Origin of the sequence: Pseudomonas syringae (genome assembly GCF_021605415.1) — a bacterium.
Taxonomy (GTDB): Bacteria; Pseudomonadota; Gammaproteobacteria; order Pseudomonadales; family Pseudomonadaceae; genus Aquipseudomonas; species Aquipseudomonas syringae_S.
The window spans coordinates 1-55,678 of record NZ_WKEQ01000023.1; the positions used below are offsets into that span (position 1 = coordinate 1).

At 58.8% G+C, this 55,678-nt stretch carries 54 protein-coding genes and 2 pseudogenes (1 of these 56 cut by a window edge); 20 read left to right on the forward strand and 36 right to left on the reverse strand.

All coding sequences use genetic code 11. The features are described 5' to 3' along the window. Positions 1-177: pseudogene (locus tag GIW69_RS26410) on the forward strand (tripartite tricarboxylate transporter permease); the annotation flags it as partial. A 36-nt stretch (positions 178-213) separates the two neighbouring features. Continuing rightward, on the forward strand, positions 214-1,233 hold the full coding sequence (locus GIW69_RS16605; RefSeq protein ID WP_236483885.1) for an SMP-30/gluconolactonase/LRE family protein: 1,020 nt from the start codon (positions 214-216) through the stop codon (positions 1,231-1,233). Between the two features lie 5 nt (positions 1,234-1,238). Here the strand turns inward: GIW69_RS16605 and GIW69_RS16610 are convergent, their stop codons facing one another. Together GIW69_RS16610 and GIW69_RS16615 are read right to left on the reverse strand one after the other, a co-directional pair. After that, positions 1,239-1,613, reverse strand: a complete 375-nt coding sequence (locus GIW69_RS16610) for a hypothetical protein (protein WP_236483886.1) — start codon at positions 1,611-1,613, stop codon at positions 1,239-1,241. 16 nt (positions 1,614-1,629) lie between these two features. After that, positions 1,630-2,463 (reverse strand): annotated as a pseudogene (locus GIW69_RS16615) (FAD-binding protein); the annotation flags it as partial. Positions 2,464-2,537: 74 nt separating this feature from the next. On the opposite strand from GIW69_RS16615, the gene GIW69_RS16620 reads away from it, so the two are divergent. Together GIW69_RS16620 and GIW69_RS16625 are read left to right on the forward strand one after the other, a co-directional pair. Next, complete coding sequence (locus tag GIW69_RS16620) at positions 2,538-3,878, forward strand: nucleobase:cation symporter-2 family protein (RefSeq protein ID WP_236483887.1); 1,341 nt, start codon at positions 2,538-2,540, stop codon at positions 3,876-3,878. A 32-nt stretch (positions 3,879-3,910) separates the two neighbouring features. Further along, positions 3,911-4,420, forward strand: a complete 510-nt coding sequence (locus tag GIW69_RS16625; RefSeq protein ID WP_236483888.1) for a nucleoside deaminase — start codon at positions 3,911-3,913, stop codon at positions 4,418-4,420. 65 nt (positions 4,421-4,485) lie between these two features. On the opposite strand, the gene GIW69_RS16630 is transcribed toward GIW69_RS16625, so the two are convergent. The 11 genes from GIW69_RS16630 to GIW69_RS16685 all read right to left on the reverse strand — a co-directional run bounded on the left by GIW69_RS16630 (position 4,486) and on the right by GIW69_RS16685 (position 14,205). Next, on the reverse strand, positions 4,486-5,865 hold the full coding sequence (locus GIW69_RS16630) for an ATP-binding protein (protein ID WP_236483889.1): 1,380 nt from the start codon (positions 5,863-5,865) through the stop codon (positions 4,486-4,488). Beyond that, positions 5,862-6,524: a response regulator gene (locus tag GIW69_RS16635; RefSeq protein WP_236483890.1), complete on the reverse strand. Its 663-nt coding sequence runs from the start codon at positions 6,522-6,524 to the stop codon at positions 5,862-5,864. Before GIW69_RS16635 ends, GIW69_RS16630 begins: the two co-directional genes overlap by 4 nt. Before the next feature lie 9 nt (positions 6,525-6,533). Then, complete coding sequence (locus tag GIW69_RS16640; RefSeq protein ID WP_236483891.1) at positions 6,534-7,178, reverse strand: tetratricopeptide repeat protein; 645 nt, start codon at positions 7,176-7,178, stop codon at positions 6,534-6,536. Further along, positions 7,175-7,984, reverse strand: a complete 810-nt coding sequence (locus GIW69_RS16645) for an SDR family oxidoreductase (protein ID WP_236483892.1) — start codon at positions 7,982-7,984, stop codon at positions 7,175-7,177. Before GIW69_RS16645 ends, GIW69_RS16640 begins: the two co-directional genes overlap by 4 nt. After that, positions 7,971-8,645: an iron-containing redox enzyme family protein gene (locus tag GIW69_RS16650; protein WP_236483893.1), complete on the reverse strand. Its 675-nt coding sequence runs from the start codon at positions 8,643-8,645 to the stop codon at positions 7,971-7,973. The genes GIW69_RS16645 and GIW69_RS16650 overlap by 14 nt, the downstream gene beginning before the upstream one ends. Continuing rightward, a complete protein-coding gene (locus tag GIW69_RS16655; protein ID WP_236483894.1) occupies positions 8,642-10,123 on the reverse strand; it encodes an AMP-binding protein in 1,482 nt (493 codons plus the stop codon). Before GIW69_RS16655 ends, GIW69_RS16650 begins: the two co-directional genes overlap by 4 nt. Beyond that, on the reverse strand, positions 10,113-10,790 hold the full coding sequence (locus GIW69_RS16660) for a thermostable hemolysin (protein WP_236483895.1): 678 nt from the start codon (positions 10,788-10,790) through the stop codon (positions 10,113-10,115). Before GIW69_RS16660 ends, GIW69_RS16655 begins: the two co-directional genes overlap by 11 nt. Positions 10,791-11,187: 397 nt before the next feature. Then, entirely contained in the window at positions 11,188-12,249 is a 1,062-nt protein-coding gene (locus tag GIW69_RS16665) for an SDR family oxidoreductase (RefSeq protein ID WP_236483896.1), read from the reverse strand. A gap of 213 nt (positions 12,250-12,462) precedes the next feature. After that, positions 12,463-12,825, reverse strand: a complete 363-nt coding sequence (locus GIW69_RS16675; protein ID WP_236483898.1) for an antibiotic biosynthesis monooxygenase family protein — start codon at positions 12,823-12,825, stop codon at positions 12,463-12,465. Positions 12,826-12,866: 41 nt separating this feature from the next. After that, positions 12,867-13,841: a zinc-dependent alcohol dehydrogenase family protein gene (locus GIW69_RS16680; RefSeq protein ID WP_236483899.1), complete on the reverse strand. Its 975-nt coding sequence runs from the start codon at positions 13,839-13,841 to the stop codon at positions 12,867-12,869. A 61-nt stretch (positions 13,842-13,902) separates the two neighbouring features. Then, positions 13,903-14,205, reverse strand: a complete 303-nt coding sequence (locus GIW69_RS16685; RefSeq protein ID WP_236483900.1) for an ArsR/SmtB family transcription factor — start codon at positions 14,203-14,205, stop codon at positions 13,903-13,905. A gap of 121 nt (positions 14,206-14,326) precedes the next feature. Here GIW69_RS16685 and GIW69_RS16690 point away from each other — a divergent pair, with 121 nt between their 5' ends. From GIW69_RS16690 to GIW69_RS16700, 3 genes are all read left to right on the forward strand, one after another. Then, positions 14,327-15,022: a tRNA (adenine(22)-N(1))-methyltransferase TrmK gene (locus tag GIW69_RS16690; protein WP_236483901.1), complete on the forward strand. Its 696-nt coding sequence runs from the start codon at positions 14,327-14,329 to the stop codon at positions 15,020-15,022. A gap of 140 nt (positions 15,023-15,162) precedes the next feature. Beyond that, complete coding sequence (locus GIW69_RS16695) at positions 15,163-18,078, forward strand: EAL domain-containing protein (RefSeq protein WP_236483902.1); 2,916 nt, start codon at positions 15,163-15,165, stop codon at positions 18,076-18,078. 117 nt (positions 18,079-18,195) lie between these two features. Further along, a complete protein-coding gene (locus GIW69_RS16700; RefSeq protein ID WP_496570929.1) occupies positions 18,196-20,565 on the forward strand; it encodes a membrane-bound PQQ-dependent dehydrogenase, glucose/quinate/shikimate family in 2,370 nt (789 codons plus the stop codon). 261 nt (positions 20,566-20,826) lie between these two features. Here GIW69_RS16700 and GIW69_RS16705 read toward each other — a convergent pair whose 3' ends face one another. After that, positions 20,827-22,572, reverse strand: a complete 1,746-nt coding sequence (locus tag GIW69_RS16705; protein ID WP_236483904.1) for an OPT family oligopeptide transporter — start codon at positions 22,570-22,572, stop codon at positions 20,827-20,829. Between the two features lie 194 nt (positions 22,573-22,766). Here GIW69_RS16705 and GIW69_RS16710 point away from each other — a divergent pair, with 194 nt between their 5' ends. After that, on the forward strand, positions 22,767-24,227 hold the full coding sequence (locus GIW69_RS16710) for an MFS transporter (protein ID WP_236483905.1): 1,461 nt from the start codon (positions 22,767-22,769) through the stop codon (positions 24,225-24,227). A gap of 91 nt (positions 24,228-24,318) precedes the next feature. Here GIW69_RS16710 and GIW69_RS16715 read toward each other — a convergent pair whose 3' ends face one another. The 7 genes from GIW69_RS16715 to GIW69_RS16745 all read right to left on the reverse strand — a co-directional run bounded on the left by GIW69_RS16715 (position 24,319) and on the right by GIW69_RS16745 (position 32,600). After that, positions 24,319-25,059 (reverse strand): SDR family oxidoreductase, encoded by a 741-nt coding sequence (locus GIW69_RS16715; protein WP_236483906.1) that lies wholly within the window; start codon positions 25,057-25,059, stop codon positions 24,319-24,321. Continuing rightward, entirely contained in the window at positions 25,056-26,213 is a 1,158-nt protein-coding gene (locus tag GIW69_RS16720) for an alkene reductase (protein ID WP_236483907.1), read from the reverse strand. Before GIW69_RS16720 ends, GIW69_RS16715 begins: the two co-directional genes overlap by 4 nt. A 30-nt stretch (positions 26,214-26,243) precedes the next feature. After that, entirely contained in the window at positions 26,244-27,713 is a 1,470-nt protein-coding gene (locus tag GIW69_RS16725) for an NAD-dependent succinate-semialdehyde dehydrogenase (protein WP_236483908.1), read from the reverse strand. Between the two features lie 109 nt (positions 27,714-27,822). Then, positions 27,823-28,512, reverse strand: a complete 690-nt coding sequence (locus GIW69_RS16730) for a type 1 glutamine amidotransferase domain-containing protein (protein WP_236483909.1) — start codon at positions 28,510-28,512, stop codon at positions 27,823-27,825. 408 nt (positions 28,513-28,920) lie between these two features. Next, positions 28,921-29,523, reverse strand: a complete 603-nt coding sequence (locus GIW69_RS16735) for a TetR/AcrR family transcriptional regulator (protein ID WP_268945419.1) — start codon at positions 29,521-29,523, stop codon at positions 28,921-28,923. A gap of 190 nt (positions 29,524-29,713) precedes the next feature. Continuing rightward, positions 29,714-31,570, reverse strand: a complete 1,857-nt coding sequence (locus GIW69_RS16740; RefSeq protein WP_236483911.1) for an ABC transporter ATP-binding protein — start codon at positions 31,568-31,570, stop codon at positions 29,714-29,716. A gap of 199 nt (positions 31,571-31,769) precedes the next feature. Continuing rightward, positions 31,770-32,600, reverse strand: coding sequence for an alpha/beta fold hydrolase (locus GIW69_RS16745; RefSeq protein WP_236483912.1), 831 nt, complete (start codon positions 32,598-32,600; stop codon positions 31,770-31,772). Positions 32,601-32,921: 321 nt separating this feature from the next. Between GIW69_RS16745 and msrA the strand changes: the two genes are divergently transcribed. After that, positions 32,922-33,428: a peptide-methionine (S)-S-oxide reductase MsrA gene (gene msrA, locus GIW69_RS16750; protein WP_236483913.1), complete on the forward strand. Its 507-nt coding sequence runs from the start codon at positions 32,922-32,924 to the stop codon at positions 33,426-33,428. Positions 33,429-33,522: 94 nt separating this feature from the next. On the opposite strand, the gene GIW69_RS16755 is transcribed toward msrA, so the two are convergent. Further along, a complete protein-coding gene (locus GIW69_RS16755; RefSeq protein ID WP_236483914.1) occupies positions 33,523-33,681 on the reverse strand; it encodes a DUF2986 domain-containing protein in 159 nt (52 codons plus the stop codon). A 363-nt stretch (positions 33,682-34,044) separates the two neighbouring features. Between GIW69_RS16755 and GIW69_RS16760 the strand changes: the two genes are divergently transcribed. The 3 genes from GIW69_RS16760 to GIW69_RS16770 all read left to right on the forward strand — a co-directional run bounded on the left by GIW69_RS16760 (position 34,045) and on the right by GIW69_RS16770 (position 35,807). Then, complete coding sequence (locus tag GIW69_RS16760; protein ID WP_236483915.1) at positions 34,045-34,683, forward strand: cytochrome b/b6 domain-containing protein; 639 nt, start codon at positions 34,045-34,047, stop codon at positions 34,681-34,683. A gap of 71 nt (positions 34,684-34,754) precedes the next feature. Beyond that, complete coding sequence (locus GIW69_RS16765; RefSeq protein WP_236483965.1) at positions 34,755-35,468, forward strand: molybdopterin-dependent oxidoreductase; 714 nt, start codon at positions 34,755-34,757, stop codon at positions 35,466-35,468. Between the two features lie 72 nt (positions 35,469-35,540). Further along, positions 35,541-35,807: a pentapeptide MXKDX repeat protein gene (locus tag GIW69_RS16770; protein ID WP_236483916.1), complete on the forward strand. Its 267-nt coding sequence runs from the start codon at positions 35,541-35,543 to the stop codon at positions 35,805-35,807. Positions 35,808-35,855: 48 nt separating this feature from the next. Here GIW69_RS16770 and GIW69_RS16775 read toward each other — a convergent pair whose 3' ends face one another. Beyond that, positions 35,856-36,779 carry a DMT family transporter gene (locus GIW69_RS16775; protein WP_236483917.1) on the reverse strand — a complete coding sequence of 308 codons (924 nt, stop codon included), beginning with the start codon at positions 36,777-36,779 and terminating at the stop codon, positions 35,856-35,858. A gap of 99 nt (positions 36,780-36,878) precedes the next feature. On the opposite strand from GIW69_RS16775, the gene GIW69_RS16780 reads away from it, so the two are divergent. Beyond that, a complete protein-coding gene (locus GIW69_RS16780) occupies positions 36,879-37,748 on the forward strand; it encodes a LysR substrate-binding domain-containing protein (RefSeq protein ID WP_236483918.1) in 870 nt (289 codons plus the stop codon). Positions 37,749-37,900: 152 nt separating this feature from the next. Here GIW69_RS16780 and GIW69_RS16785 read toward each other — a convergent pair whose 3' ends face one another. Together GIW69_RS16785 and GIW69_RS16790 are read right to left on the reverse strand one after the other, a co-directional pair. Further along, the gene (locus GIW69_RS16785) at positions 37,901-38,356 is read right to left on the reverse strand and encodes an anti-virulence regulator CigR family protein (protein ID WP_236483919.1); all 456 of its coding nucleotides are present in this window, start codon (positions 38,354-38,356) and stop codon (positions 37,901-37,903) included. 94 nt (positions 38,357-38,450) lie between these two features. Beyond that, positions 38,451-39,662: a YeeE/YedE family protein gene (locus tag GIW69_RS16790; protein WP_236483920.1), complete on the reverse strand. Its 1,212-nt coding sequence runs from the start codon at positions 39,660-39,662 to the stop codon at positions 38,451-38,453. A gap of 285 nt (positions 39,663-39,947) precedes the next feature. On the opposite strand from GIW69_RS16790, the gene GIW69_RS16795 reads away from it, so the two are divergent. After that, positions 39,948-40,187, forward strand: a complete 240-nt coding sequence (locus tag GIW69_RS16795; RefSeq protein WP_236483921.1) for a hypothetical protein — start codon at positions 39,948-39,950, stop codon at positions 40,185-40,187. Positions 40,188-40,266: 79 nt separating this feature from the next. Here GIW69_RS16795 and GIW69_RS16800 read toward each other — a convergent pair whose 3' ends face one another. The 5 genes from GIW69_RS16800 to GIW69_RS16820 are packed head-to-tail and all read right to left on the reverse strand — an operon-like array spanning position 40,267 to position 43,838. After that, the gene (locus GIW69_RS16800; protein ID WP_236483922.1) at positions 40,267-40,518 is read right to left on the reverse strand and encodes a Rieske 2Fe-2S domain-containing protein; all 252 of its coding nucleotides are present in this window, start codon (positions 40,516-40,518) and stop codon (positions 40,267-40,269) included. After that, complete coding sequence (locus GIW69_RS16805; RefSeq protein WP_236483923.1) at positions 40,502-41,359, reverse strand: iron-containing redox enzyme family protein; 858 nt, start codon at positions 41,357-41,359, stop codon at positions 40,502-40,504. Before GIW69_RS16805 ends, GIW69_RS16800 begins: the two co-directional genes overlap by 17 nt. Further along, a complete protein-coding gene (locus tag GIW69_RS16810) occupies positions 41,356-42,159 on the reverse strand; it encodes a dihydrodipicolinate synthase family protein (protein ID WP_236483924.1) in 804 nt (267 codons plus the stop codon). The genes GIW69_RS16805 and GIW69_RS16810 overlap by 4 nt, the downstream gene beginning before the upstream one ends. Continuing rightward, the gene (locus GIW69_RS16815) at positions 42,149-42,667 is read right to left on the reverse strand and encodes a DUF6190 family protein (protein WP_236483925.1); all 519 of its coding nucleotides are present in this window, start codon (positions 42,665-42,667) and stop codon (positions 42,149-42,151) included. The genes GIW69_RS16810 and GIW69_RS16815 overlap by 11 nt, the downstream gene beginning before the upstream one ends. Beyond that, positions 42,660-43,838 (reverse strand): pyridoxal phosphate-dependent aminotransferase, encoded by a 1,179-nt coding sequence (locus GIW69_RS16820; protein WP_236483926.1) that lies wholly within the window; start codon positions 43,836-43,838, stop codon positions 42,660-42,662. The genes GIW69_RS16815 and GIW69_RS16820 overlap by 8 nt, the downstream gene beginning before the upstream one ends. 293 nt (positions 43,839-44,131) lie before the next feature. On the opposite strand from GIW69_RS16820, the gene GIW69_RS16825 reads away from it, so the two are divergent. Beyond that, on the forward strand, positions 44,132-44,788 hold the full coding sequence (locus GIW69_RS16825; RefSeq protein ID WP_236483927.1) for an acyl-homoserine-lactone synthase: 657 nt from the start codon (positions 44,132-44,134) through the stop codon (positions 44,786-44,788). Here GIW69_RS16825 and GIW69_RS16830 read toward each other — a convergent pair. Further along, the gene (locus GIW69_RS16830) at positions 44,781-45,530 is read right to left on the reverse strand and encodes a LuxR family transcriptional regulator (protein ID WP_236483928.1); all 750 of its coding nucleotides are present in this window, start codon (positions 45,528-45,530) and stop codon (positions 44,781-44,783) included. The two genes, GIW69_RS16825 and GIW69_RS16830, sit on opposite strands and share 8 nt — an antisense overlap. Before the next feature lie 260 nt (positions 45,531-45,790). Further along, a complete protein-coding gene (locus GIW69_RS16835; protein WP_236483929.1) occupies positions 45,791-46,429 on the reverse strand; it encodes a glutathione binding-like protein in 639 nt (212 codons plus the stop codon). Here GIW69_RS16835 and GIW69_RS16840 point away from each other — a divergent pair. Next, positions 46,415-47,635 (forward strand): transketolase-like TK C-terminal-containing protein, encoded by a 1,221-nt coding sequence (locus GIW69_RS16840; protein ID WP_496570930.1) that lies wholly within the window; start codon positions 46,415-46,417, stop codon positions 47,633-47,635. The two genes, GIW69_RS16835 and GIW69_RS16840, sit on opposite strands and share 15 nt — an antisense overlap. Positions 47,636-47,647: 12 nt before the next feature. Here the strand turns inward: GIW69_RS16840 and GIW69_RS16845 are convergent, their stop codons facing one another. Next, entirely contained in the window at positions 47,648-48,100 is a 453-nt protein-coding gene (locus tag GIW69_RS16845) for a MarR family winged helix-turn-helix transcriptional regulator (protein WP_236483930.1), read from the reverse strand. Positions 48,101-48,279: 179 nt separating this feature from the next. Here GIW69_RS16845 and aceE point away from each other — a divergent pair, with 179 nt between their 5' ends. After that, positions 48,280-50,949, forward strand: a complete 2,670-nt coding sequence (gene aceE / locus GIW69_RS16850; RefSeq protein ID WP_236483931.1) for a pyruvate dehydrogenase (acetyl-transferring), homodimeric type — start codon at positions 48,280-48,282, stop codon at positions 50,947-50,949. A gap of 112 nt (positions 50,950-51,061) precedes the next feature. Here aceE and GIW69_RS16855 read toward each other — a convergent pair whose 3' ends face one another. Both GIW69_RS16855 and GIW69_RS16860 read right to left on the reverse strand, forming a co-directional pair. Then, positions 51,062-51,826: an OBAP family protein gene (locus GIW69_RS16855; RefSeq protein ID WP_236483932.1), complete on the reverse strand. Its 765-nt coding sequence runs from the start codon at positions 51,824-51,826 to the stop codon at positions 51,062-51,064. A gap of 158 nt (positions 51,827-51,984) precedes the next feature. Next, positions 51,985-52,875 (reverse strand): AraC family transcriptional regulator, encoded by an 891-nt coding sequence (locus GIW69_RS16860; protein WP_236483933.1) that lies wholly within the window; start codon positions 52,873-52,875, stop codon positions 51,985-51,987. Positions 52,876-53,013: 138 nt separating this feature from the next. Between GIW69_RS16860 and GIW69_RS16865 the strand changes: the two genes are divergently transcribed. Genes GIW69_RS16865 through GIW69_RS16875 form a run of 3 tightly spaced genes read left to right on the forward strand, consistent with a single transcriptional unit; the run spans position 53,014 to position 55,171 of the window. After that, positions 53,014-53,757 carry an SDR family oxidoreductase gene (locus GIW69_RS16865; protein ID WP_236483934.1) on the forward strand — a complete coding sequence of 248 codons (744 nt, stop codon included), beginning with the start codon at positions 53,014-53,016 and terminating at the stop codon, positions 53,755-53,757. Between the two features lie 17 nt (positions 53,758-53,774). Continuing rightward, positions 53,775-54,176, forward strand: coding sequence for a VOC family protein (locus GIW69_RS16870; protein WP_236483935.1), 402 nt, complete (start codon positions 53,775-53,777; stop codon positions 54,174-54,176). Then, on the forward strand, positions 54,173-55,171 hold the full coding sequence (locus tag GIW69_RS16875; protein ID WP_236483936.1) for a saccharopine dehydrogenase NADP-binding domain-containing protein: 999 nt from the start codon (positions 54,173-54,175) through the stop codon (positions 55,169-55,171). Before GIW69_RS16870 ends, GIW69_RS16875 begins: the two co-directional genes overlap by 4 nt. 96 nt (positions 55,172-55,267) lie before the next feature. On the opposite strand, the gene GIW69_RS16880 is transcribed toward GIW69_RS16875, so the two are convergent. Next, a protein-coding gene (locus GIW69_RS16880; RefSeq protein ID WP_236483937.1) for a serine hydrolase domain-containing protein crosses the window boundary here: on the reverse strand, positions 55,268-55,678 show its final stretch. 444 nt of this gene lie beyond the right edge of the window; 411 of the gene's 855 nt are visible here — the last part of the coding sequence; its start codon lies beyond the right edge, outside the window — the gene reads right to left on this strand; its stop codon occupies positions 55,268-55,270.

Below are 55,678 nucleotides of genomic sequence, written 5' to 3' on the forward strand. Positions count from 1 at the left end.
ATTCTGGTGATCGGGATCTGGGAGGGCGGGCTGCTCGGATTGCTGGTGATCGTCACGGTTGGCCTGCTGGGTGGCTTCCTGTCGCGGTTCCTCGGTTTCAACATCGGCGTCCAGTTCATGGGGTATTACACGGCGGTGCTGACGGTACCGGCGATTGTTGCGCTGCTCGGCGCTTGAAGCGTTCACACATAACAACAAAAACAGGTAATCAACATGCGTAAAACGCTCTTGTCATCCTTACTGATCCTGCTGAGCGCGGGTGTTGTCAACGCACATGCGGACGCTATCCCCACCTTGAGCTATCCGCCCGGGGGGCAGCAACTCCAGGCCATTGCTGCTGCTGAAAGGGATTTGCCCACGGTCACCGCAGAACAATGGATGAAGATCTCTGACAAGCCCCTGCAACTGGAGGGGCCGTCATTCGACAGGGAGGGTAACTTGCTCTTCGTAGAAGTGTTTGGTGGCCAGGTTTTGAAAGTTGATACGCAAAAGAAACTCAGTGTCGTAGTGCCGAAAAACGAGCTGGGCAGTGCAGGGCTGGCGATTCACAAGGATGGCCGGCTATTCGTGGCAGGACTGGGTAACTTCAAGGACAGCGGTAATCTGACGGCCTACCAACCGGACGGCTCGGGTGCGCAAGTGATCATCCCCGGTAGCGCCAATTTTCTGGTCGACGACCTGGTGTTCGACAGTGCCGGCGGTTTCTATTTCACCGATTTCAAAGGCACCTCAACCGAACCGGTTGGCGGGGTTTACTACGTTCCCGCCGATGGCAAAAAAATCGTCCCGATCCTGCCGAAACTGGCGATTGCCAACGGTATAGCGCTATCGCCGGACGGCAAGACGCTGTGGGTGACTGAGTTTGCGACGGGCCTGCTGCATCGCATCGAGCTGAAGGACGCCACGACCATCGCGCCGTTTGGTGAAGCCGTGGTGTATCGCTTCAATGGCCCGTCGCCGGATTCCATGCGTGTCGATCAGGACGGCAACCTTTACGTGGCGATGTACACCCAAGGACGGGTGCTCGTGCTGAATCCGAACGGTCTGCCCATCGGTCAGATTCTGATTCCCGGACGAGATACCGGACACTTTTTGCACTCGACGAGCATGGCGATCAAGCCTGGAACCAACGAAATTTATCTGGTTAGCAACGATGGAAAACTGGGCGAGGGCAGCGCCATTTTCAGAGCGAAAGGTTTTGCGAGCGCTTTGAAAATGTATTCCCACCAATAGACGTTTCAGCTTCTGAAAAAGTCGTTCATCACGAAGGGCTTGTCCGTCGCGAAAATTGACTCATAGATTGCTTCATGCGGCACGCCACGCACCAGCCAGGCACTCGCGTTGTAGGCGCGCGCCTTGTTGAAAAACGCCAGATGCCTGGTGTCGCCGTACTCGAACAATGTGAATTGTTGCTCCTCCATCTCGGCGCAAAGTTCATCGAATAGTCCAGCATCGTTTTTTGCCAGTGTGCGAACGATGTCGCGTCTGTCAAGGCCCGCTTCACTGGCCGCCCACAAGACGATACGTACTGCCATCTCCAGCGCTTCGCTCGGGATGACTGCGTCCAGTTCACGTTGGAGCTGCGGGTAGTTCGATGCAAGTCGTGAAGGCATTGTCGGGTTCCTCGCGTTACAACGGGGATGGTTGCTCGGCCGGCTCTACCTCGGCTGCCTGGCTGGCCAGGGTTTTCGCTGCGATGTAGCCAAAGGTCATGCCGGGGCCGAGGGTGATGCCGCCGCTGGGGTAATAGCCGTTCATGATGCTGCTCATGTCATTGCCCACGGCGAATAGCCCCGGTATCGGCGCGCCGTGTTCGTCCAATGCACGTGCGCAGGCATCGGTGGTCAGACCGGCGAAGGTGCCCAGGCTGCCGGGCACCAGTTTCACGGCGTAGAAGGGCCCTTCGGCCAGACTGCCGAGCGATGGATTGGGCCCGTGCAGCGCCTCGCCCTGTGCCTTGTTGTAGTTCGACTCTCCGCGCTGAAACAGAGGGTCGCGACCCAACCGGGCACTTTGATTGAAGGCGCCGACAGTGGCCTCAAGCTGTGACGCATCAATGCCGCATTGACGCGCCAATCCGCTCAGGGTTGAGTCCTTCAACAAGTAGCCCTTGCTGACATAGGGCGCCGTCGGAAATGGAAACGGTTTTGACCAGCCCAAACCGTATCGCCGTTGTGCGCGGTGATCGCAGATCAGCCAGGACACCGGGGCTTCACCCGGTTCGGTGGCGTCGAACAGTGCCCGCATATAGTCGTGGTAGGAGTCTGCTTCATTGACGAAGCGCCGACCGTCCCGGCGTACGGCGATGAAGCCGGGCTTGGCCCGCTCCATCAGGTGCGCAAAACCACTGAAACCACCGTCCTCGCGAGGTACTCGAGATACCGGGGCCCACGCGGCGGCATGGGGCAGGTGGCGAGCCACCTGTGCGCCTGCGCCTTCACCCAGGCGCAGGCCGTCACCGGTGGGCCGGATTCTTGCTTCGCAGCCCTGAGCCTGTCCGCACTCACCCCTACGCCGCACCTTCAGGAGCTTGTGACATGAATACACAACGCGTTCATCCGGTGGACGAAGTGCTGCCCCTGCGGCAGTTGTTCACGTTCGGTTTGCAGCATGTGCTGGTGATGTACGCGGGGGCAGTCGCCGTACCCTTGATTCTTGGGAGTGCGATGGGACTGACCTCGGCGCAGATCATTTTGTTGATCAACGCCAACCTGCTGACGTCAGGCGTGGCCACGCTGATTCAGACACTCGGATTCTGGAAATTCGGTGCGCGCTTGCCGCTGATTCAGGGCTGCTCGTTCATTGCGCTTGCGCCGATGATCATGATCGGCAAGGAGTTCGGGCTCAGTCAGATCTTCGGCGCGGTGATTGCCGCCGGCTTCATTACGATCGCGCTGGCCCCGGTGTTCAGCCGCTTGCTGCGCTTCTTTCCGCCGGTGGTCATTGGCAGTTTGATCACCATCATCGGTATCTCGCTGATGCCGGCCGCCGCGATCTGGCTGGGCGGCGGCAATCCGGACGCCGCAGATTTCGGCAGCCCCGCCAACTTGTTGCTGGGCCTGGCCACGGTCAGTGTCACGCTGGTGATCTACGCCAAGTTCAAAGGCTTCATCGGTAACTTGAGTGTGCTCATCGGATTGTTCATCGGCAGCCTGATCGCTGCAGCCTGTGGCATGACGCAATTCAGTCGGGTGAGCGAAGCGGCGTGGTTCGAACTGAGCGCGCCAATGGCATTCGGCGCGCCGGAATTTTCACTGGTGCCCATCCTGATCATGACCCTGGCCATGCTGGTGATCATGGCCGAGACCACCGGCAATTGTCTGGCTATCGGCAAATTGACCGGCAAGCCGACGACCCAGCAAACGCTCGGCGATGCGTTCCGTGCCGATGGCTTGTCGACCATGCTCGGTGGCTTGTTCAACAGTTTTCCTTACAACGCATTCACTCAAAACACCGGTCTGATTGCTCTTTCCAACATCAAGAGCCGCTTCGTCGTCGCCACTGCCGGACTGATCATGGTGCTGATGGGCCTATTCCCGAAACTCGGTGCATTGATCGCGGCGGTGCCCACCCCGGTGCTGGGTGGCTGCGCAATCGTGATGTTTGGCATGACCACGGTGGCGGGCATTCAGGAGCTGTCACGCGTGCAGTTCGAAGGCACCTGCAACGGCATCATCGTGGCGGTTTCGGTCAGTGTGGGGGTGTTGCCGATGTCCTTTCCGGCGTTGTTTCAACACGTCGGCCCCACCCTGAAACTGGTGCTGGACAGCGGAATTTTCCTCGGGGCGATCACCGCGATTGTGCTCAACGTGCTGCTTAACAATGAAAAAAAATCGACCGACAACGTCGGCGCCTCATCGGCTGAACTGGCCGATTGAGCTTTTGTCTTTTCCACTGCCAGGAGTTACCCATGAATCAATTCACCCAGCTCATTCCCGCCGGCGTCAGCGATCTGGATCTGGCGTTACTGCGGCAGACCATCGCCTTGTCGCAGGCGTCGAAACAGCGTGGCCGTCATCCGTTCGCGGCGTTGGTGGCTGACGGTAACGGCAAGATCATCGTCGAAGCGGGCAACAACTCGATGCCGCCGGAGGGCGACCCCACGCAGCATGCCGAACTGGTCGCGGTGGCCGCCGCCGCCAGGCTTTTATCTGCACAGGAGCTTGAGCAGTGCACGCTGTATACCAGCGCCGAGCCCTGCTGTATGTGCGCCGGCGCGGTGTATTGGACGGGGATAGGCCGAGTGGTTTACGCCTTGTCAGAACATGCATTGCTGGCGCTGACGGGTGACCATCCAGAAAATCCGACATTTGCCTTGCCGTGCCGCGAAGTGTTTGCAAAGGGCCAGCGCAAGGTCAGTGTATTGGGGCCCATGCTCGAGGCCGAGGCTTCTGAACCCCATAAGGGATTCTGGTCCTGACGGTCTTTGAAACCAGGCTTGAGTGGTTCGAGGCGGCTTTCCCCTCAGGAATGCCGCTTTGAGCTTCATGCCGGTGGGCTGCACGCCGGAAGCGATAACGTCGCCCGCAAGCCACCGGCGGGCAGGTTGACCAACTCGATCCGGCCGTCCAGTCGGGTGGCAATCATGTTGACGATAGTCAGCCCCAACCCCGCACCCTGGGCATTGCCGCGACTATAGAAACGTTCGAACAAGCGCTCGCGATCCGCCTCATCAATGCCCGGCCCCTGATCTTCGACGCTCAACTGGCAGAAACCGTCGAGTCGGCTGAGTTGGACGGTGATTACTCCCTGCTCGGGAGAAAAGTTGGCCGCGTTGGTGATCAGGTTGTTCAGGGCGATGTCGATGGCGGCGCAGTCAGCGAAGACGTAATACGGCGGGTCGCTGGCGTTCAAGACCAGTTCCAGATGTTTACTCAGCAGCCACGGGGTCAGCTCCACCAGGCCGTTACGCACGATTTCGCTGAGGTCGATGCGCTGCAGCGGCGGCGGATCAGGCTTAGGTTCGAGGCGTGCCATGGTCAGCAACTGATTCACCAGGCGACTGGTTCGGTCGACGCCAGAAATCAGAAACGCCAGGGACTCACGCCGCTCTTGCTCGGTGCCGGCCTCCAGCAGGTTTTGCGCGTGTACCCGCAGCACCGCCAGCGGCGTCCGCATTTCGTGGGCGGCGTCGGCGATGAAGCGGCGTTCGCGGCCAAGCACTTCCTGAATCTGCGCGAGCATGCGGTTCAGCGCCGCTTGCATCGGCTCCAGTTCGCTGGGCAGCGGAGCCAACTGCAAGGGCTCCAGCGAACCGCTGTGGCGGGCGCGCAGGGTCGCGGCCATGTTCGCCAAGGGCTTGAGTCCCCAGCCGATAGCGAGCCAGACCATCGCCGCGAGCAGCAGGCTGCCGACCACGTTTGGCCACAATGTGTGGCGCACGATGCGGTCGACGAGGTCGGCACGCACGTCGTCGCGCTCACCCACCCAGATGCGCAAGCCGTTTTGTTTGTCTACCAGGAGGAACGCGCGCCAGTGACCATTGTTCAGATCCACCACATCGGTGAAGCCCGGCTGTGTCGGCGGTGACCTGAAGGACGGTGCGCTGGCGGTATGCACCAACACATCGCCGGCGGGGTTCCATACCTGAAAAGCGATTTTTCGTTCGTAAGGATGCCCCTCGCCGCGAGGCACTGCCTCGCCCAGAGCGGTATTGAACGCGCGGTATAGGTCAGCATGCTGATTGCTCGCCACCGGCATGCGCATCACGCCCTGCAGCAAGCGTGCGTTTTGCGCCAACTGAGCATCGTAGACTTCGGCGATTTCATGGTTGCTGTCGTGCACGTTGAACGTGCTCAACACCCCAAGACCGGCCAGCAACAGGCCGATGATCAGGGTCAGCGTCCGGCGGCGGATCGACGTCATCGGCGCTCCTCCACCAGATAACCGACGCCACGGATGGTCCGGATCAGGTCGCTGGAGAATTTTTTGCGCAAATGATGGATATGCACTTCAAGGGTGTTGCTTTCAGCTTCCTCGTGCCAGCCGTAGAGCAACTGCATGAGCTGATCGCGTGTCATCACCCGGCCCGGGGGCGAAAGCAGTTCGTGCAGCAACTGATATTCCTTGGGTGTCAGGGCCACGGGCAGGCCCTGATAGCTGACCTGCTGGGTGCCGGGGTTGAGGCTGATACCGGCGTGTTCGATCAGCGCCTGGGCGCGACCGGCGCTTCGGCGCAGCAAGGCCCGCAGGCGCGCCTTGAGTTCGTCAAGGTCGAACGGTTTGATCAGGTAATCGTCGGCACCGGCGTCGAGCCCCGCGATGCGATCCTCCGTGGCATCGCGGGCAGTCAGGATCAGTACCGGCAAATTTGAGCCGCTATCACGCAAACGGCGCAGCACCTGAAGGCCGTCCAAGCGCGGCAGACCGAGATCAAGCACGGCCAGGTCGAAGGTTTCGCTGAGCAGCGCATGCAACGCGCTGCTGCCGTCCTGCAACCAGTCGACGGTGTATCCCTCGCGTGCGAGTGCCTGATGAATGCCTTCACTGAGCGCAACATCGTCTTCAACCAGTAATAAACGCACGCACACGCCTCAGTCGAGTTTCTTGTTCACGTCCGCCAGCAAGGCAGCGATCTCTTTGCGACGCCCGGCATCGGCGGATTCTCGGCCCGGCCGTGGCGCAGCTTGCAGGGCTTTTTGCAGCGCCGCCCTGGCTTCAGCGTAGCGTTTTTCCCGGTAGAGGTGATCGCCCCAGAAATACAGGCTGTCGATCCCGTCGGGGTTGATTTGCAAAGCCTGCTTGAGCAGTTGCTCGGCCTTGTCGCTGTCGCCGAAACCGATCGGCCAACCGGGCACCCGATCATACAGCGCGGCGAGGCTGGTGTAGGCCGAACCTTGCAAAGCTTTGGGATCAAGGGCCAGGGCTTTTTCCAAGTCGGCCTTGGCGTCCTTGGCTTTGCCCAAGGCACCGAGCCCACCCTGAGCACCGGCCCAACTGCTGGTGACGATGCCTTTCCAGATCCAGGCCTCAGCCTCCGTCGGGCGTTCCCGAGTGAAGTTCATTGTTTGCGCGGACAGTTGCTCAAATGCTGCGGCGCGCTCCTTTTGTGGTGTTTCGTATTGGATATGGGCCCAGCTTTGCTGAATGCTGGTGAGACGTTGTTGATCGGCGGCGTCGAGCGCCCAGACACTCTGGCTCAATGCGCCCAGCAGCAGGCTTGCGTAGATTTTATTCATGGTTTTGGTGTCTCGTTGTCAGTTTTTTCACTGAGGCGTCGGATCAGTGGCAGTTGCTTGCGCAAGCCTCGATCCACCAGGTGCGGCAGCAGGTTGTTGAGGCGAACGAAAAAACGCTCCGGCCAACCGAGGTACAAGTCGCGGCGGTCGCCGGCAATCGCGTGAATCACTGCTGAAGCCACGGCTCGAGGGGCATCGACGTTGGATTTCAACGCATCGTTCAAGGCTTGTGCCGCCGCGCTGTTCATCGACGTGCGCGTAGCGCGGGGCGCGACATAGAGAACGCTGACCCGCGTATCTGCCAGTTCCCGGCGCAGTGCTTCGGAAAACCCGCGCAGCGCAAATTTGCTCGCGCAATAGCTGGCGTAACCGGCGTAGCCAATCGAGCCGTATGTCGAGCCGACGTTCACCACCATCGCGTTTTCAGCCTGCTTAAGCAGGGGCAACAGCAGTTTGGTCAGGCAGATCGGCGTACTGATGTTTACCGCCAGCATCGCGAGAATGTCGCTGTCATCGAGCTGTTCGAGCATGGCGAAGTGATTGACCCCGGCCGCGTTGATCAGCAAATTGACACCGCCGACAGCCTCGGCGGCGGCCAGTACTTTGCGTCGGTCGCCGAGGGAGGTCAGGTCGGCAGCAACCCATTGCAGATTCTGCGGGTAGCGCTCAAGCAACGGCAGCAGTGGTTCCTGATGCCGTCCCACAGCCAGTACCCGGGCGCCGGCCGCGCATAAGGCGGTGGCGATGGCGAGGCCGATGCCGCCGCTCGCACCGGTCAGGACAACACGCGCCTCATGCAGCTGCATGGCGGGCCTCCGTGTCCCGGGGCAAACCACGGAACATGTCGGCGTAGAGGCGATAGACGACGGTCGAGGCGTGAATCACCGATGCCTGGTCTGCTGGATCTTCCAGCCTGTTCATCAGATGGCGATAGGTTTGCATGTGCTCAATGTCCAGCGCGCCGTGGGAACTCAGGTAGCTGAAGGCCGTTTCCGGTAGTGCCAGACGCTCGCGAATGCTGCCCGCCGCATGGGTGGCCAGCGCAATGCTGGTGCCTTCAAGCACGTTGACCATTCCGAACAAGCCGACCGGGTTGCCACGGGCGATCAGGTCATAGAGAAAACTGACCATTAATTCGATCGGCAGCGACGGCTGGCCATCGCGCACCGCATCAGGGTCACCGCCACACTCGGCGATGTCGTTGAGCACCCACTGTTCATGACCGTATTCGTCTTCGATGTATGCGCACACCGCTTTGCGCAGCCACTCCAGACGTGTCGGCAGGCGAGCGCCGCAGGCCATCATCAACGGCACGGTGTGGCGTACGTGGTAATAGGCCTGAGCGAGAAATGCCCGATAGCTTTCAAGACCGACGTTGCCTTGCAAAGCATCGACAATGATCGGCAGGTTGAACAGTTCATGGCGTTGCTGCTGCGTCGCTTCTTGCAGGGTGTCGAAAAAATTCATGATGCGGGTTCCTTGCTGACAATGGATGCCGTTAACTGCGCGTGGTATTGCGCGACGATGGCCTCGCGGCGTGGGCGGCCATTGGCGGTGAGCAAGCCATTGGCGACCGTGAAGGGTTGGAGCAGGCGCGTCCAGCCGTGTACCTGGGCGTAATCGGGCAATGCCTCGTTGGCTTCGGCGACGGCGGCGGCCAGTTCCGCGTCGGTGCATGCCGGGCGATGTGGCCAGAGCAAGGCGTGGTTGTGCGGCATGGCCTCGCCATAGACGAATGCCTGGGCAATGTGGCGGCGTTGAGTCAGCTCGGACTCGACCCATTCCGGATTGACGTTGCGCCCGAAACTGGTGACGAACTGATGTTTCTTTCGGCCTTTGAGGTAGAGAAAGCCTTCCGGGTCGAACTCGCCCAGATCACCGCTTGGCCACCATTCTCCGGAAAATGGCGCGTCACCCAGGTAACCCAGTAGCGGCGAGCCCTTGATCAGCACTTCGCCGTCCCCGGCCAGGCGCACTTCGACATGAGGCAGAGGCCGGCCAACACTGCCTGGGCGCCGCGCACCGGGACGATTGAGGCAGACCACCGAGGCGCATTCGGACAAGCCATAACCTTCATAGACCGGCAGGCCGGCCCGTTGCGCACGGTGCAGCAAACTTTCCGAAACCCGTGCGCCACCGACGGCGGCAAAGCGCAACGGTTGTGGATCAAAGGCTTTCTGTTCGGCAGCGTTGACCAGTACCAGCAACAGTTGAGGCACTAAAATCAGGCTTTCTGGCGCACGGCTGGCCAGAGAACCCAGCAGACGCGGGATGTCGATACCGCTGGCGCCCTGAATGCCAAGGTTTTTCTGGCTCGGCAGGCTCAGCTTTGCGCCGGCAAAAAGCGCTGCGTAACAGCCAAGGTTTTCCAGCAGAATCGCCAGCGGCAACAGCGCCATGTGATGCTTGACGGCAGCCGACTCGCTTGCGTCATTCAGCGCACGTGCAACGCGCAACACACTGTCGGCACTCAGGCATACGCCTTTGGGCCTGCCGGTGGTGCCGGAGGTGAAGGTCAGTTTTGCAGTGCCCTCGGGCAGGTGACTCGGCCCGCTGAAAGCGCGGCACCAAAACTCGCCTTTCCTCACGTAACCCGCCGCGATCAGTTCGGCGTCCAGCCCGGGTTCGGCAATCACCCGTTCGGCATGACTTTGCTCCAGGCAATGGGCGCGTTGCGCCGGACTGAAAAACGGCGGCAACGTCACGCAGGTCAGGCCTTCGAACAGCACGGCCAAGTCCCAGAGCATCGCCTCGACGCCGTTGTCCAGCGCCAGGGCGATCACTCGCACGTTTTCATCGCGCAAACGCTCCTGGCGATACATCACTTCGGCGTACAAGGTTGTGTAGTCGAGTTTGAACGTGTCGCCCCACAGGGCGATGGCATTGTCGTTGCGCCCGGCATGACTTCGCAGGGTCTCCTGAAATCGTTGCAGTTCAAGCGACATGGCACGCGCCTTCTATGGAGGTCGGCAGACCCAGCCGGTTGAACAGGCCGACATTGCGCAAGTGGATGAACCCGGCGCGGATGTTGCCGACATGAACCCATGGCTTGCTTTCGTAGTAACTGCCCCAACTGTGGCGGTCGTCACCCAGGCGCCCCGGGTCGGCGGCGCACAATGTCACCGGCTTCAGACCCAGGCGATGGAAGCTGTTGACCAGGCCGATATTGCCGGTGAACGCCACCCACTCCAGACCGCCCATGGCCAGCAAATAAGTAATCGCGATAATGCTCAGGCGCGCACTGCCGGTATCGTTGGCGGCCAGATTGCCGACTTCGACGATAGCGCTACGCTCCACCGGACGATCGGCCGCCGCACTGATAAGCGGCTCAATTGGCTCATCCAGATACCGCTCCAGAAACAACGGCTCCAAATGCGCCCGGCGCACTCCGGCAACCGCACACAACGCCCCGTCGGCGTCGCGCACGCCGAATAGCTCAGGCATGAAGAGACGAATGTCGGCCCCGTGGGCCTTGCGAAAGCGTTGCTGGATAAAGGCTTCAAACACGTCCCGCTCATCGTCCTCTCGCAAGGCATTAGACAAGGTCATCTGCGGTGTTTCGGCGTGGCCGAAGTGCAGGGGCAGGGGGGTGTTCCAGTCGAAAGCGGGCATGAGCGCAAGGTCTCCCCTCAATGGTTTGAGCGAAGTATCCGAACGATTTCTTAACGAAGTCTGAAGGTGAAGATATGGGGGGTGACAACCCTGTGGATCTAACCCTGTCGCATAAATTTGAAATGCGTGGCATTGCCCGACAGAATCTCGCCTCGATCCGGCCACCGTCGGAGGTTCGCAGTAAACAGGGGGTGCCATTGAACGAACAGACATTATCGTCTGGTGCACCTACGACGACGGGCGCCGTGCACTATCACTACACCCTGACGGCGCAATGAGTTGATGCGCTTGCTGTGGCGATACCGTTACTGCTTGAAGAAAGTGATTAAAAAAGAGGCCCTCTAAAGGGCCTCTTTTTGTGGTGTTGTCGTTGTCGACAGCGCCGACCTGGAACGGACTAAGGTATCAAGCGCAGTTCACGTAACCTGTCGAACACGTCGAAAAACGCCTGATCGCTAGCCTGATAGCCGTTGAAGCCCATGCCACGGCTTTTCGACATGTCCGTGACCACTTCGATAGGGCGACCCAGATCCGCGTCGGTGTGCCACGCCGACACCAGGCGCCCCATATCAGGTTCTTTCAAACCGTGCTTCGCAACGATTTGCGTCCATGTGGCCTGGTCGTTTTCCATCTGCTTTTCGAGTGGTGAAAGGGCAGCGGGATAGTCGGCAGGGGCCAAGGCGAAATACTCGGCAATTTGGCTCCACATCCATTTCCATCGAAAAACATCGCCATTGGTCACATTGAACGCCTGATTGGCCGCCGCCGGTGTGGTGGCCGCCCACATGAGTTGTTGGGCCAACTGCCGCGCATCGGTCATGTCGGTCAGGCTGTTCCACTGCACGCTTGAACCGGGGAACACAAACGGGCGACCGGTGTGTTTGCAGATCGAGGCGTAGACGGCGAGCGTGGTTGCCATGTTCATCGCATTGCCCACGGCAACGCCGGTGACGGTATGCGGGCGGTGCACGCTCCAGGTGAAGCCGTCCCTTTCAGCGGCGGCGAAGAGTTCGTCTTCCTGGGCGTAGTAGAAATTTTCGATGTCGAGTCGGCCTTGCGATTCGCGAAACGGTGTTTGCGGAAGGCTGCCCTTGCCATACGCTTCGAACGGGCCGAGATAGTGCTTCAAGCCAGTCACCAGAGCGACGTGCTCGATACTTTTTGCCGGGCTCAGGGCGTTTAGAACGTTGCGTACCATGGCGCCATTGACGCGAATGTTCTCGGCTTCCGTGGGCTGCCGTGACCACGTGGTAATGAACACGTGAGTGGGTTTCAGATCCGCCAGCGCCTGTTCAAGCGACGCCGGGTCTTGAAGGTCTGCCGCAACAGGGATAACGCCTGGCGCTGGCGACGGGTGTCTCGATAGCGCGGCGACCTGCCACTGTTGATCGATGAGTAATTGGGTGATGGCGCTGCCGACGATGCCGCTGGCGCCCACGACCAATGCTGTCTGGGTCATACGTTTCTCCTCTGGATAGAGGTGGGAGCCTGCATCAGTAAAAGAGGTTCAACCGAATGCGCAGACGCGGGGGCTGCAATAGGTCCGAACCCTGTCGCGCCCCTTCAGCTCCGGCAAAGAGAATACCCGGGGCATCGGTATGTCTCACGCATGAAGTGACGCAACCGGTGGCCATCGTCGGCGCGCAGGTCGGCGATGCCGTGGCGATCAAGATCAAACGCCTTTCGGGTCGTGGCCGCTGTCCAACCCAGCGGTTTCGTCCGGATCCTCCAGTTCGGCAGGCGTAAACGCCGCCCCCTCAATGTGATAGACCGTCGGGTCTTCGGAGAAATATTCCTCCAGGCCCAGCATGAACAGCCGATGGTCTTCACTCGCTTCGAAGCCCGGCGAATGATCCTCCAGCGATCGCCATTTCACGATCAGGTTGAACCGCTCGGGACTTTCGATGCCTTGGGCGAGGAGGTGGCCACCGTAGCCTTTTGCGCGGCGCAGCAACGGAGCGACGTCGGCAAAGGCTTGTCGGAACAGGTCGATGCGTTCTTTATGAACGGGGAGCACAGCGATTTCATAGATCATGGCGTTATCTCTCAATGGGCGGGAACGCTTAAGGGTCGCGGTTACGGGATGAGCGATGGGTCGATGGCTATCGCGATTTTCCCCACGAGGCCGTTGTTGGGACTTTCCAGTCGGGCATGGGCGAGGGGAATGTCGGCGAGCGAATAGACGGCACCGACGTGTGGCCGCAGTTGACCGCGCTCTATCAACGCGCTCAGCTCATCGAGCTTGCCGCGGTTCTGCCGGGTGAAGACGAAGTGATAGCTCGCGTTCTTGCCCCACGCCTGAACGAGGTTTTGCGGCTGTGCGATGTCCACGATCGAGACCACGCGGCCCAGTTGTGCGAGCACGTCGGCGCTGCGTGACAGTGTGTTGCCGCCGATGGTGTCGAACACGACATCCACGCCCTGGCCACCCGTTTCACGGAGGATCGCCTCAACGTAATCTTCTTTTTCGTAATCAATGGTGACGTCGGCGCCCATGCTGCGGGCGAACTCTGCGTTTGCTTCGCGCACGGTGGTGAACACCTTGGCGCCAATGGCCTTGGCCAACTGGATCGCGACATGACCAACGCCGCCCGCGCCGCCGTGGACAAGAATGCTTTCGCCAACCCTGAGCCCCGCGCGCACCACCAATGCTTCCCAAGCCGTTCCGCCCACCAGGGTCAGGCTTGCCGCTTCAAGGTGAGTCAGCGAAGGCGGCTTCTTCCCGACAATGCTTTCGGAGGCGACGTGGTATTCGGCATAACTGCCTTGTCCATCGAATATTTGCGGCGTGTACCAGACTTCGTCGCCCGGAACGAAGGCCGTCACGCCAGGCCCGACGGCTTCGACCACGCCGGAGATGTCGTGTCCGGTAATGGCCGGCAATGGCACCAGATCGGGATAATCGCCGCGTCTCACCTGGTAATCCAGCGGGTTGATAGAAGTGGCATGCACCCGAACCAGGACTTGCCCGGATTGCGGCACCGGCTTGGGCACGTCGCGCAGTTCAAATGCTTCAGGGCCGCCGAATGATTTCAGTGTTATCGCTTTCATGGTTATTCCTCGTATCTATAAAAAGGGATATCGAGATATCTCGATATATTGCGGTAAAAAATTACAGCTCCTTTCCGATAATCTCGGCCAGCGCACGGATAGCCGCTTCATTCCTTTTGTAATAGGTCCACTGACCGATGCGCCTGACGTCGACCAGGCCTACGCGTTGCAATGTCGCCAGATAACCGGACACTGTGGACTGCGACAGCCCGATGCCTTCCTGGATACTGCTGACGCAGACGCCGACCGTGTGAACATCTCCCTCATCCTGGGGAGGGAAGTTCTTGGCGGGATCCTTCAACCCTTTCAAAATCTGAAGACGGGTAGGGTTCGAGAGGGCTTTAAAGATTTCGATCAGTTCCATGAGGTCGAGGATATCGAGATTTTGAGATATGTCAATTCTGTACTCAAAAAAACTTTGCGCTCATCGACAGCCGGCAATTTCGTAAACTTCACCCACCGGTAACAAACCAAAGGGGTTGCGCTTGAACGAACACATGTTGTCGATGCGCCTTGAACGCGTGGCAGCGCAGGTGCCGATGGGGACGCGCCTGGCCGACATCGGCTCGGATCACGCCTATTTACCAGTGGCTTTGATGCGTCGAGGGACCATCAAGGCAGCGGTGGCGGGCGAGGTGGCTCTGACGCCGTTTTACGCCGCCGAACGCACGGTGCGCGAAAACGATTTCGCTCAGCACATCACGGTGCGCCTGGCGAATGGCCTGGCGGCGATTGAGCCGGACGACGCAATCACCGCCGTCAGCCTCTGCGGCATGGGCGGCGAGACGATCCGCGACATCCTGCAAAGCGGCAAGTCGCAGCTGAGCGGCGGCGAGCGCCTCATTCTTCAACCCAACGGCGGCGAGCAGCCGCTCCGCCAATGGCTGATGGACAACGGCTATCGCATCTGCTTTGAAGAAGTGCTGCGGGAAAACCGTTTCTTCTACGAAATTATCGTCGCCGAACGTGGAGATGCGGTGCAGTACACCGCCGAAGAACTGTTCTTCGGCCCGTTGCAGATGCAAGCGCGCAGTCCGGCGTTCATCGCCAAATGGCAGCGCCTGCTGCGGTTGAAGCAAAAGACCTTGGCGCAGTTCGCCCGCGCGCGACAGGCTGTATCCGCAGAAAAAATGGAAGAGGTGAATCGCGAGATTCAGTGGATGACCCGACTGCTCACCTGACGAAGCGCTAAGCGCCACGAAGCTGAATCAGCAGCAATCTCTAAAGCACTTGAAAAAACAGGCGATAAGCTTTAAACGGAAGCAGGTATATTGCTGGCGATCAGCATATGGACATGGCCTTTAGAGCTCAGGGAGCGCTGATGAGTATTGGCCCATTGACCGACCTCCCGCGACAGTCGAACGATTACGACATTGTTGCCTCTCAATTGAAAGAGAGCTCGGACCGGGTGGGTATGGCTTACGCTGGCAACGGAAATGCAATCGAACATCTGCTGGACGCGGCGCGTCACTGGCCGCACACCACGGCGTGGGTGGTTTACCGCGCCGGTGAGCAAATGCACTTGCTCGGTCAGGGCGACCCCAACGAGTCTTGGCCGGCCATTGTCTCGAATGAAGCGTTCGAGTCGTTTTGCCTGAAACGGCGGTTACACCGCTGGCCCACCGGCAAAGGCGAAAGCGAACTGGGTTGGCTGCTGGCCCCCGTCAGCGCCAGTTCCGAGCCGGCGCTCGCCGACTTTGCTCAGCGCCTGGGCAATCATCTCCAGACCAATACCCTTGCCCGCGCGCAGATCACCCAACGTGTGCTCTACGAAATTACCTATCTGGCCAGCTCCACCCGCGACCGCTCGGTGTTTCTGGTGGGGGTTCACAAGCTGCTGGCGAGCCTGATCGACGCCGAAAACTTCTACCTTGCCTTGTACGACCCGGACACCGGCAAGATCGATTATCCCTATTACGTCGACATCATCGACGTCGACGCCATCGAGGCCGAGAACCACGAATACCTTGACCCCACGCGTCTGTCATTGACGGGCCAAGTCCTGACCTCGGGCCAGCCGTTGCTCATCGACGCTGCCGGTATTGACATGGCGCAGGCCGAGGGGCGCTTTTATTGCGTGGGTGAATGCCCCGAGTTCTGGATGGGCGCGCCGCTGAAAAACGCCTCGGACGATGTGTTCGGCATGCTCGCGATGCAGGTCTACGACGTTTCGCGCATTTACAGCGCCGAAGACCGCGCGCTGTTTCTGGTGGTTGCCCGCCACGTCGCCATGGCCTTGAACCGCCTATTGCACCGCGAAGACCTGGAAGAAACCGTGCGCCGCCGGACACTGGAGCTGTCGGCACTCAACGATGCGTTAAGACAGGAAGTGGCCGAGCGCGAACGCGCCGAGCATTTGCAGAGTGCGTTGTTCCAGATCGCCGAGCTGTCGAGCCGGCCCGGTGACATGGCCGAGCTGTTCGAAACCCTGCATGGCATCGTCGGTAAGTTGCTGTTCGCGCAGAACTTCTACATTGCCCTGTTCGACGACCTCACCGGCGAAGTGAATTTTCCGTACTACGTCGATGAGCGACTCACGACGTCTCCGGCACCACGACGTGGGCGTCGGGGCCTCACCGAATACGTCATCCGTCAGCGGCGCCCATGCCTGATTGACTTCATTGAGGCCGATCGACTGGTGGCGTGCGGTGAGATCGAAATCACCTACGAACCCGCCCGGTCCTATTCATGGCTGGGCATTCCTTTGTTCGACGGCGATGTCGTGCACGGTGTGCTGGCGGTGCAAAGTTACACCGACATTGTGCGCTATACCGTGCGTGACCAGGACTTGCTGACGTTTGTGTCGCGCCACATCGACACCGCGCTGGCGCGCCGCACCGCCGCCGAGGCGATCCATGCCGCCAATCTCATGCTCGAAGCCCGGGTGCAAAACCGCACCCGCGAACTCGATCATGCCAACGCCAAGTTGCAACACGAAAACTCCCACGATGCGCTGACCGGATTGCCCAACCGGACGTACCTGCAACAACGCCTGAATCTGGCCTGGTTGCGATTCGGCAGAGAAGGCGGGCATTTGGCCGTGATGTTCATCGACCTTGACCGCTTCAAAATGGTCAACGACAGCCTCGGCCATCATTTCGGCGACTTGCTGCTGATGCAAGCCGCTCACCGCTTGCGCGGTTGCCTGCGCGAAACCGACATGCTGGCGCGCCTGGGCGGCGATGAGTTTGCCGTGCTTGCGCCCGAAGCGTCACTGGAGGTGGTGATCGACATCGCAGAACGGATTCTGGTGGCGTTTGATCTGCCATTTCTCATCAATGGGTCTGAAGTGTTTTCCTCGTGCAGCATCGGCATCGTCAGTGCTGACGACCAGTTTCATCATGAGCCTGCCGACCTGCTGCGCGATGCCGACGCGGCGATGTACCGGGTCAAAAGCGCGGGGCGCGACAGCTACGCGGTATTCAATCAGGAGGTGCGTCACCAGGCCTCGGATCTGGTCGAGCGGGAAGGGGCCTTGCGTAACGCGCTCAAACGCACCGACGAACTGTTGCCGTATTTCCAGCCGATTGTCAGTGTCGAAACCGGCGAGCTGCTGGCGCTTGAAGCATTGATCCGCTGGCATCAGCCGGACGGTCGGGTGATCGCGCCGGGCGAATTCTTGCCAGACGTCGAGGGCTTGCGCCTGATCGGCCGACTGGATTTGTACATGCTGACCCGCATTGCCGTGATCCTCGCCGACCCGCGTCACGCCGACTGGCCTGCGGTGCATGTCAATTGCTCCAGTTACAGCATGGCGCGGCCAGACTTCGCCGGCGATGTGCTTGCGCTGTTGGCGCACCATCAGGTGTCACCGTCGCGGATTTGCCTTGAGCTGACCGAAGGGGCATTGGTGGCCGAGCCGGCGGTTGCCCGGCGAACCATGCAGCAATTGGCCGACAACGGCATGTCCGTGGTGCTCGATGACTTCGGGGCCGGATTCTCATCCCTCAGCTATGTGCATCAATACCGCTTCAGCGGGTTGAAAATCGACAAGTCATTCATTCTCGAACTGACCGAAAGTGCGCGCAGTCGAGCGATTGTCCGAGCGATTGTGCGGATGGCCGAGTCGCTGGACTTGAGCGTGGTTGCCGAAGGGGTCGAGGATGAAGCGACGCTGCACTTGCTGCGTGAGATGGGCGCAGGACAGGCCCAGGGTTACTACTTTGCCAAACCGATGGGGTTGGACGCGTTGTTGGAGAGTGCCCTGATGGGGCGCGGGTCATTGATCATTGAATGAAAAAACAGCACTCGGTCTTCACTGGTCGTTGTCGGCTAATCAATTAGTTGCCTAATCGGTAGTCGGCTATCAAAATGCTCGTCTTGTCTGTGCCTTAACAACAACAGGAAACCTTCAATGATGCTCAGAGTGACAAGTATCGTAATGGCGATACTCGGTATCGCGCTGCTGTACATGGGTGTGCAGTTGATAGCGGCCGGTGGTTCGCCGGCTTATACGGTGATAGCCCTTGGCGTACTGCTGACGGCGGTGCTGATCTTCCTGAAAAAGAAGTCCGCCCTGACGCTGTATGCGCTGATGATGTGGGGCATTCTGGCCTGGATCATCTACGAAGTCGGCTTCGACAAATGGCAGTGGATTCCCCGGGGCGATCTGTTCGCGCTGCTGGGATTGTGGCTGGCATTGCCGTGGGTGGTGCGTGCGCTCAACCGTGCGCAAACCCCTGACGATACCCGCGGTTTCCACCCGTTTCTCGGTGGCACGGTCGCCGTGATGATGCTGATCGTGATCGGCGTCATGTTTTACGATCCGTACCCGATCAAGGGCCAGATCGGCAATCCGGTGACTTCACGCAGCGCTGATGTGGCGGGCAACGATTGGGTCGCCTACGGCGGTACCAATGAAGGCCAGCGTTTTTCCAGCCTCGATCAGATCAAGCCGGACAACATCAAAAAGCTCTCGGTCGCTTGGGAATACCACACCGGCGACCTGCGCGACGCGGCAAAAGATGCCAGCGAATACACCTTCGAAGCGACGCCGCTGAAGGTCAATAACCGCGTCTACCTGTGCACCGCGCACAACGAAGTTCATGCACTCAATCCGGAGACCGGCAAACTCGACTGGAAGTACGCGCCGGAGAAAGATCGCTCTTACCTGCAACAGCACCAGACGTGCCGCGGCGTGAGTTATTACGCGGCGCCGTCCGCAAGCGATCAAGCCACCTCGACCCAGTGCGCAAAACGCATCATCACCGCAACGGCAGATGCCAGGCTGGTGGCGCTGGACGCCGACACGGGCAAAGCGTGCGGTGATTTCGGCGTCAACGGCGTGGTCGATCTGCGCGCCAACATGGGCGAGATACGCCCGCATGCGTTGATGCAGACAGCGGCGCCGCTGGTGGCGGGCGATCTGGTGATTGTCGGCGGTTCGGTGATGGACAACGGCTACAACGCCGGCAATCCGTCCGGCGTCATTCGCGCCTACAACGTCATGACCGGGCAGTTGGTCTGGAACTTCGATCCGGCCAATCCTGATCAGACTCAACCGATCGCGTCGGACAAAAACTATCCGTACGACACGCCGGTCGCCTGGGGCACTCTGAGTGCCGACATGAAAAACGGCTTGGTCTACGTGCCGTTTGGTAATGCATCGCCCGATGAACTCGGCACCCAGCGTGACCCGAACAGCAACACCGAGAAATTCCGCGACACCTTGGTGGCGCTGGATCTGAAGACCGGTGCGTTCAAGTGGAAATTCCAGACTTCGCAAAATGATTTGTGGGATCGCGATAACCCGTCGCAGCCAACCCTGATGGAGGTGGGCAAAGAGGGCAGCAAGCAACCGGCGTTGTTGCTGCCGACCAAGGTCGGCAATATTTTCGTGCTCAATCGTCTGACCGGCGAGCCGATTGTGCCGGTCGATCAGGTCAAGGTGTCCACCGAAGGCGCGGTGCCGGGCGAGAAGCTGGCCGCCACGCAACCGGTGTCCAGACTCAACTTCATTCCTGAAGCACTGAGTGAAAAATCCATGTGGGGCATGACGCCTTTCGATCAGATGTCGTGCCGCATCGGCTACAACCGGTTGCGCTACGACGGCAACCCATGGACGCCGAGTACCGAGTCGGGTTCGCTGATCTTCCCGGGCAACATCGGCGCCTTCAACTGGGGTTCGGTGGCGGTCGATCCTGATCGACAGATCCTGATTGCTGCTCCGGTGCGTCTGGCCTACACCTACAACCTGATCAAGCGCACCCCGCAAACGGAAGAGAAGCGCCTGTTTACCAAAGACGATACGCCTTACTGGAACGAAAACTTCAAGGGCGACTACGCGATTCACATTCAGCAATTTGCGTCAGGTCTTGGCGTTCCCTGCATCGCGCCGCCGTGGGGCCGCATAGTCGGGGTTGACCTGAACACCGGTAAAACCGAATGGATGCGTCGCACCGGCACCAGCAAAAACCTCAAGACCACGTTCCTGCCTGGCCGCTTCCCGATCGGTTTCCCGATGGGCATGGTCGCCCACGGTGGGCCGCTGGTGACGGCCGGTGGCGTGGTTTTCCATGGCGCCACGGCGGATAACTTTATCCGTGCGTACGACATCAATACCGGCGAAGTCCTCTGGCAGAAAGAACTGCCGGCGGGTGGCCAGGCCACGCCATCGACCTACATGGGCGCCGACGGCAAGCAGTACGTGATCATCTCGGCCGGTGGTCACGGCTCCCTTGGCACAACCCTGGGCGACAGCGTGATCGCATTCCGTCTGGATTAAGCGATCCTTTTCCCCACGTAGGCGCTGGCGCAGGCTGCGCCTACAGGGTTTGACGGTGAGTCGAAATTTCTGGGCCTGGACACCAATTCCTGTAGGCGTGAGCGTGCTCGCGAACACGGTCTGTCATTCGATATTGAGGCAGGATCTGACGGCCTCTTCGCGAGCAGGCCCGCTCCCACAAATCCCTGTGGGAGTCTGGCTTGCCAGCGATGGCGGTCTGGCTAACGACCGGGTTCTGGCGGGTGTTTCCGTTTCCCGGGGTTACAGATTCTTGATCATTCCGTAAAACGACGCCCCCACACCGGTGATGCTTTCGCCAGCGATCAAACCGGCCGCTGCGGTGATCGCAAAGCGTTCGGTTATCTGCGGCCAGCGGCAACTGACCAGCCAGGTCAGCACCGCGCCAAGGCCCATCATCATCGAAATCGACGCCGGCAAGATGAACGCCAGTCCCAGCGCAGCCGTACTTGGCAACCAGCGTGCGGCCCGTTGCGGCAACAGGCTGTCCAGCGCTCCCAGCATCACGCCGAAACAACTGCCCACCAGAATCGCCCAGCGAACCTCCGGCGTCAGCGACTGCAACCCGAGCGTCAGCGTCTGGGCTACGGCTTTCCACGTGGCGACGGCAGGGGCGGGCCATTCTTCGGTGAGCAGCATGCTTTGCGGATCGGGGATGAGCATTAGATACACCAGCACACCCACGACACTGCCGACGAAAATACCGATGCACTGCGCGATCAGTTGTTTGTGCGGTGTTGCGCCGATGGCGAGGCCGACCTTGAAGTCATTCATCAAATCGGTCGATTGCCCGGCGGCGCCGCCAGCGGTGTTGGCGCTCATCAGGTTGATGCTTATCTGACCGGGGGCGATCAGGCCGAAGCTCAGCTGCGACAATTTGCCGATCGCACCGATGGGCGCAATGCCCGTCGCGCCCACGACCCGCGCGGCAACCACCGCGAGACAGATCGCCAGCGGAATGCTCAACAGTGCCATCCACACATCGATGCCGAATAGCATCGCTTGCAATGCCACGACCAGCGCAATGGCAATCAACAGGCCCAACACCGGCAGCGGCGTGAATGGCAGCCGGGCGCGCTGGCCTTTATTGGCCGGCCCCTTTTTGTGTGGCTTGAACAGTTGAATGGCCAATGATGTGAGGGTCGCGCAGACCATCAGACTGACCCCCGGCCACAGCAGCCATTCCACCAGTTTGGCGAATTGCGGCCCCTTGGCATCGGACGCCAGCACCACCAGCGCGTGATCGATCAACCATGGCGCCAGACCACCCCACGCCAGCGCAGCACCGAGCAGTAACGTCACGCCCACCCGAATGCCGATGATGCCGCCAAAGCCGATGAGCAACAGCGATGGATCAAAATTAAACGTCAGCCGTTCCAGCGCCGCCGTCGGCGCCCAGCGCGGGATCGCCCAGACAAAACCGTCGACCCATTTCACCAGCCCGGAAAACAGCGCCGCACCGAACAACACCTTGATCCGCGCCATGGCCTCCGAACCGTGGTTGTAGATGTGCTGCAAGGTTTCCAGCGTGGCCATGCCTTCAGGGAATTTCAAACCGTGATCGTTGAGCAGAGCAGGGCGCAGATACCAGGCGATCCAGATGCCGAGAAAACTCACCGAAAACACCCAGGCCATCATGGGCACCGGATCCAGTTGCTGACCGGTCAGCAGCGTGTAAGCCGGGATCGGCGCAACCAGCCCACCGGAGACAATCGACGCGGCGGCCGAGGCCACGGTTTGATTGATATTGCTCTCGTGCAGCGTCCACGTCGGCGGCTTTTTTCCGCGCCCGGCCAGACCCTGCCACACACCAAACCCCACCAGTAGCGCGATGATCGACATGTTGAACGACCAGCCGATCTTCAGGCCCGCGTAGACATTCGACGGGGTAAGCAAAATGCCCAGCACTGTCCCGGTGAGTACCGCGCGCCAACTCAGTTCACGCTCGACGTGGATGCCGGAAAGAGGGTTGGACGAAGAACGCGCCATGGCCGATTCCTTGTGCTGATCGCGAATAATGTCTGCACAAGTGAGCCCGGAGAGGGCTGAAGGTTCAGTGCGGATGGCGTTGGCGCGCGCGCGAAGGACGGCTTTTTGGCCGTCGCGATCATCGTGAATGTTGAACTCCACTCTAGTCGTCAACTCCTAACTCAACATGCACTGCAGGTGACCATGATGTGGCGATGACCCCGCAACAGTTGCTTAACCGCGAGCCGGGAACGGTCTTCGAAACGGACCTTCCCGCACGTCTGGATCGCTTGCCCTGGAGCCGATTTCATACCCTTCTGGTTTTCGCACTCGGCATCACCTGGTTGCTCGATGGCCTGGAAGTGACACTGGCGGGCTCGGTATCCGGCGCGTTGAAAAACAGCCCTGACCTGCGCATGAGCAACTTCGATATTGGCCTGGCCGGTGGCGTCTACATCGCCGGGGCCGTGCTCGGTGCCTTGTTGTTCGGCTGGCTGACGGATCGCCTGGGACGGCGCAAGTTGTTCTTCATTACGTTATGGCTGTATGTCGGCGCCACGGCGGCGACGGCGTTTTCCATTAATCTGGAGAGTTTCCTGCTGTTGCGCTTCCTCACCGGCATGGGCATCGGTGGCGAATACACGGCGATCAATTCGACCATTCAGGAATTCACTCCGGCGCGGTATCGCGGTTGGGTCGACCTGACCATCAATGGCACGTTCTGGCTGGGCGCAGCACTGGGCGCCGGTGGGGCCATCGTTTTGCTGGATCCGAACGTTGTCGGCGGCGACCTCGGCTGGCGTCTCTGCTTCGGGATCGGCGCGGCGCTCGGATTGCTGATTCTGGTGATGCGGATGTGGCTGCCCGAAAGCCCGCGATGGTTGCTGATCCATGGTCGGCACGACGAAGCGCGACGCATCGTCGAAGGCATCGAAGCGCGAATGCGCAAACAAGGCCATGAACTGCCGATCGTGACCGGCAAACCACTGCGCCTGCACGCTCGAAACCATACGCCGCTGGCGGAAATCTTCCATACCCTGTTCATCAGTTTCCGTCGACGAGCGCTGGTGGGCCTGACATTGCTCACCGCGCAGGCCTTCTTCTACAACGCGATTTTTTTCACTTACGCACTGGTGCTCACCGATTTTTACCAGGTGCCCGCCGAGCAGGTCGGCTGGTATGTGTTGCCTTTGGCACTGGGCAATTTTTGCGGGCCGCTGCTGCTTGGACGGCTGTTTGATGTGATCGGTCGTCGCGTGATGATCAGTTTCACTTACGCCATCTCCGGAATTCTGCTGGCGGTGAGTGGCTATGCCTTCCTGCGTGGCTGGCTGGACGTCACCCAGCAAGCCGCCGCGTGGATGGTGATTTTCTTTTTCGCGTCGGCTGCGGCCAGTTCGGCCTACCTCACCGTGGCGGAAACCTTTCCACTTGAAATGCGCGCCTTGGCCATCGCCGTGTTTTACGCGTTCGGCACAGGCCTGGGCGGCATCATTGGGCCGATGCTATTCGGCCAACTTATCCAGACCCAGCAGCGTGGCAGTTTGCTGATCGGTTATCTGATCGGCGCGGCGCTGATGTGTGTGGCGGCGGCAGTACAAGCGGTTTGGGGCGTCGCGGCCGAGCGTCGAGCGTTGGAGCAGGTGGCGAAGCCTTTGTCGCAGGTCGGGGACTGAGAATGCGTAATCATTTCTTCACATGAGTACGTGCATGCAGGTTGCCCGGCACACGGCTCAAGCCTCGACCGGCGCAGTGAGCATCCCTTTTCTAAAACACTTGCCGGGTGGGCCGGAGCACGATTTCGTTGATGTCCACGTCGTCCGGCTGCTCGATCGCAAAAGCAATCGCGCGTGCAACCGAGACGGCCGGAATGGCTTGCTCGTAGAAGTCCAATACCGTGTCTTTGGCCGTGCCGGAGGTGCTGTGCTTGAGGTCGCTGTCCACTGCGCCAGGGGAGATCGAGGTGACGCGGATCTTGTCGCCGACTTCCTGGCGCAAGCCTTCCGAGATGGCGCTGACGGCGAACTTGGTGCCCGAATACACCGTGCCGCCGGGCGCGAACACTTTGATCCCTGCCACCGAGCTCAGATTGATGATGTGTCCGCGCTCTTGTGCCAGGAAACGTGGTAACGCAGCCGCGATACCGTAAAGGGTGCCCTTGAGATTCACGTCAATCATCGCGTCCCACTCGTCGGTGTTCACTTCCGCCATCGGGCGGATTGGCATCAGCCCGGCGTTGTTGATCAATACGTCGAGTTTGCCGAAGTCCGACACAACGCCGGCGACCACGGTTTCAACCTGCTGTTTGTTGGTGACATCCAGCGTGTAGCCCTTGGCTGATCCGCCCTGAGCAGTGATCTGGGCCACAACCTCATCCAGTTTGTCTTTCCTGCGTGCAGCAACAGCCACTTTGGCACCGCGCAAGGCGAGCAGTCTGGCGACTTCGGCGCCGATACCAGTGCTACCGCCTGTGATCAGCACAACTTTTCCTTCAATACCTTGGCTCATGACAGCACCTTTTTCTTTACGTCAAATTCAGAGGAGGCGTACAGCGGGTAGTCGGTGAAACCTTGTTCGCCACCGCCGTACAGGTTGGAGGGGTTCAAAGCATTCAGTGGCCAGCCCTTGGCGATGCGCTGGGGCAGGTCGGGGTTGGCAATGAATGGCCGGCCGAATGCAATCAGGTCGGCCAGGCCTTCATCAACAAGGCGCGCACCACGCTCGGCGTTGTACAGGCCGGCATAGAGAATGCGCCCGCTGAAAGTGCTTCTGACTTCCCGGCGAAACGCTTCAGGCAGGTCTGGGGCGTTCGCCCAATCCGCTTCGGCAATCGACAGGTAAGCGATATCTGCTTCTTCCAGCACCTTGATCGCCTCGATATAGGACTGATGCGGATCATCCTCGACGAAGCCGATGTACACGCGGTCTTCATCGGTACTGGTGAACAGCGGCGCAAAGCGCACACCGACGCGGTCAGGCCCGACGACGGCGCTGACGGCGTGTACGATTTCGCGCAGGAAACGCAGGCGGTTGTGCAGCGAGCCGCCGTATTCATCCGTGCGCTGGTTGGCGTGGGCGGAAATGAACTGGTTGACCAGGTAGCCATTGGCCGAGTGAATTTCCACGCCGTCGAATCCGGCGGTCAGTGCGTTGCGTGCTGCCTGGGCGTAGAGCTCGACCAGCGCCTTGATTTCCGGCACCGTCAGTTCCCGTGGCATTGAAGGTTCGACCAAGGTGCCGGCGCCCGGGGCGGTTTCGATGAAGGACTTGGCCTTTTGGGCCTGGATCGCCGACGGTGCGATCGGCGCCGCATTGTCCGGTTGCAGCTGGGTGTGGGAGACCCGGCCGACATGCCACAGTTGAGCGAAAATAACGCCGCCTTCGGCATGTACCGCATCAGTGACGGTGCGCCAGCCGTCGATCTGCGCCTGGCTGTAGATCCCCGGCGTCCAGGCATAGCCCTTGCCGCGCGGTTCGATCTGGGTGCCTTCGCTGATGATCAGCCCGGCACTGGCGCGTTGCTGGTAATAGGTGGCCATCAGGGCCGTGGGCACATCGCCGGGCTGGCCACTGCGTTGGCGGGTCAGCGGGGGCATGACGATGCGGTTCTTCAGAACCAGTGGGCCGAGCGTGGTCGGTTTAAACAGAGCGTTGTGTTGCATGATTCGATTCCTTTTTCGCGTGAGTGGGACTTACAGACCGCCGAGGCTGAGGTACTTGAGGTTCAGGTACTCATCCAGTCCGTGGCTCGAGCCTTCGCGACCGATGCCGCTGTCCTTGACCCCACCGAACGGTGCCTCCACGGTGGTGATGACGCCGGCGTTAATGCCGACCATGCCGCTCTGCAGAGCACGGGATACGCGGAAGGTGCGCGCCAGGTCACGGGTGTAGAAATACGCCGAAAGGCCGAATTCCGAGGCGTTGGCGGCGTCGATAGCCTCCTGCTCGGTACTGAAGCGGAACAGCGCGGCGACCGGGCCAAAGGTTTCTTCGTGGGCGATGAGCATGTCGGCGGTGGCGTCGGCGATCACGGTCGGCTCGTAAAAGGTCGCGCCCAGTGCATGGCGTTTGCCGCCGAGTAACACGCGTCCACCTTTGGCTTGTGCATCTTCAACGTGGGTTTCGACTTTGCGCACAGCGGCCTCGTTAATCAGCGGGCCTTGCTCGACGTCGTCATCGAAGCCGTTCCCGACTTTCATTTGGCGCACACGCTCGGTCAGGCGACGGGCGAATTCGTCGTAGATTGCGTCTTGTACATAGAAGCGATTGGTGCAGACGCAGGTCTGGCCGCTGTTGCGGAATTTACCGGCGACGGCGTTTTCCACGGCCAGATCCATGTCGGCATCATCGAAAATAATGGTCGGTGCGTTGCCGCCTAATTCCATGGAGAGTTTTTTCATGGTGTCGGCGGATTGTTTGTAGAGCAGCTTGCCCACGCGGGTCGAGCCGGTGAAGGTGATCTTGCGTACCAGGGCATTGGCGGAGAACTCTCCACCGACGGCGGCGCCGTCACCGGTCACGACGTTGACCACGCCGGCGGGGATCCCGGCTTGCTGGGCCAGCACGCCATACAGCAGGCCGGAAAAGGGTGTGAACTCAGAAGGCTTGATCACGATGGTGCAACCGGCGGCGAGGGCCGGGGCGATCTTGCGCGAGAGCATGGAAAACGGGAAATTCCATGGCGAAATCGCGCCTACGACACCGACGGGTTCTCGGGTGACCAGGATCTGCCGGTCTTTCCAGGGCGACTGAATGATTTCGCCATTGATGCGCCGTGCTTCTTCGGCAAACCATTGGATGTAGTCGGCGCCGAGCTTCATTTCGTTACGTGCTTCGGCCAGCGGCTTGCCTTGCTCGAGGGTGAGCATGCTGGCGAGGATGTCGAGGTTGTCGCGCACGATTTGCGCCATGCGGCTGAGGAATCCTGCACGCTCGGCGGCGGTGGTCATCGACCATGTGGTGAAGGCATTGTGCGCGGCATCGATGGCACGGCGCGTTTCAGCGGTACCCACCCAAGGGATCTGGCCGATCTGTGCTTCAGTGGCCGGATCAATGACGCCGTAAACGCTGGCGTCATCCGCCGCGACCCACTGACCCCCGATGTAGTTGGCTTGTTTCAGCCAGCCGGCGGCTTTGATTTGTTCCAGGTTGGACGCTGTCATGGTGTCTCCAGAAAATTCAGTGACCTGTACCGAAGCCCCCGCCGGGGACTGCGGATGGGAATAGGAAAGTGCGACGGGAGACGTTCGTTGTCTCCCGTCAGGGGCGGGCTCAGGCGTTGAGCGAGTTCAGTTTGGCGATGAGAACCTGAGCGGCTTCGCTGGACGAACCCGGGTTCTGGCCAGTGATCAGCAGACCGTCGCTGACCACGTAAGAGGACCAGTCATCGCCTTTGGAGTACACGCCACCGTTGGCGATCAGCATGTCTTCAACCAGGAAGGGCACGACGTCAGTCAGGCCTACCGCCGCTTCCTCGGTATTGGTGAAACCGGCGACTTTTTTGCCAGCAACCAGTGGCGTCCCGTCAGGATTTTTCACGTGACGCAGCACGCCGGGAGCGTGGCACACCAAGGCAGCGGGCTTGCCGGCGGCCAGAAAAGCCTCAATCAACTGGATCGAATTTGGATCTTCAGCCAAGTCCCACAATGGGCCGTGGCCGCCAGGGTAGAACACGGCGTCGAAATCATCCTGGGAAACGCTGTCCAGTCGCACGGTGTTGGCGAGCTGGGCGGTTGCCGCTGCATCGTTCTCGAAGCGGCGGGTCAGGTCGGTCTGAAACGATGGCTCGTTGCTCTTCGGATCCAGCGGTGGCTGGCCGCCTTTGGGCGAGGCCAGGACTATTTCGGCGTTGGCCGCGAGAAAGGCGTAGTAGGGGGCCGCCAGTTCTTCCAGCCAGAAACCAGTCTTGCGACCAGTGTTGCCCAGAGTGTCGTGCGAGGTCAGTACCATAAGAATTTTCATGTTGAGCGTCCTGTTATCAGTTTGATGTCGAGGGATTACGACAAATCGAGCGGTTAATTAGACTGGTCGTCTACAAAATAGGCGACGATAAAACATTCGGCGACCTGGAGGAGCAGGCCTGAGACAGTTTGCGGACAAGAAAGCCCATTGACCCCGAATGAGAAGATGAGTGTAGCCAGCTCTGTGCGGTCTTCATCGCTTCGTTCCTTTTGCGGGGTGGGTGAATGTGTGGCTACAGTAACGATCTATTAGACCAGTCGTCTAGTGTTTTTTTTATTTTTTTTCCGCGTCGCTCTTCAGGGGCTTTTTACGCGATGCGAAATAGCAGGAGATTCAGGTTGGGAGGGGAGTTGAAACAACGTGAGCAGTGCAACGCCGGGGTGGGCGAGCACCCCTTCACGTCATGCATCAGGGCAGGTTGAGAATCTGCCGGGTCGTGGCCATCGCCGTCTCGAAGGGCTGAACACTTTTCGTGATTTTCACCATGACGCTGGCGCCAAGCCACAATTGGTAGAGGCTCTGCGCAACATCGTGAGGTGTACCGGTGATGGTCAGTGAACCTTCGGCCACGCCGACCTCGATCCCATTCGCAAGGCGATCAGTAATGCCGGACGTACCGCGCTTGAGCACGGCACGCATGGTTTCCGAAAGGTCGGCTACTTCCACACCCAACTTCACCGCAAGGCACTTGCCCTGGCAATCCTCAAAGGACTGGGTGTCCCGCCAGATGCGGAAGTAGTTCATCAGCCGTTGCGCCATCGTCTGGTCGGGCTGGGCAAGCGTCTGATCGATATCGTCGAGGTAGGCCTCGAAATAGTTTTCGAGCAGCGCTTCGCCAAACGCGTCTTTGGAGCCGAAGTAGTGATAGAAAGACCCCTTTGGCACACCGGCAGTGGCAAGGATCTCGTTCAAGCCCACGGCGGTATATCCTTTGGCGGCCATGATTCGTTGGCCTACATCAAGGATCCCCTGGCGGACGTCGGATGTTTCGCGGGTCTTTGGAGTATTCATGGGGGGAAGGGTAGTCGTTTCTAGTTGATCGGTCTACTAGGCTTTTAGACGCGAAATGATGAGAAGTGGTGGCCGGTGCAGTCAGTACGCTGTTTGTTGCTGGCGGTCGTGACAGGCAGCTTAGCCGCAAGCTGCCAATCACAGCACCACCGATGTTGCTTCTGCGTTCTCTGTCGCCGCCACCCGTCGGCTATTCCATCGCCTCCGCCACCCCCTGATCCTCACCGAGAAATCCGCCGCTCTGGTGGTGCCACAACCGCGCGTAGGTGCCATTTTTCGCGAGCAGTTCGGTGTGGGTGCCTTGTTCGATGATGCGTCCGTCGTCCATCACAATCAGTCGATCCATGGCCGCAATCGTCGACAAACGATGGGCGATGGCGATGACGGTCTTGCCCTGCATCATCTCATCGAGGCTTTCCTGGATGGCGACTTCGACTTCCGAATCCAGCGCGCTGGTGGCCTCGTCGAGCAGCAGGATAGGGGCGTTCTTGAGCATCACGCGGGCAATGGCGATGCGCTGGCGCTGGCCGCCCGACAGCTTGATACCGCGCTCACCGACCAAGGTGTCGTAACCGTTATGACCCTGGCGGTCGCTGAGTTGGCTGATGAAACCGTCAGCCTGTGCGTCGGCGGCGGCCCTGCGGATCTGCGCGTCGGTTGCATCCGGGCGACCGTAGGCAATGTTGTCGCGGATCGAACGGTGGAGCAGGGACGTATCCTGCGTGACCATGCCGATGGCGCTGCGCAGACTGTCTTGCGTAACGTGCGCGATGTTTTGTCCGTCGATACGAATCTCGCCGCTGTCCACGTCGTAGAAACGCAGCAGCAAGTTGATCAGCGTGGATTTACCGGCTCCGGAACGGCCCACCAGGCCGATTTTTTCGCCGGGCCGGATGTTCAGGCTCAAGCCGTCAAGCACCTGCCGTTCACCGTTGTAGTTGAAGCCGACATTGTCGAACGTCACCGCGCCGCCAGATGGCACGAGCACGTCTGCATCCGGCGCATCTTTCACCTTGGGGCCGCTGGTCAGGGTCGCCATGCCGTCCTGCACGGTGCCGATGTTTTCGAACAACGAGGTCATCTGCCACATGATCCAGTGCGACATGCCGTTGATGCGCAGCGCCATGGCGGTGATCGCCGCCACCGCCCCGGTGCCGACCTCGCCCTGATGCCACAGCCATAGGGCATAGCCGCCTGCGCCGATAATCAGTGCCACCACCAGCGTCTGATTGACGATCTCGAACTGGCTGACCAGGCGCATCTGGCGAAACCCTGTGAGCTTGAAATCTTCCATCGCCGCACGCGCAAAATGCGCTTCGCGCTTGGAGTGCGAGAACAGCTTCACCGTGGTGATGTTGGTGTAAGCGTCCGAGATGCGCCCGGTCATTGATGACCGCGCATGGGCCTGTTCCTGGCCGACCTGGCCCAGGCGTGGCACGAAGTACAGCATGGCCAGGCCGAACAAAGCGATCCAGGCAATAAACGGCAGCATCAGTTTCAGCGCGAAACCGCCGGCCAGCAGGATGATCGCAATAAAGTACACGCCGATCCCGGGCAGGATCTCGATCACGGTAAACAGCACTTCGCGCACGGCCAGTGCTGTCTGCATCACTTTGGTTGTGACCCGGCCGGAGAACTCATCAGAGAAGAACGAAAGGCTTTGCCGCAACATCAGCCGATGGAAGTCCCAGCGCAGCCGCAACGGCAAATTGATCGCCAGAACCTGGTGCTGCACCATCGTGCGCAGCGCCACCAGTCCGATGCTCGTGATCAGCACAATGCCGATTCCCCACAGCACGCGACTTTCCTGAGCCTGCTGCGTCGCGCCGCCGGTCTGCCAGGTCGAGAGCAGATCGACGACCTGTCCAAGGAAGGAAAACAGCCAGGCTTCATAGATCGACACGCTGGCACTAAGCAGCGCAAACGCGAGGATGTAGCCACGTGCGCCTCGGGTGCAAGCCCACAGAAACCGCGCCAAGCCGACCGGCGGCGGCGGGGCTTCATCAGGTGGGAAAGGGTCGAGTCTTCGTTCAAACACACGAAGCATGTGGCCTCCTAAAGCGTTAAGTTTCGGCAATTCTGCCATAACGGTTGCTTTGAGGGTTTTGCGGGGCAGGGGTTCGGTGTGTTTGGCATGCGCGTTCAAGAGGGGGAACAGACATCGGCCTGCGGCGCTTTTGAGTGCTTTATCCGGCGGCGGAGGCCCAGCCGCCCCAGAGAGGCAGGCTGACCTGCCCCTCAGCGACCTAACCTCGCAAAAACGCAAGCAGATCAGCGTTGATCGTATCGGCATTCGTGGTAGGCATGCCGTGCGGGAACCCAGGGTAGATTTTCAACGTACTGTTTTGCAGCAGTTCCGCTGCCAGAACCCCGGCGTTTTCATAAGGCACGATCTGATCGTCATCGCCGTGCATCACCAGCACGGGAATCGTGATGCCCTTCAGGTCTTCGGTAAAGTCGGTCTGGGAAAAGGCGACGATCCCATCGTAATGCGCAATCGCACAGCCCATCATGCCTTGCCGCCACCAGTTGCGGATGGTGCCTTCAGACGGTTTTGCCCCCGGGCGGTTATAGCCGTAGAAAGGCCCGGCGGGTACGTCATGGTAGAACTGCGCGCGGCTGGCTTTGAGTTGTGCCTGGAGGTCGTCGAAAACCGATTTCGGCAACCCGCCCGGATTGCTTTCAGTCTTGACCATCAGTGGCGGCACGGCACTGATGATCACCGCCTTCGACACCCGATCCTGGCCGTGGCGTGCGATGTAATGGATGACTTCGCCACCGCCGGTGGAATGCCCGACATGCGCTGCGCCTTGTACGCCAAGATGATCAACCACCGCCGCGACATCATCGGCGTAGTGATCCATGTCGTGCCCGTTCCAGACCTGACTGGATCGCCCGTGGCCACGGCGGTCGTGAGCGATGACCCGGTAGCCGTTGGCCAGAAAAAACAGCATCTGTGCGTCCCAGTCGTCCGCACTCAGCGGCCATCCGTGATGAAAGAAAATCACCTGGGCATCGCGCGGCCCCCAGTCTTTATAAAAGATCTCGACACTGTCCTGCGTTGTGACATACCCCATGTTCGCATCTCCTGTATGAAAGGGAGGCCGTGATCAGCGTCGTGTGCTGATCGCGACCTTTTTTGAACAAAGTGCAGCCCATCCGATAGGCATTTCAGATGACTGATTCCGGTCTGGTTTGCGCCGGCCCCGAATTTCGGTTTTGCGGGGTGGCAAATGAGAATAGGCGAAGTTTGGGAAAGCTGCGGATTGGCGTCGTTCCGAGCGGCTGGCCATAAAGATGCCCGCTTTTGGCGCATGGTTTGCGTTCAACCTTGTAATTGATCAAGACGCCCTCATAACGATGGCTATCGCCCACGTCTTCGAGAGGAAGAACCGACCATGACCACACAAACCGAAACCGCCATTCTTGCCGGCGGCTGCTTCTGGGGCATGCAGGATCTGCTGCGCCGCTATCCCGGAGTACTGAATACTCGGGTCGGGTACACCGGCGGCGATGTACCGAACGCCACCTATCGCAACCATGGCAATCACGCCGAGGCCATTGAGATCGTCTTCGACCCTGCGGTGATCAGTTACCGACAGATCCTTGAGTTCTTCTTCCAGATACACGATCCGAGCACGCCGAACCGCCAAGGCAACGACCTCGGCCCGAGCTATCGTTCGGCGATCTATTATTTGAGCGAAGCGCAACGCGACGTGGCCGAGGATACTGCCGCCGACGTCGATGCTTCAGGCCTGTGGCCGGGGCGGGTAGTGACTGAAATCGAACCGGCGGGGCCGTTTTGGGAAGCGGAGCCGGAGCACCAGGATTATCTGGAGCGCATACCGAATGGCTACACCTGCCACTTCATCCGGCCGAACTGGAAGTTGCCAAAGCGCGGATGAACAGTTGGACTGAAGAGACGCATGAAAAAGCGACGGATTTATTGTTCAGGAATAAGTCCGTCGCTTTTTTATTGCTCGATCTGGCTTAACGCAATCAGCTTTCTGAGGAGACAGCCGACGCTTGCCCGGATTCGTCCGCCTCTTTTAAGCGATCGGCTTTACTAATGTACTTGGGCTTTTTCGGTGCCAGTTTGGCGCTGGCCTTTTTCGCATTGGCCTTGAGGATCTGGTTCAGTTTCTTGCGGCGGTTCATGTTTTGTTCTCAGGCTTGCGAAGTGTCGGAGGGCATTGGCTGGAATAGTAAACCAGATGCCCGGGCAACGCTCTGAGCGTGTCAGCTCATCGGCACGGCGAACACTCTCAATACCATCGATCGTCACTCGCACTTCGCCGCTCTCGCTTTAGCCTCGGCGCTACCGGCGGATGGGCTTCTGTATCCGCTGTCGCCGCGATGGCGCTGGTCAGTCCTTGGCCCGGGTAAAAAACCGGCGACTGGAAACAGGGCCGCAGGCATTACCTGCGACCCGGAGTTATCACGTTTAATTTAACTCTGCGTGAGGATTTCGGGATGTTCAGGCTCACATAATCGCCACGAACCCAACGCGTGGAGCCGATCATGTCAGCCTTGCCTGCGTCCCCCAGCATCATCTCGCCACGTCCGGCGAGCAGCCACCCGCGTTGGCTGCGGTTGACCCATTGGCTTAACGCGCTGGCGGTGCTGGTGTTGGTGACCAGTGGCTGGCGAATCTATAACGCCTCACCGCTCTATGACTTCAGCTTTCCCAATGAAATCACCTTGGGCGGCTGGCTGGGCGGGGCACTGCAGTGGCATTTTGCGGCGATGTGGCTGTTGTTTTTCAACGGCCTCGTTTATCTCGCCATTAACCTTTTCAGCGGACGCTTCTCACGCCAGTTTTTCCCGGTATCCCCCAAAGGCGTGTTGCATGACCTGTGGGCTGCGGTGCGCGGGCGATTAGGCCACGCCGACCTGAGCCACTACAACCAGGTGCAGCGCGTGGCTTATCTGTTCGTGATCGTCGACATCACGATGCTGGTGATTTCCGGGTTGGTGATCTGGAAGTCTGTTCAATTCGCCACCCTGCGCGAGTTGCTTGGCGGTTACGACGCAGCACGCCATGTGCATTTCATTGCGATGGCCTTATTGATGGGGTTTGTCGCGGTGCATCTGGTAATGGTCGCCTTGGTGCCGAAAACCCTGTGGGCGATGATCGTCGGTCGCAAGGAGCGCACATGAAAAAGCGCAACGGAATCGGATTGGACGAATCATCCATCCTGACAGACGCCCGAAAAATCCTTGCTCCGCAAATGCAAATAGAAGACCGCTCGCGCCGCTCGTTCCTGCTGCGTGGCCTGACGCTCGGCGGCGTGGCCATGTTGTCCGGCTGCAACCTGAGCGACAGCGAAAGCGTGGAAACCGCATTGTCTTCGATGTCGCGTTTCAATGATCGGGTGCAAGGCTGGTTGTTCAACCCGAACGCCATGGCGCCGACCTATCCGGCGTCGATGATTACCCGGCCGTTTCCCTTCAATGCGTTCTATGCAGAAGACGAAGCGCCTGTTGTCGACGAAGCCGAGTATCGGCTGGAAGTCACCGGGCTGGTTGCGGACAAACGCACCTGGCGCCTCGAAGAGCTACGCGCCATGGCGCAAACCGAGCAAATCACCCGGCACATTTGCGTCGAAGGCTGGAGTGCGATTGGTCGATGGGGCGGGGTGCGGTTCAGTGATTTTCTCAAACGGATCGGCGCCGACACGAACGCCAAATATATCGGCTTCAAATGCGCCGACGACTATTACACCAGCATCGACATGGCCACCGCACTGCATGCGCAAACGCTGCTGACGCTGACCTATGACGGCGCCATTTTGCCGCGTAAGTACGGCTTCCCGATGAAGCTGCGCATGCCGACCAAGCTGGGCTACAAGAATCCCAAGCATATTCAGGCGATATTCGTCAGCAACACCTACAGCGGTGGCTACTGGGAAGACCAGGGCTACAACTGGTTCGGCGGCAGCTGACGAGCGCTGACTCATTCCACCACGCAGCTTGCGCTGCGTTCATTTGCAACCTGAGCATCAAGGAGTTACACCATGAAAAAGTTAGCCAATGCCGTACTGTCCATGTGCCTTGTGATGGGTGTAGCGAGCGTTTACGCCGCCGACACCATGAGCAACGACAGCATGTCGAAAGACTCGATGTCGAAGGACGCCATGAAAAAAGACACGATGAAAAAGGACGCCATGAGCAAGGACGCCATGAGCAAGGACACCATGAAGAAAGACGCGATGTCGAAAGACAGCATGAAGAAAGACGCGATGTCCAAGGATGCGATGAAGAAAGACGAAATGTCTCAGTAAGTCTTTCAGTCGCAGTCCTTACGGCCGCCTCAATGGCGGCCTGTCTGGTTATGTCCGCGACAGCGACGGTTTGTGGCATCGTGCATCTACAGTGTTCATTGCCAGCAACGGCAACCCCATCAGTGTCAGCCCGACACCGATGGCCGCACTCAAACTCAACGGTTCACCGAACTGCAACCCTGCCCAGATCATCGTCACCGGCGGCGTCAGAAACAACGCGCCGCTGATGCGCTGGATGCTGAAGCGTTGCAAACACAACCAGTAAAATCCATAGCCGCCAAACGTTGCGAAAATCACCAACCACATCACACCACCGATAAAGCCAGCACTGGTCGGTGGAAGCAATTGTCCTTCCAGACTCGCCAACGCGGCAAATACCGGAATGACTGCGCAGACTTGAATGAACAGCCCAGTCGATGCGGACATCGGCGTTCCGGGCCAGCGCTTTTGATACAACGTCGCCGCCGCCATGGACAACACGGCCACTATCGGCAGGCTGTAAACCCACACGTCGGCGGTGTTCCATTCGACGCTGGCGCCGCTGGCCACCAACATGCCGAGCAGGCACAGCGCCAACCCCAACCATTGCCAGCCGCGTGTCCGCTGACCGGGCACGCTTGCCGCTAACACGACAATGGTCAGCGGTAACAGATTGGCTAACAGCGAGGCAGTACCCGGCGCAACACCCAGTTGAATTGAGGCGGCAATCGGCCCGATATAGCCGCCAATCGCGACCAACCCCAACAATGCCTGATGCACGGCATCCCGCCCGCGCAGCTGACGCAAACCCTTCCAGGCAAACGGCAGCAGGACGATTGCCGCAACGATGAAGCGCCAGAGCGAAGCGAGATAAACGCTGCCCTGATCGGCCACATAGCGGTAACCGATAAAACCGGAACTCCAACTGACGACCATGGCCAGCAGCAAAGCGGCGCTGGAGAAAGTGGAAAGGCGTGCAAGAGAAACGTTCATCGACTGGCACCTGACAGTGGGCTTGAATCGATGGTATGAATGAAGTCGCAATGCATTCAAACGATATGATTCGCACCACTGATGCAGGATTCCTGAACCATGGCTGAAACCCTCGACATCGAGCTGCTGCGTACTTTTCATGCGATTGTGCGCTTCGGACAATTCCTCGCAGCGGCAAGCTTTCTGAACAAAAGTCCTTCGGCGGTGAGCTTGCATGTTCGCCGTCTGGAAGCCCTGGCCGGCGGACGCCTGTTTGAGCGTGACAATCAAACCGTGAGCCTCACCCCACTGGGTCGACGATTTGCGCTGCAAAGCGCTGAACTGCTGCGGCTTCATGATCAGATGCTCGCCGGTTTCGTTACGCCGATGGCCAGTGGGCGCGTCAGGCTGGGCATTTCCGAGGAATACGCTGGCGCGATCCTCGGTTGCACGCTGCCCCATCTGGCAGCGGATTTTCCTCACATCGAACTGGAAGTGGAAACCGGTGCCAGCGGCCGCTTGAACAGTCGCCTCGAACGCGGTCAGCTGGACTTGGCCCTGCTCGTGGAACCGATTGACGGGCCAGCGGCGCAGTTACGCTGTGTCAGGACATTCGGCCTGACCCAACCGGTCTGGGTCGCCGCGCATGACTATGCTCAGGATCTCGGCAAACCGGTGCCGCTGGCATTGCATGGCAAGGGCTGCCCGTATCGCAGCGTGGCGGTTGATGCGTTGAGTCAGCGAGGGCGGCGCTGGCGCGCGGTGATCATGAGCGCTGGCGTCACCGCACTGGAAACCGCGATTCTGGCGGGCCTGGCCATCGGCATTGTTGATCGTGCTCAGGTGCGTCCCGGGATGAGGATGTTGACTATTGCCGAGGGATTTCCCGAATTGCCCGTGCATGAACTGCGACTGATGCGCGCGCCGGGCGAATTGAGCGAAGCGGGGGAGGTGCTGGTGGGATTGATCGGACATGGTTTTGAGCTTTAACAAGCCGATCACAGACAAAACACGCCGCCGACAGGCGCCAGACCTGCGTGCGCGACGCCGACCAATTCGGTTGGGATTAAAAATAGTCCTCGTCGGACCTTCAAGCAAAACGGGCGCCTTTCAGCGCCCGTGTTTATTCGTCAGTTCACGCATCAATCAAAAGCTCCGTTGAGAACCTCGTAGATCAGCCCTGTTGCCAGTGCGACGAGTATCAAATCCGTGCCTGCTTGCTGCCATTCATATCCATCGTAGTGGGGCAGTCTGCCGATCAGTCGGCCATCGAGTTTCTTCGCGATACCTGGCGGCAGCGGCTTGCCGCGCGCCAGGTTTTTCTGGATGCCGGGCGGAAGTGAAGCGCCACCGCTCCAATAGTCTCTGGAATCGCCAATGATCCCAAGGACGCTGCCCCGATTGACTGTGGGGCCATGATCCCGGTTTTCGCCGCCGGCGCTTTTGCCTTTGGCACCTTGGCCGCCCTGATTACCTTGCGAGTGATTTTTGCCGTTACCTTGGCCTTTTCCATTCCCTGGGTCGGCCATCGCATTGGCCGATCCCACAACCAGAGCAAGGCAGGTAATTGCTGACATCATCAAGCGTGTTTTGGACATGATCCGTTCCTTCAGACTGGATGAATAGCTTTGGAAAGAATAGACGTTCCTGGCACGAATGAATTCGATAGGCGAATTCACTCTTTCACCGGAATCAGCAACCGCTCAGCGCCGGCTGCGTGCGCTCGCCCGCGAAGAAAAACGGCCGCAAACGCACGCCCACGCTGTTGCCAATAAACGCCGCGACCAGCCATAACCAGCCATGCAGGCTGCCCGACGCGATACCACTGAAATATGCGCCGATGTTGCAGCCGTACGCCAGACGCGATCCATAACCGAGAAGCAGGCCACCGATCACTGCCGCGACCAGCGAGCGCGCGGGGATATTCAGGTTGGGGGCGAAGCGTCCAGCCAGGCCCGCAGCAAGCAGCGCACCGAGGATGATGCCGATGTCCATCACGCTGGTGATGTCTTCCCACACCGGCGCCGCCAAGGCTTTTGCATTGGCAGGCATCTGCCAGAACGCCCAGCTGCCGACATCGACACCCAGGCCGCTAGCCGTTTTCGCGCCCCACAAGGCGAAGGCCGACGTGATGCCCCATGGCCGTCCGGCCAATGCCAGCGTGGCGTAATTGAGCAACGCCAAACCGATCGCGCCCCACACCAGCGGCCATGGCCCGCGCAGGAAGCGACGCAGGCCTTTGTGTTCACTCTTCACGCCTTCTTCAAGCTGTCCATGACGCGACTTTTCCATTCGCACACTGACCGCCGCAATGATCGCGAATACCGTCAGGCTCAGGATCAGCGCCGGCACCACACCGAAGCTTTTGACGATAGACGTCGCCGGAAACGACGGCAGCGAAAACCACCAGTCAACGTGATGAGTGGCGATCAGCGAACCGCAAATAAAGAACAACAGCGTCACCAGCATGCGCGAATTGCCGCCGCCGACGGTGAACAGCGTGCCAGATGCACAGCCGCCACCCAGCTGCATGCCGATGCCGAAAATGAACGCACCGAAAACCACTGAAATCCCGGCCGGCGCTACCAGCCCGACCACCGGTTGACCGAACAATGTGCCCGCACCGAGCGCCGGGAAGAACAGCACCACGGCCAGCGCAAGCATCACCATTTGGGCCCGCAAGCCGGCGCCGCGCCGTTCATTGATAAACACCCGCCAGGCTGAAGTGAAACCGAAGGCGGCGTGATACAGCGTCAAGCCCAGCGCTGCACCGAGGATCAGCAACAGCACTTGGCGCGATCCGACACTGTTTTGCAGAAACGCAGCGCCCGCCAACAGCAGGACAAAAGCCACCAGCGGCGCGAGGGGACTGCGCGCGGGTGTCAGGGAAAGGGAACGGCTCATGAAAAATCCAGGTTCGTTTGATGTTGATTGAATGAGGCGCGGCTAGGCCAATGCCGGGGACGACGGGTGATTTTACGTCATCGTTCACCGGGTGAAAGCGGTTATTCGCCACGCAAACTCTGTTCAAGCCGAAACGATGCGAAAACCGGCACGCTGGGGTCTTATGGTGTTGTATTTTTGCGTAAATCGCTGTGGCGTGAAGCGGATGGTTGCACCAGTTGAACTATAAATTGACTGCTAGGTCAGGATATTCAGCTGTTCGGCTTCCAACATGAGGATTTTTCAATGCGTAACTACACACTTCACTACCTGTTCAATGGCCAACCCCGCTCGCATACTTTTGAACTTGAACAGCCTGATTTGACCGTTCACGATGCCGCCATGCATCTGCTTCAGCTGCATATCGGCGATGGTGAGAACAGCCTGTTAATGCCCAATGCCGAGGCGACGCCCACGGAGATACTGGCGCAGGCCGAGGTGGTGGGCCTGTCGGCTATCAGGATTGTCGATCAGCTCGATCAATGACAGGCTCGGGAACCGTTATCCAATGTACAACGCCGCAAAAACTTAACGTTTTGCGGCGCGATCGGACCTCTTTGAATATTCAAGGGGCGTCTTGGGTGATTCGTTTGATATCCAGGCGACCACAAGGAGGGCCGCTCAATTGCTCGCCCGTCTCCAGGCTGAATACCGAAAAATGCAGAGGACAAGTAATGCTTTTCCGCTGCTCATTGATCACCCCGTGAACCAGCCAACCCGCGCGGTGCGGACAGGTATGCGGTACCAGGTATTGCTGGTTATCGACGACAACCGTGAAGGTGCCGGGGCGATGAAACTCTTCAGATAGCTCGTTCAACAGCTCGCTCCTTGTCGAAGTGCGTCAGGCGTCGGGCCTTGTCAACGGCGCCGTCAAAGGCTGCATTAGTGATCTCACGCCCCATACAGATTCCGCGCCAGGCTTTGGCCGTGTCCAGGTCGCCGGTGGCATCCATCGCCTTGAGCAATCGCTGCCCTTCGATGGCATGAAACACGTCAATGTGGACGTGCTCGGAGTAGTACGCGTGAGCCTTGATCTGCAAACGATCACAGATCGCGGTGTAACACTCGAAGAAAAACGGTACGACCGTTTCGAAGTACGTAATCACGCCGGCAAAGTAGGAAGGGTCGTCCGCCCGCATCGTCAGCCAGCAAAACATGTTGGGGAAGGAAAACCCGGCGCTTGAGTTGGCATCGATGTAAAACGCCAGATCGGTCGGCATCTCGAGTTCTTTGAGCAAGTCGATGTACAGGGTGGTGTGCGAGCGCTTGAGATTCCCGGATCCGAACTCGTCGATCATCATCCGCAACATTGGCATTTGCGCGGCCAGGCTGAGTCTTGGCATGAGGTGGTAGAACACCTGCGCTTCGGTCAGCCCGTCGAGCGCAAATTCCTGAACCAGGATTTTGAACTCGTCGCGTGTCATATTTTCGGCGACGTACATCGCGCTGGGCGGCACCTCGCTGCGATCCAGCTCAACCAGGTCAGCCAATCGTTGACGCAACTCGGCAAGATTGCCAGGCCCATCGGCGGTCAACGTCTTGGCGATGGTCGATTCGATCCAGTCCCGTTCAAACTTCGCCACCCGGTGATTCAGAGGTTGCAGCTGCTGAATGCAGGCGCGATTGGCCAAGAACAATTCCCTCTGCAAATCGCTCATCGCTGCGTCTCCTTTTCAGGGAATACCCGGTCTGTGGTGATGACACCGCGGGCCTTGAGCTCCTTTTTGACCTGCGCGTACCAATCGTCGGCGCCCAGGTCAAAGTAACCGTTAAGCGTTTCGATGAGGTTGGCCACGGACTGCTGGCGTGCGGGTATCGCCAGGCGGCAAAGCCCGGGCTCAAGATTGGCCAGCGACACGACATTACCGTCGGTTTCCAGCTCTCGCGCCAGATCCATTTCCCACCCTGCAAAGTACGCCACGCCCTCCTTGCGCAACTGCTCGATTTGCGGCTGTGTGCGGGGCAGGGAAGGGGAGTCCTTGAGGCCTTTGACGCGGGGCAACCGAGCGATTGCCAACAACGTATCGAAGGTTTTTTCGTTACCGGACAACGCCGATTCGTTGTAGACGTAGATATCCAGATCGGTCGCGTCGTGAATTGTTTGGTAGTGGTCGAATATGTCCTCCTGGCGCGTTCCCGGGATAAACGGAGAGGTGAACATCACGCCGTGGGCGCCCATTTTTTGTGCCAGCAAAGCGTGTTCGAGCACTTCAGCTGTCGTCGTTCGTTCGATGCCGGCGATCACCTTTTTGCCCTGCGCGTTAGCGAGGGTAAGTTGCAGCATGCGCCGCCAGTTGTCTGCATCCAGGCGCCAGCCTTCGCCCGATGTGAGGCAGGGAATATAGCCATCGGCGAAAGGCTGAGAGCAATGCAATAACCGGCGCACGCTCGATTCACATATACGCGACTGATCATCGAGAGGGGAGATCAGCGGAATAAAGATCTGCTTACCAGACATGGTGGAAATCCTCTTGCTCGATCAGCATTTCGCGAGACTGCTCAAACAGACGCTGCAGGTTTTCGGGAAAGGCAGGCCCGGATGTCGAACGGGGAAACGGCTGCAAAAATGGCTTCAGTGCGTCCAGTTCAAGCAACTGTTCGTCGTGAGTGAAAAACGGCTGTTTGTGTTCGATCACCTGAGCGATGAGCAAGCGCTTTTCGACACTCAAATGCTGCCAGTCGGACGCCTGGCTGGCGCGCTTCAACACTTGATCGCTGTAGCCTTGGCGTTGAATGTCCATTTCCGAATGGAGGACGTCCATGAACGGATAATAGGCATCTTGCAGGTGGCGGCTTTTCTTCCAGATGATTGCATCGCAGATACCGATCTGGTCGAAACTCATCAGCACCTGGCGCTGGTAAAAGTTGTTGAAAAAACCCAGTGACCGGGCGCGCAGATCGGGATCGCCATGATGCATGCCCATGAAAACAGTGGCATCGATGAGCGGCAGGAGGGCATCAACCATGATAGTTCTCCAGTGCCAGGGCAATGGTTTGGACTGCGAGCTGGAACTCTTCAGGTTTGCGTGCCAAGGCCAGGCGAATGTATTTCTGCCCTGCCTGTGGATTGCTCCAGTAGAAGTATTTGCCGGGCAAAACGTAAACGTCATAGCGCGTCAGATACTCTTGAAGATGATCGGCCGAGATGTCATCGCGCAGGATCTCGAACCAGGCCACACTGGTTTCGACCTTAGGCTCCAGATAGTGCAAGAAGCTTCCCTGCAAATGACGCCGGGCGAACTTGCGATTGACATCAAGCACGCTACGAACCGACTCGAAGTCGTCGTCGCGACTGTCGTTGATGTATTGCGTCACGACATTGAGGATGAACGGTGAGACGTTCAGCAGAACACTGGTCACCAGGCTGTAGACGTCTGCGTTGATGTCTTCGCTGGACATGATCGTGGCGCACTTGGTGTCTTGCAGCGGCCACGTCTTGCCGGTGTCCTCCATGATGATGTACTGCGTGCCGATGTCATCAAGAATCCCATAGGCGTCAAACCGGCTGCCGCCGGCAGTCTTGATGAACGCGGCGAAGCAGAAATCCAGAATGAGCAGCTTGCCGTGATCCTTGCAGTAACGCGCCACCTCCACGAAGGTGTCCGCGCCCACGGCGAACATGCTTGAGCCGGTCGGGTTGTTAGGGTCGACGAGGAAAATCGCATCGACATCTGCCGCTGCAGTGCGCAGGTTCGCGTAGACCTCTTTCGATGAGCTGAACAGCGCTTCGTCGAGCGGCGTCAGCGGGACTTCCATGTGTTTGAGCAAGTCATGCAAGTTATCAAAGCACGGTTCAATCAGGCCTACGCGCATATTGCGTTTGCGCAAATAGGTGGCGGTGATATGCATGGCAATCGACGCCGCGTACACCAGATAGATTTCATCGTGGCGCTGGAGTGCATGATGCTGCCCGTGAAACGTAAAAAAAGCATGAATGAATTCTTGCTCGCTCTGATATTGGCTTTGCCCTTGAGCGCGGTACCAGAGTTCCGGAAGGCGATTCACGATCAACCTTTGGGTGACACTTTGATCCTGGTGTGTATGGGCATCTGCAAGATTGAAACGGGTTTTCAAGGCAGATATTTCGTGTTGGGTGATATCTTGCTTGGTTTGCAGGCGGCTACTTACGGCACTCATTTTATTATTCCTGGTTGAGTTGATTAGTCATCAGTCCGTTCTTAAGCAATCAGGCAGTTGGGCTTGGAACGCTTGTATGGTTATTGCTTCGGATTCGCTCTGCAACTGTACTTAAGTGCAAAATTAGTTAATGTTTTATGAATGATGGTCGAGTAATGGGGCGATCGTTAAGTTTTCATCCACCTGCACTTAAGTACAGTTGTTTTTTGATGATCTACTCGTCAGTCTGTATCGCTGTGCAAACGACTGTCTTGTCGGGCGAACTTCTTTAAATTGTGGGAACTGTATTGCGCATGAACAAAGTCAGCTTTTGCAGTGTCGACTACGCCAGCGCTTCGCCAGAACTGCTGGGTAATCTTTATGGATTAAGAAAGGAAGTATTTGCCGACCGCTTGAACTGGAAAGTTCACGTCCATGGCGAACATGAAGTAGATGAATACGACAATGCTTTTTCGACCTATCTGGTCGGGTCGTTTTTGAATGTTCCGCTGGCCAGCGTGCGTCTGATCAATACGGTACATCCTTATATGGTAGAGGGGCCGTTCCGCAGTTTCTTCACCCACGCATTACCCAAGCGCGGCTCGGTAGCAGAATCGAGCCGTTTTTTCGTGGACAAGACTCGCTCCCGGGCATTGGGGCTGGGGCGACTGCCACTGACGGAAATGCTGCTCTTGGCCATGCACAGTCACGCCGCCCGTTCGGGTCTTGATTCGGTCATTACCGTGGTCAGTCATGCCATGTCGCGAATCGTCCGCAAGGCCGGATGGCACTATGATGTGCTGGATGTTGGCGAGGCTTCACCGGGAGAGAAAGTGCTCCTGCTGGATATGCCGATCACCCTCGAGAATGATCGACGACTCAAAGAGGTCATTGAGTCGAAGAACGGGCATCCGTTGCACGAAGTGCTTGAGCTTGACTGCTCGCCGGGCGTGACGAGCGTGTCTACATGAGCATCGCAGGATCCAGCAACCCCAGGCTGACCGCCTTATAAACCGCCTGCTTGGCGTTGCACACCTGTAGTTTGTCGACAATATTGGACATGTGGAATTTCACCGTGCGAACAGAGATCGCATGGATCGCCGCTATTTCGCTATACGCCTTGCCCATGATGACCCATCTGAGAACCCCCATTTCCCGGTCGGACAGTTGGGCATCGCGCAGCTCAGGAAACAGGTCGCTCGGGCTGACACTGGCGGTCAGATCGTCATGGAGCTGTATCAGAGCCATCTGAATGGCGGCCGTCTGTTGTTCGATAGCGTGTGCAAATTCCGTTCTGTGCCGGCTATTGCTGCAAAGGCTGAGCGCCGCAAACAAGCCGTTTGAATCGTGCAGGCTGAAGGTGAAACCCGTTGAGATCCGATACCGTTGCGACAAGGCGAACACCTCAGTGCCTCGTCCCGGCTCTGAATGTTCGAGTGCCTCTTGCCAGGAAAACGGCGCGACGGATTTAAGACCATGAATGATAACCGGATCTATCAGGTGATAGTTGGCGGCCTTATAAGCATCGATCCAGTGTTTGGGGTAATTTGAAAAAATCCGTGGCTGGACCTGGTGCATCTTGTGCGTAATGAAATAAGCATAGTGGCACTCGCCCAATGATTTTAAATGCGGTTCAAGCAATCCTTTAAGTCGCTGATTAAGCTCGAGTCCATCATTGGTCGATGTGCGGGCATGAAAATTGTGCGCAGCCATAGAAATTCCTTTTTGTTATAACTTTCAGTCCTTGATGTGCCATGGCGGTATTTCAGGCCCGATTGATAGTCAGCTACCTAGGGTATGTAGTAAAGAAAAAAGGTCACTACGAAATCATATAAGGTGCAGTGCCGCCAGACTGTAAATAGTATCCGGCGGATGAGGTCCTTAAGATGTCAGCAGTCAACGGTATTCGCACAGTGCAGCGGTATACAGAATGCTCATTGATTCCTGTGCTCAACCGTTGAGGCCATTTGACATTAGTTGGGTTTTACAGTTCTCGATTCAAGTAGGCCAGCCTGGACTGCCGGACGGGATTCGATGAGCTGAAGCCACCGATTCAAATGAGTGAATGCCGAGATATCCAGCGCCAGTTCTTCATGAGTTCGAAGCCATGGGAAGGCGGCGATGTCGGCAATGGAATAGTGGTTCGAGGCCAGGTAACGGCTGGTGGCCAGTCTTTCATTCACCACACCATAAATTCGCAGTGATTCTTTGCGGTAACGCGCAATGGCCTCTTCGTTATGGGTCGTGCTGCCATGCAGAAACCACCAGAGTTGGCCCAGCATCGGGCCGATGGCTCCGACCTGAAAGAACAACCACTGCTGAACCGCAAGCCGGTCGGCAGGCAACTCAGGGTTCAGGAAATCAAACTTGTCGGACAGATAACCAAGGATCGCGCCCGATTCAAATACGCAAAGACCGGCTTGATGATCGACGATGGCGGGAATCTTCCCGTTCGGGTTGATCTGCAGGTATTCAGAGGAATGCTGCCAGCCTTTTCCCAGGTCGAGCTTGACCTGTTCGTAATCGATTTTTGCCTCTTTCAGGAAAATGCTGATCTTCTGCCCGTTCGGTGTATCAGCCGTGTAGAGGGTGAGGGAATGCGCTGTGGTCATGGCTCGTCTCCACTGATTGTAGTTGCAGTTGCAATCATGTTGAGGCGTGCAGTATGGTTCAAGAATGACGAAACGCACGGAGAGCTTCGAAAAATGATTGGTTTTTCCAGTTTCAGCAAAACTCAGGAAACCGGCCTGGCGGCTCAGGCCTGTATCGACAAGATCCGAAACCTTGCCCATCGGTTCGACGAAGAATGTTCTTCTCCGCTGTACACCATGATTGATATCGCCAATGGACTGGAAAAGGATCCGCAGATGAAGAAAAACGTCTGGGTGGTTCGATCCAACAAGCGAGCCAGGGTTGAAGGGACTCACTCAAGGATCAGCGCGTGGCCCCTGCGTTTCAGTCCGCAAGCGCGGGCCAGTGAACGGCCGCTGCTGTACCTGACCAGCTCAGCGACGTCCGCCGAGCTTTGCGCGTTGTCGACCGAGTCGGACGAGCGCGGAATTTTCTGCAACGACATCGAAACAATGCCCTCCACCTGGCCCAAGGGTGCCCATCCCTGGGTACCGATGTGGCTGGTCGCCAACTCGCGCTGTTTGCCTTTTGATCCTGCCAGCGGTGCCGAGGCACGCGCCATTGCGATCGAGGCGTTGAAGCGTCTGTATATCGACGGCAATGACGGCTTTTACTACATGGCGCTGCACGACGAACCCAACGATTTCATTGGGCCAATCAATGCGCTCGATGCCGGCGCCGCACTCAAGGGGATGTACCGGATTCGCGAGATTGCAGGCCCAGCCGATCAACCGCAGGTACGCTTGCTAGGCGCGGGCCTGGCCTTGCGAACCGTGGTGTCGGCGGCCCGGATTCTGCTGGATGATTGGGGTGTGGCCAGCGAACTCTGGAGCTGCCCCAGCTACACCCGCCTGGCGCGCGATGCCGACAGGGCGGCGCGCTGGAATCGACTGAATCCCGACTCGCCTCGGCGATCCTCGCATTTGCGCGACTGCCTGACTACCGAAGACACCCCGGTGATCGCCGTGACCGGCTATGCACAGCATGTGGCCGATCAGATTGGCGGGCACCTGTCGTGCCGTTTCGTCGCGCTCGGCGCTGACTCGATCAGTTCACTGGCGGCCCGTCCGGTGTCGGGCACCATTAATGAACACTGGATCGTCACCCTGGCTCTGCGCGCCCTGGCCGAGGACGGCATCCTTTCACCGGCACTCGTGGAGCAGGCCATGCGGCGGTATCTGCTGTGATGCAGTGATCACTTAGCTGGATCGTGCACTGTTACGTGCAGAAGAGGCCGCACGCTCCAGGGCGTCGCTGAAAAAACGTTGCTGCTCGGCATCGAATTGCGACAGAAAAAGTTCGTCGACGGCGCCTTCGTAAATCTTCCACATTTTTTTGCGCAGCATTTTTCCGCTCGGGGTGATGGTTGCGTAAGCGCCGCGTGCATCGTCACCGGCGCGGGTTCGCTCGACCAGGCCTTCCGCTTCCAGACGGTCGATCAAGCGCGTGAGGTTGTAGCGTTCGATGGCCATGACGTCGGCCAGTTCGTTCATGCGTCGGCTGCCACCGGCACCGCTTTCGATTCCCCACAGCGCATCGTACCAAGCGTAGGCGGGGAGCCCGGCCGCAGCGAGTCGGCGCTCGATTTCCCTGATCAGGCAGCGGTGCGCCCTGACGAATCTGAACCAGGTATCCGGCTCGTTTGTAGACATGAGTCACCTTTTTTCGCAAATAGATTTAGTTGCAATTGTAACGCGCAGCACGATAAATTCCGGAGCATCATTGTTGCAATTGCAACGACATGCTTCCTGAAGGACCGGTATCCACCGATGCCCCTTCGCCATGGTACCGAACGAATCGGTGCCCCAGCTGCACTATCCAGGAGACGACGATGGCACAACAATCAATGTTTCTCGACGAGGATCCACAAGAAACTCGCGAATGGCTCGAGTCCATTGAATCGGTTCTCAGTGTTGAAGGTCGCCCTCGAGCACATTATCTGATCGATCAGTTGCTTGATTTCGACGTCAGCCAGCACGGCGATTTCTATGGACGCGTCACAACGCCCTACGTCAACACCATTTCCGTGGATCGGCAGCAAGCCTATCCCGGCGATCTGAGCGTCGAACGACGGCTCAATGCTTACATCCGCTGGAATGCCTTGGCGATGGTATTGCGTGCCGGTAAACACTCGAACGTGGGTGGGCACATCGCGTCTTATGCATCGGCGGCGGTGCTTTACGATGTTGGCTTCGACCATTTCTTTCGCGGACGAACCGAGCAGTTTGCCGGCGACATGATCTACATTCAGGGCCACTCTTCGCCGGGCATTTACGGGCGCGCCTACCTCGAAGGTCGACTGAGCGAGGAGCAACTGGACAACTTCCGTCGCGAAACTGACCGAGACGGCATTTCCTCCTATCCCCATCCACGACTGATGCCTGATTTCTGGCAGTTCCCGACCGTGTCCATGGGGCTCGGGCCGATCACGGCGGCTTACCAGGCACGGTTCATGCGTTATCTGGAAAACCGTGGGCTAAAAGAGCATCAGGGCCGCAAAGTCTGGGCATTCCTGGGCGATGGCGAGATGGATCAGCCCGAATCACTCGCAGCGATCTCACTGGCCGGCCGCGAAAAACTCGACAACATTATTTTCGTCGTCAACTGCAACCTGCAGCGGCTGGACGGACCGGTGCGCGGAAACAGCAAAGTCATTCAGGAATTCGAAAGCCTGTATCGCGCCGCTGGCTGGAACGTGATCAAGGTCATCTGGGGCAGCGGTTGGGATGCATTGCTGGAGAAGGACAAGAGCGGCCTGTTGCGCCAGCGCATGATGGAGTGTGTCGATGGCGAGTACCAGAACTACAAATCGCAGAACGGGGCCTACGTACGCGAACACTTTTTCGGCAAATACCCTGAACTGCTCGAACTGGTCAGTGACTTGACCGACGATCAGATCTGGAAGCTTTCGCGCGGCGGCCACGATCCGGAAAAAATCTACAACGCCTACGCCGCCGCCATGCGTCACACCGGCGGGCCAAGCGTCATTTTGGCGAAAACCGTGAAAGGTTTCGGCATGGGCGAGGCGGGTGAAGGGCAGAACATTAACCACCAGCTCAAGAAAATGGGTGAAGAGGCGGTCAGGGCGTTCCGGGATCGCTTCTCGCTGGACATCACTGACGAGCAACTCAGTGAAATGCCGTACCTCAAGCCGCCTGCCGGCAGCGCCGAGGCCGTTTATCTCCAGGCACTGCGCAACAAACTGGGCGGTCATTTGCCGGCGCGCTTCAGCGATGCCGAGTCACTGAAAATCCCACCGTTGTCGGTGCTCGACAGCCAGCTCAAGGGAACGGGTGACCGAGCGATTTCCACGACGATGGCCTTTGTGCGCATTCTTGGCACGTTGCTCAAGGATCCGAACATCGGCAAGGTCATCGTGCCGATCGTTCCCGACGAGTCTCGAACCTTCGGGATGGAGAGTCTGTTCCGCCAGATCGGCATTCATTCCCACGTGGGGCAGTTGTATACACCGCAGGATGCGGGCCAGCTCAGCTACTACAAAGAGAGCAAAGACGGCCAGATCATGCAGGAAGGTCTCAACGAGTCCGGTGCGATTTCTTCATGGATTGCTGCCAGCACCTCGTATAGCAATCACGGGGTAATGACCGTTCCTTTTTACATTTTCTATTCGATGTTCGGCTTTCAGCGTATCGGCGATCTGGCCTGGGCGGCAGGCGACGCGCGAGCGCGAGGTTTCCTGCTCGGTGCCACGTCCGGCCGCACCACGTTGATGGGCGAAGGCCTGCAGCACGATGACGGTCACAGCCATGTGTTGTCTTCGACAGTGCCTTGCTGTGTGTCCTATGACCCGACTTACGCCTACGAACTGGCCGTCATCATCCAGGATGGTATGCGCCGCATGTACGTCGAGAACGAGGACATCTACTACTACATCACCTTGCTCAACGAAAACTATGCCCACCCGGAGATGCCTGAAGGCGCAGAACAAGGCATTCTCAAAGGCATGTATCGACTTTCCAGCGCAGACAAGCCAGCCAAAGGCAAGCATGTGCAATTGATGGGCTGCGGCTCGATCCTGCTGGAAGTCATCGCTGCCGCACAGTTGCTGGAAGCCGACTTTGGCGTCAGCAGTGACGTGTGGAGTGTGACGAGTCTGACCGAGTTGCGCCGTGACGGCCAGGAGGCGGAGCGCTGGAACATGCTCCATCCGGAACAGGCACCACGGATCAGTCATGTCGAAGCCTGCATGCAGGATCAGCAAGGGCCCGTGGTTGTCGCGACCGACTACATGAAGATATTCGCCGACCAAATCCGTCCGTTCGTGCCAAAGCGTCGCTTTGTTGCGCTGGGCACAGACGGTTTCGGTCAGTCGGATACGCGCGAATCCCTGCGCAAGTTCTTCGAAGTCGACCGTCATTTCATCGCCGTAGCGGCACTGAAAGCGTTGGCCGACGAGGGCACGTTACCTCGGGCGAAAGTGGCAGACGCGATCGCGCTTTATGGCATTGATCCGGAAAAACGCGACCCGGCCAAAGTCTGACAGCAGCGTCCACCGCGCCAGTGAATGGCGCGGTGGACTTCACGCGTTGCGATGAAAATCAACGCCAAAGCATCGTACGTGCCATCGGCTCGAATCCGGTTTGCACAGTACTTCAATGAGCGTGTGGGTTGCCGGCCGGATCGGCGATCTGGATGACTTTGCCGTCTTGCCAAGCGTCCGCACCCGGCGCGATGGCTGGCGCCACGATGTCAGCACGCGCGCGTTTTTTTTCGGCGCTGTCCACCCCGAGGCGGCGATCCCTTTCAACAACTTTCTTCGGGTCGATCTGGCCGTCCGCCGTAAAACCCATCATCAGTTGCGGAACGCCAAGCGGCAGGGTTTTGTCTTGGTCGGTGTGCCAGGTGTGCCACGTCTTGCCGTAGGTATGGACGAGTTTTTCCATCAGCGCATGCTCGGCGGATTCCGGAATGCCCGGCGCAACAAGCTGTCCCGATTTCACCTCATGCACATGGCTGTGCCACAGGGCTTTTTCCGCTGGTGGCAGTTGGGTAAAGAGTTTTTCGTCAATGATGTATTCCACGCCCATCAACTTGGCGTCCTTGCGGTTGCCATCGTAGATCACACACTGGATCACTTGTTCGTTGAGGATTGCGCAGTAGTGATGCGCCTCCATTTGCGCCTTGATGTCGCCGTTATAAAAATGAAAACCATCAAGGTAAGCGTTGAGCGCTTCCACCGGCGGCCGTGACTGCAAAATCCCGGCGCCGGCCTCAAGTGCGGTGGTCGTCGGCGTTTTCGCCGCTCCGGGGGCGACGACGTTTGATGCGGAGTTGCTACCTGCGCAGGCTGTCAGCAGCGTCATCAACGCCATCATTGATGCATTGAAGGTGATGCGGCGAGTTTGGTTTTGATTCATCGTAAATTCCCTCTCGTGAGCCAATCCAGCGTCAGATTGTCTGGCCTGAGGTTAGAAAGTCCGATGGGGTGCGCGTTCAGAAAGGTTTGAGGTGCGCGATAGGGCGGTGCGTTGATGAGCCCACGACAGTCGTCTGCCTGCGGTTTAGCAGATGAGGTTCAGGCCATCCCTCTGGAGCCATCAATAATCCGCGCCGCATCCCGCGCTGGCGCCATGCCAAACACCCGCGAATAATCCCGGCTGAACTGCGTAGCACTTTCATAACCCACCTCAAACGCCGCTGCCGTGACGTTTCTACCATTGGCGATCATCAGCATCCGTGCCTGCAAAAGGCGTACGCGCTTTTGGTATTGCAGCGGGCTCAGGGTGGTGACGGCTTTGAAGTGGCGATGAAACGCCGACACGCTCATGGCCGCTTTCTGCGCCAGGCTCTCCACCCTGATGGGCTGCGCAAAGTCGCGACGAATCCACTGGATGGCCTGATTGACGCGGGCCATGGCGGTGTCCGGCGCGGCGATTTCGCGCAGCATCCAGCCGTGCGGGCCTTGCAGCACGCGGTAGAGGATTTCGCGTTCGTAGGCCGGGGCGAGCGCCGCGATTTCATCAGGTTTGCCCATCAAACGCAGCATGCGTACCCAGGCATCCATCAGTTCCGGGGTGACGGCGGCGACGGAAAAACCGGCCTCGTTTGCATAGCGCCCGTCAGGGCTCGGCAAGTCACCGAGCAGCGTGCTCAAGACGCTGGGGTCGAGTGTCAGGCTGACCGCCAGATAGGGTTCGCCGGTCGGGGCAGGGTGTACCGAACCCACCGCTGGCAGGTCGACAGACATCACGAAATACGTCGCCGGGTCGTAGCGCAACGTGCGATCACCGACAGTCATGGTTTTGCTGCCTTGCAGGATCAGGTTGATCATCGGGTCGTAGACCGCCGCCAACATGTGCTCGGGAATCTTGCCCTGAACCATGGCGACACGCGGGATACCCGTCTCTGTGCGGCGGTTTTCGGCGTGTCTGGCCAGATGGCGGAGTTCATCAAGTTGTCTATTCATGGAGCGCATGCTGACTGGCCTGCACTGCTTGATGCAAGCAAAAAGCAGAAACAGGCAGGATTCTGACAGGATCGGCTGCGTGCGCGAATAGGGCGAACGTTACTGTGGTCGCTCATTGAAACGACAGCGGAGCACGTCATGAGCGTTATCGTCATCACCGGAGGCAGCCGTGGCATCGGCGCCAGCGCCGCCGAGCACATTGCCCGGCGTGGAATGGGCGTCATCCTCACTTACAAGCGCAACGCCGAGGCGGCGGAGCACGTCGTCAAGCGCATTCAGGACGCGGGCGGCCAGGCTGTTGCGTTGCCACTGGACGTTGCCGATGTCGCTAGTTTCGCGGTGTTTCGCGACGCAGTGCTCACCACCTTGCAAGTAACCTGGGGCGTGAGCACGCTCGGCGGCCTGGTCAACAACGCCGGTCATGGTTTGTTCAATCCGCTGGAGTCAGTCAGCGAAGCGCAGTTCGACGAGTTGCTGGGCGTCCATCTCAAGGGCCCGTTTTTCCTTACTCAAACGTTGCTGCCGTTGTTGGAAACCCACGCAGGCATTGTCAACGTGACCAGTGCCACAACCCGTGTCGCCACCGCCGGCGTTGCGCCTTACGCCGCGTTCAAGGGCGGCCTCGAAGTGCTCACCCGTTACATGGCCAAGGAGTTCGGCGAGCGGCGCATCCGTGCCAACTCGGTATCACCCGGTGCGATCCGCACTGATTTGGGCGGCGGGCTGAATGACGAGTTCGAAGCGCTGCTGGCAGGGCAAACCGCCCTCGGCCGTGTCGGCGAGCCGCAAGACGTCGCGCGCGTGATCGCTATGCTGTTGTCCGAAGAGGGTGCGTGGATCAACGGCCAATCCATCGAAGTCGCGGGCGGCTACATCATCTGAACAAGCGAGGTAACGACATGCTCGATCACATCTTTGTGTCGGTGAGCGATATCCAGCGCTCGATCCGATTCTACGAACACACCCTCCAGCCGCTGGGCATCACTGCGCGGCTGGACTACGACGGCAAGGACGGCCCGCCGGGGCATCCGGATCTCAAAGGATTTGGCGCCCAAGGCCGGATGTTTTTCTGGCTGCGTGAGGGCGTAGTGGAAGGGCGGGCAGTGCACGTCGGATTTGTGGCGAGCAGCAAGGCCGAGGTTGAAGCGGCCTACGCGGCGGCTATGTCGCAGGGCGCTACGGACAACGGCGCACCGGGCGCGCGGCTGCATTACGACCCCAATTACTACGCCGCCAATGTGTTTGATCCCGACGGTTACAGCCTTGAATTCGTCTACAAGAACTGGCAGCACAGCGCATGAATAAATTGATGATCTATGGTGCAACGGGTTACACCGGGCGCATGGCAGCAGAGCGGGCCAAAGTATTGGGGCTGGACTTCGAGATAGCCGGGCGTAATGCCCAGACACTCGCGCCGCTCGCCGCACAACTCGACGTGCCTTTTCGAGTCTTTGAAGCAGGCCCCGAGGCGGCGAAATATCTGGCCGGCATCAACGTCCTGCTCAACTTCGCCGGCCCGTTCGCGCAAACCGCCAGTTCGTTGATGCACGCCTGCATCAAAGCCGGGGTCGACTACCTGGACATTACCGCCGAGATCAACGTCTATCGCCTGGCCGAGCGCTTGGGAACCGAAGCGGCTGCGGCAGGCGTGATGCTTTTGCCGGGTGTCGGCTGGGACGTGGTGCCCACCGATAGCCTCGCCGTGCATGTCGCCCAGCGCATGGAAAAACCACGTTCACTGAGCATCGCGCTTCAGGTGCCGGGTTCCATGTCACGCGGTTCCGCAATGAGTGTCAGCGAAATCATCGGTGCGGGGCTGCTTGCCCGGGTCGACGGTGAACTGGTCGAAGCACCGGATGCGCTTGCGCGGTACTTTGATTTCGGCGACGGGCCGGTGCTGTGCGCGCCATTGTCGTTCGGTGATCTGATCACGGGATGGCATTCGACGGGCATTCCCAATATCGAGATGTTCGTGCACATCGCTGGCGATGCCTTCCCGGAAGGTGATCTTTCAGCGCTGCCGGATGGCCCGACCGCCGAGGAGCGAGACGCTCATCGGGCAAGGGCCGTGGCTGAAGTCACAGGCGCCGACGGCTCGGTCTCACGGTCGATCATCGAAACCGTCAACGGCTACACCTACACGCCACTGGCGGCGATCGAAGCCGCGCGTCACGTTCTGGACGGCAAGCGCCGGCCCGGTTATGCGACACCTGCACGGGTCTTCGGAGGTGACTTCGCAATGAGCATTCCGGGAACGGTCATCCGTGATCTTAAAACCGAGGCGATTCACGGCTGAACCGCGAACATGCCCGTGTAAGAGCTGCCGCATGCCGCGATCTTTTGATCTTGATTTTTGCAAGCAAGATCAAAAGATCGCAGCCTGCGGCAGCGCCTACAGGGTTGATTTCAGGTGTTTGATGGCCTGTGTTTCAACGCTGCTTTCACTGGCGCCTGTTTCGAACACGGCGCAGCAGGCAGATCGTTCGCCATCGCAAACGCGGTAAACCGCTATGACGCTGCCAGGCCCGCTGCCAGTGTGTCCGCATAGGGTCAATCCGCCTTCAACCGAACCTCGCATCACGCCAAGGCCGTATCCCGGTGTCATCCACGGACGTCCTGGAATCGGGCCGCCCAGTGTGCGGACGGTCTGCATGGCTTGCAGCAATGCGTCGGGTAACAGTTGACCGGCGAACAGTCGATCAAGAAACAGTGCCGCTTGCGACACGGGCCCGATCAGCAAACCGTGATAGACCCACGCCGGGTCATAAGTCGTATGCACATCCGCTGGTGTTTTAGCGAAGCG

Excerpts from the sequence above, each read along its gene's own strand:
- GIW69_RS16605 (WP_236483885.1), top strand. The coding sequence starts at position 214 with ATGCGTAAAACGCTCTTGTCATCCTTACTGATCCTGCTGAGCGCGGGT.
- GIW69_RS16610 (WP_236483886.1), bottom strand. The coding sequence starts at position 1,613 with ATGCCTTCACGACTTGCATCGAACTACCCGCAGCTCCAACGTGAACTG.
- GIW69_RS16620 (WP_236483887.1), top strand. The coding sequence starts at position 2,538 with ATGAATACACAACGCGTTCATCCGGTGGACGAAGTGCTGCCCCTGCGG.
- GIW69_RS16625 (WP_236483888.1), top strand. The coding sequence starts at position 3,911 with ATGAATCAATTCACCCAGCTCATTCCCGCCGGCGTCAGCGATCTGGAT.
- GIW69_RS16630 (WP_236483889.1), bottom strand. The coding sequence starts at position 5,865 with ATGACGTCGATCCGCCGCCGGACGCTGACCCTGATCATCGGCCTGTTG.
- GIW69_RS16640 (WP_236483891.1), bottom strand. The coding sequence starts at position 7,178 with ATGAATAAAATCTACGCAAGCCTGCTGCTGGGCGCATTGAGCCAGAGT.
- GIW69_RS16645 (WP_236483892.1), bottom strand. The coding sequence starts at position 7,984 with ATGCAGCTGCATGAGGCGCGTGTTGTCCTGACCGGTGCGAGCGGCGGC.
- GIW69_RS16650 (WP_236483893.1), bottom strand. The coding sequence starts at position 8,645 with ATGAATTTTTTCGACACCCTGCAAGAAGCGACGCAGCAGCAACGCCAT.
- GIW69_RS16655 (WP_236483894.1), bottom strand. The coding sequence starts at position 10,123 with ATGTCGCTTGAACTGCAACGATTTCAGGAGACCCTGCGAAGTCATGCC.
- GIW69_RS16660 (WP_236483895.1), bottom strand. The coding sequence starts at position 10,790 with ATGCCCGCTTTCGACTGGAACACCCCCCTGCCCCTGCACTTCGGCCAC.
- GIW69_RS16665 (WP_236483896.1), bottom strand. The coding sequence starts at position 12,249 with ATGACCCAGACAGCATTGGTCGTGGGCGCCAGCGGCATCGTCGGCAGC.
- GIW69_RS16675 (WP_236483898.1), bottom strand. The coding sequence starts at position 12,825 with ATGATCTATGAAATCGCTGTGCTCCCCGTTCATAAAGAACGCATCGAC.
- GIW69_RS16680 (WP_236483899.1), bottom strand. The coding sequence starts at position 13,841 with ATGAAAGCGATAACACTGAAATCATTCGGCGGCCCTGAAGCATTTGAA.
- GIW69_RS16685 (WP_236483900.1), bottom strand. The coding sequence starts at position 14,205 with ATGGAACTGATCGAAATCTTTAAAGCCCTCTCGAACCCTACCCGTCTT.
- GIW69_RS16695 (WP_236483902.1), top strand. The coding sequence starts at position 15,163 with ATGAGTATTGGCCCATTGACCGACCTCCCGCGACAGTCGAACGATTAC.
- GIW69_RS16700 (WP_496570929.1), top strand. The coding sequence starts at position 18,196 with ATGATGCTCAGAGTGACAAGTATCGTAATGGCGATACTCGGTATCGCG.
- GIW69_RS16705 (WP_236483904.1), bottom strand. The coding sequence starts at position 22,572 with ATGGCGCGTTCTTCGTCCAACCCTCTTTCCGGCATCCACGTCGAGCGT.
- GIW69_RS16710 (WP_236483905.1), top strand. The coding sequence starts at position 22,767 with ATGACCCCGCAACAGTTGCTTAACCGCGAGCCGGGAACGGTCTTCGAA.
- GIW69_RS16715 (WP_236483906.1), bottom strand. The coding sequence starts at position 25,059 with ATGAGCCAAGGTATTGAAGGAAAAGTTGTGCTGATCACAGGCGGTAGC.
- GIW69_RS16720 (WP_236483907.1), bottom strand. The coding sequence starts at position 26,213 with ATGCAACACAACGCTCTGTTTAAACCGACCACGCTCGGCCCACTGGTT.
- GIW69_RS16725 (WP_236483908.1), bottom strand. The coding sequence starts at position 27,713 with ATGACAGCGTCCAACCTGGAACAAATCAAAGCCGCCGGCTGGCTGAAA.
- GIW69_RS16730 (WP_236483909.1), bottom strand. The coding sequence starts at position 28,512 with ATGAAAATTCTTATGGTACTGACCTCGCACGACACTCTGGGCAACACT.
- GIW69_RS16735 (WP_268945419.1), bottom strand. The coding sequence starts at position 29,523 with ATGAATACTCCAAAGACCCGCGAAACATCCGACGTCCGCCAGGGGATC.
- GIW69_RS16740 (WP_236483911.1), bottom strand. The coding sequence starts at position 31,570 with ATGCTTCGTGTGTTTGAACGAAGACTCGACCCTTTCCCACCTGATGAA.
- GIW69_RS16745 (WP_236483912.1), bottom strand. The coding sequence starts at position 32,600 with ATGGGGTATGTCACAACGCAGGACAGTGTCGAGATCTTTTATAAAGAC.
- msrA (WP_236483913.1), top strand. The coding sequence starts at position 32,922 with ATGACCACACAAACCGAAACCGCCATTCTTGCCGGCGGCTGCTTCTGG.
- GIW69_RS16755 (WP_236483914.1), bottom strand. The coding sequence starts at position 33,681 with ATGAACCGCCGCAAGAAACTGAACCAGATCCTCAAGGCCAATGCGAAA.
- GIW69_RS16760 (WP_236483915.1), top strand. The coding sequence starts at position 34,045 with ATGTCAGCCTTGCCTGCGTCCCCCAGCATCATCTCGCCACGTCCGGCG.
- GIW69_RS16765 (WP_236483965.1), top strand. The coding sequence starts at position 34,755 with ATGCAAATAGAAGACCGCTCGCGCCGCTCGTTCCTGCTGCGTGGCCTG.
- GIW69_RS16770 (WP_236483916.1), top strand. The coding sequence starts at position 35,541 with ATGAAAAAGTTAGCCAATGCCGTACTGTCCATGTGCCTTGTGATGGGT.
- GIW69_RS16775 (WP_236483917.1), bottom strand. The coding sequence starts at position 36,779 with ATGAACGTTTCTCTTGCACGCCTTTCCACTTTCTCCAGCGCCGCTTTG.
- GIW69_RS16780 (WP_236483918.1), top strand. The coding sequence starts at position 36,879 with ATGGCTGAAACCCTCGACATCGAGCTGCTGCGTACTTTTCATGCGATT.
- GIW69_RS16785 (WP_236483919.1), bottom strand. The coding sequence starts at position 38,356 with ATGTCCAAAACACGCTTGATGATGTCAGCAATTACCTGCCTTGCTCTG.
- GIW69_RS16790 (WP_236483920.1), bottom strand. The coding sequence starts at position 39,662 with ATGAGCCGTTCCCTTTCCCTGACACCCGCGCGCAGTCCCCTCGCGCCG.
- GIW69_RS16795 (WP_236483921.1), top strand. The coding sequence starts at position 39,948 with ATGCGTAACTACACACTTCACTACCTGTTCAATGGCCAACCCCGCTCG.
- GIW69_RS16805 (WP_236483923.1), bottom strand. The coding sequence starts at position 41,359 with ATGAGCGATTTGCAGAGGGAATTGTTCTTGGCCAATCGCGCCTGCATT.
- GIW69_RS16810 (WP_236483924.1), bottom strand. The coding sequence starts at position 42,159 with ATGTCTGGTAAGCAGATCTTTATTCCGCTGATCTCCCCTCTCGATGAT.
- GIW69_RS16815 (WP_236483925.1), bottom strand. The coding sequence starts at position 42,667 with ATGGTTGATGCCCTCCTGCCGCTCATCGATGCCACTGTTTTCATGGGC.
- GIW69_RS16820 (WP_236483926.1), bottom strand. The coding sequence starts at position 43,838 with ATGAGTGCCGTAAGTAGCCGCCTGCAAACCAAGCAAGATATCACCCAA.
- GIW69_RS16825 (WP_236483927.1), top strand. The coding sequence starts at position 44,132 with ATGAACAAAGTCAGCTTTTGCAGTGTCGACTACGCCAGCGCTTCGCCA.
- GIW69_RS16830 (WP_236483928.1), bottom strand. The coding sequence starts at position 45,530 with ATGGCTGCGCACAATTTTCATGCCCGCACATCGACCAATGATGGACTC.
- GIW69_RS16840 (WP_496570930.1), top strand. The coding sequence starts at position 46,415 with ATGCGCTGTGGTCATGGCTCGTCTCCACTGATTGTAGTTGCAGTTGCA.
- GIW69_RS16835 (WP_236483929.1), bottom strand. The coding sequence starts at position 46,429 with ATGACCACAGCGCATTCCCTCACCCTCTACACGGCTGATACACCGAAC.
- GIW69_RS16845 (WP_236483930.1), bottom strand. The coding sequence starts at position 48,100 with ATGTCTACAAACGAGCCGGATACCTGGTTCAGATTCGTCAGGGCGCAC.
- aceE (WP_236483931.1), top strand. The coding sequence starts at position 48,280 with ATGGCACAACAATCAATGTTTCTCGACGAGGATCCACAAGAAACTCGC.
- GIW69_RS16855 (WP_236483932.1), bottom strand. The coding sequence starts at position 51,826 with ATGAATCAAAACCAAACTCGCCGCATCACCTTCAATGCATCAATGATG.
- GIW69_RS16860 (WP_236483933.1), bottom strand. The coding sequence starts at position 52,875 with ATGAATAGACAACTTGATGAACTCCGCCATCTGGCCAGACACGCCGAA.
- GIW69_RS16865 (WP_236483934.1), top strand. The coding sequence starts at position 53,014 with ATGAGCGTTATCGTCATCACCGGAGGCAGCCGTGGCATCGGCGCCAGC.
- GIW69_RS16870 (WP_236483935.1), top strand. The coding sequence starts at position 53,775 with ATGCTCGATCACATCTTTGTGTCGGTGAGCGATATCCAGCGCTCGATC.
- GIW69_RS16875 (WP_236483936.1), top strand. The coding sequence starts at position 54,173 with ATGAATAAATTGATGATCTATGGTGCAACGGGTTACACCGGGCGCATG.